Here is a 51,204-nt window from a genome sequence, read left to right on the forward strand (position 1 = left end):
TCTGGCCGACGCGGATGCCGGCGATATTGGGGTCGTCCGAGCGGACCTTGGCAACCAGCTCGCGCAGGGCCGGGTTGAGGTCGATGCCCTCGATATCGACGGCCAGGCGCGGCGGCTCGGGCACAAAGCGCTGCTCGGTCTTGAGCGGCGTGTCCGACTCGATCGTGACGCGGGTGTAGTCCTTCGAGGGCCAGAGGCGAACCGCGACGATGCTGGCACCAAAGGCCAGATGGCTGCTGCCCAGCAGCAGCACCAGACTGCCACCGCGCAGCACATCGCGGCGCGACAGACCGGGGTGGCTGGCGGACGCGCCGTCAGCAGGGATGAAGGGGGCAGAGGCGGGGAGATATTTCGGGGTGTCGCTCACGCTGAAAACCCTTGGACGATGGAGGCACCTGCCGGGGTGAAGGCCTGCAGATGCACCTGGCGTTCTGATTCGTTGATTGCTTCAATACTGATAGCTACATCGGCAATAGGTGTTACCGCTGCAGCCTTCTGCGGCCATTCTGCCACTTTCAGGCCGGGGCTGGCAAAAATATCCCGGAAGCCGGCGTCTTCCCACTCGCGCGGATCATCGAAACGGTAGAAGTCAAAGTGCCAGATGGGGAAATCGCGTCCCTCATGCGGTTCGACCACTGCGTAGGTGGGGCTCTTGATGCGGCCCTGCACGCCCAGGGCGCGCAGCAGGTGGCGCACCAGGGTGGTTTTTCCCGCGCCCAGATCGCCATGCAAAGTTAGGTAAACATTGGACAGTGCTGGCTGCGCAGCCAGGCGAGCGGCAAAGGCTTCCGTATCGCGCTCGTCTTTCCAGACACCTTGGAGCGAAGGATAGGAGGGGCTGGCAGTAGCGTTCAAAATGTCGTTCCCGGGCCGCGCGGGCCCTCAGGTTTTTTACAATGGCAGCACATGGACGCCGCTGATCCCACCTTTATCCAACAGATCAACGACTGGGCGCTGGAGCTGGGATTTTCCCAGATCGGCGTGGCAGGCGTGGATCTGTCGACGGCGGAAACTGGATTGATGCAGTGGCTGGAAAAAGGTTTCCATGGCGAGATGCATTACATGCAGGCCCATGGCCTCAAGCGTGCCCGGCCGGCGGAGCTGGTGCCCGGCACGCTCAGCGTGATTACAGCACGCATGGATTATCTGCCGCAAAACACCCCTGCCGACTGGCAGCGGCTGGAGTGGGAGCGCCATGCCAGGCCTGGCGAGGGCCTGGTCAGCATCTATGCCCGGGGGCGCGATTACCACAAGGTGCTGCGCAACCGGCTGCAAAAGCTGGCCGAGCGTATTGATGCGGCGCTGGGCGGGCACCAGCTGGCGCACCGCGCGTTCACCGATTCAGCCCCCGTGCTGGAGGCCGAGCTGGCCAGCCGCAGCGGCCAGGGCTGGCGCGGCAAGCACACGCTGGTGCTGAGCCGCGATGCCGGTTCGATGTTTTTTCTCGGCGAGATCTTTGTCAACATCGCCTTGCCCGCCACCGCACCGGTGACGGCGCACTGCGGCCAGTGCACCGCCTGCATCGATGCCTGCCCGACGGCGGCCATCATCGCCCCGCAGTCCATCGACGCGCGGCGCTGTATCTCTTACCTGACGATCGAGCTCGATGGCGCCATTCCGGAGGCGTTCCGCGCGCCCATGGGCAACCGCATCTATGGCTGCGACGACTGCCAGCTGGCCTGCCCCTGGAACAAGTTTGCCCAGCGCGCGGTGCTGCCCGATTTTGATGCGCGCGGCGCGCTGATGGACCAGCAGCTGCCCCAACTGTTTGCGTGGGACGAGGCCACGTTCCTGCGCATCACCGAAGGCAGCCCCATACGCCGTATCGGCCATGAGCGCTGGCTGCGCAATATCGCCGTGGCCCTGGGGAATGCCTGGCGCGAGACCGGCGATGCGCGCTACGCCCAGGCGCTGCACAGCCGTGCGGACCACGACAGCGCCGTGGTGCGTGAGCATGTGGCCTGGGGGCTGGGCCAGCGCAGCGCTTGATGTCTGGCGGGCAGCTCAAGCGCCGCCGACAAATCCCGAGGCCTTGAGCTGCGCGACCAGCAATTCGGTAAAGCGCGCATAACCAGCTGCATTGGCATGCACCTGGTCGGCGCGCATGGCGTCATTGGCCAGCACCTCGCTCCAGGCCTTGGCGAGCAGCGGCACCTGCTCCTCCTTGGCCAGCGCTTCATAAATGGGGTGGTCCTGCACGCGGCCCGTCAATGCTGCGGCCATGTTGAACTCGGGCACGGCGACCAGCAATACCGGAATGTTCTGCGCCTTGCACTGCTGCAGCATGCTGGCGATCTGTGCCTGGGCCGCCTGCGCGCTTTGCCGGCGCAGCCAGTCGTTGCCACCGGCGCAAACAATCACCAGCGCCGGTTGGTGGGCCTGCAGCAACTGCGGCAGGCGCTGCGCAATCTGGCTGCTGGTCTCGCCGGAGATGCCGGCATTGATGACATTCCAGCCGGTACGCTCGGCCAGCAACTGCGGATAGGACTGGGCGGCGCTGGCGCCCACGCCCTGGGTCAGCGAATCTCCCAGCGCCAGCACGGTGGCTCCGGCGGGCAGCGCGGTAGCGAGCGGGGCTTTCTTGCTGCAGGCGGCCAGCCCGGCAGTGGTCAGGCCCCAAAGGGGGAGGAGGGCCAGGCGCCGGAGGCTATGGCGGCGCGCGGTGTCACAGGTTTTCTGCATAGCCGCCGAGCTTAACCGATGGCCCTCGCTGAACGCGTTGTTAAACCGGCCAGGCATCCAGCAGGCTGAGCGCAAACGGAAGACTGGCGACGCCGCAGAGGGTCGACAGGGTGACGAGTCCGGCCACATAGGCGCCGTTGTAGCCCATGCGGGCGGCCAGCACATAGCAGGTGGATGCGGTGGGCAGCGCCGAGAAGACCAGCAAGATGGCGGCCTGCTGGGCCGACAGCGCCAGCCAGTGCGCCATGCACAGCGCCATCAGCGGCGTGACAAAGTGGCGGATGGCCAGCACCGAGGCGCTGAGCAGCTTGCCGCGCGCCAGCAGCCCCAGCTGCATGCCGGCGCCCGCTGACATCAGGCCCAGCACGATCGAGGCCTGGCCGATGCGGGCCACCGTGGGCTCGACGATGGCGGGCAGGCGCAGACCCAGCAGATTGCAGACCAGTGCGGTGAGCGTGGCAACGATCAGCGGGTTGCGCAGCAGCTCGCGCATGAAGCCATGCTGCGAGCCCCGGGCCATCGGGTAGACGGCGGCAATATTGAACATGGGCACACAGACCCCGATCAGCACCGAGATCAGCTGCAGACCTGGGGGGCCGGCCAGCCGGTCGGCCAGCGCCAGGCCGATGAAGGAGTTGAAGCGAAAGGCGATCTGCGCGCTGGCGGCGGCATCGCGGTGGTCCACCCGCTTGCCCAGCCAGGGCCAGTGCGGCAGGGTGTAGGTCATCGCGATGGCAACCAGGCCGGTGGCCACGCCGGCCAGCATCAGGCTGGAGGTGCCTTGCCAGTCGATCGGGCTGCGGATGATCGAATAGAACAGCAAGGTCGGGAAGAGGAAGTAGTACACCAGGCTTTCCACCGGCTGCCAGATGGCCCGGTTCAGTGCCGTGTAGCGGCAGACCAGGTAGCCAATCAGGATCAGCGAGAAATCGGGGAAAAGCAGTTGGGCGTAGTTCACCGGCGCAAGCATAGCGGAAGGGCGGGCGCGGCGGCGCTGTGGCTGTCGCCACCGTGAGAAGGTTCTGCGCATGCCGGGGTGCAAGCCCTGCCAAAGCAGTTGCCGATTGCGCTATCTGCGGCCCCGATGCGGGAAAACACGGGCCATCGGCCGCGCGCTTTGAGGCAGAACAGCCGGCCAACACCGCTAGCATGGAGGCTACATACATGCCGTCGCTGTGGGCGTTCCTGGCCTGCACACACACATTAGATCCGAGGAGAGCTCCACGATGATGAACCGCCGACTGTGCCTGGCCCTGGCACTGGCACTGGGCAGCAGCGCTGCCCTGGCCGCTGACCCCTATCCGAACAAGCCCATCCGCCTGATCGTGCCCTTTGCCGCAGGCGGCACCACCGATATCGTGGCGCGGGTCATCTCCGAGCCGCTGTCCAAGGCGCTGGGCCAGCCGGTGGTGGTGGACAACAAGAGCGGTGGCGGTGGCACCGTGGGCGCAGCCGAAGCCGCACGTGCCCAGCCCGACGGTTACACCCTGAGCATTGCGACGGTATCGACGACAGCCACCAACCCGGCCGTCAACCCCAAGATGCCCTACAACGTGCAGCGCGATTTCACGCCCATCATCAATGTGGCGGCCACGCCCAATGTGATTGCCGTGCATCCCAGCTTTCCGGCCACCAACTACCAGGAGTTCATTGCCGAGCTCAAGAAGAACCCCGGCAAGTACTCGTATGCCACCCCCGGCACGGGCAGCATTGCCCATTTGCTGATGGAAATGCTCAAGTCCGAAACCGGTGTGAACGTGGTCCACATTCCCTACCGGGGCGGCGGCCCTGCCTTGAACGACACGGTCGCCGGCCAGGTCAACATGATTTTTGACAACCTGCCCTCGGCCTACCCCTTTATCCGCGACAAGCGCCTGCGCGCCATCGTCGTGGCGGCGCCCAAACGCGTAGCGGGCCTGGAATCCATCCCCACGTTTACCGAAGTGGGCGCGCCTGTCGTCAACCGCAGTGCCTATTACGGCATCGTCGGCCCCAAGAACCTGCCCAAGGAGATCGTGGACAAGGTCAACGCGGCCACCAAAAAGGCGCTGGAAGACCCGAACGTGCAAAAGCGCATCGCAGAGACTGGCTCGGACATCCTGGGCACCACGCCCGAAGTGTTTGCCCAGCAGATGAAAGACGAATACGCCGCCTACAAGGCAGTGGTGGACAAGCAGGGCATCCAGCTGGATTGATCCACCATTCCTGGTCTGTTCTGCCTCAAGGCGCGTGTTCCCCTCGGGACCCTCTGCAAAACTCCCTGCCGTGGTCTGAACGCGGGCTCGGGCGATCCGCTGCGTTGTCTTCCTTGTCAATAGCTCGCTATTGACTGCAAAAGACGCCTTGCGGCTCATCCCGATCCGCGCCCATCCCATTGGGCGAGGGTTCTGCAGAGGATCCCTAGGGAAATCACGCGCCTTTTGTGCGGTTGCAGCACGGTGGCGGCCGTATTAATCCGGTATAAACGCGCTGTGCTGAAAAAGCATTCAGTGGCCGTGCGCCATGCGGGTGACCCCGGCAGGCGAACCACGGCCACACCATTTCTAATGAGGAGATTCATCATGCAACGTCGCTCTCTCGTGGGCCTGACCTTGATCGCTGCTGCCGCAGCCACCTTGAGCACTGGCGCTCTGGCCGATACAAAATACCCTAACAAGCCCATTCGCCTGATCGTTCCTTTTGCAGCTGGCGGCACCACCGATATCATTGCGCGCGTGATCGCCGACCCCCTGGGCAAGGAGCTGGGCCAGCCCGTGGTGGTGGACAACAAGGGGGGTGCTGGCGGCACCATCGGCGCGGTGGAAACGGTGCGCGCTGCGGCCGATGGCTACACGCTGGGCATTGCCACCGTCTCGACGGTGGCAACCAACCCCGCGATCAACCCCAAGATCTCCTACGACCCGATCAAGGACTTCACGCCCATCATCAATGTGGCGGCCACGCCCAACATCATTGCGGTGAACCCGAAGTTCCCGGCCAAGGACTACAAGGAGTTCGAGGCCGAACTCAAGAAGAACCCCAACAAGTACGCCTACTCGTCCTCGGGCACCGGCGGCATCCAGCACATGCTGATGGAGCTGTACAAGAGCCTGACCGGCATCCAGATGACCCACATCGCCTACCGTGGTGCGGGCCCGGCGCTCAATGACACGGTGGCCGGCCAGGTCAACATGATCCTGGACAACCTGCCCTCGACCCTGCCTTTCGTCAAGGACAACCGCCTGGTGCCCATCGTCGTCGCCGCGCCTGAGCGCCTGGCCGTGCTGCCCAATGTGCCGACCTTCAAGGAAGTGGGCCTGGAGCCGGTGAACCGCATGGCTTTCTACGGCATCCTCGCGCCCAAGGGCGTCTCCAAGGATGTGGTGGACCGCATCAATGCCGCCACCAAGAAGGTGCTGGCTGACCCTGCGGTGAAAAAGCGCATCGAGGACACCGGCTCGCTGGTCGTGGGCAACACGCCCGAGCAGTTCGCCGATCAGATCAAGGCCGAGTTCGACGTCTACAAGGACGTCGTGAAGAAGCAGGACCTGAAGCTGGACTGACCGCCGCTTCCCAACTCCCCAGCCGCCCGCGCAAGCCGGCGGCTTTTTTCATGCCATGATGCCGGGCATGGCTCGCTCTCCCCGCTCTGCATCCACCCCTTCTGCCACCCCTTCTTCCACCCCCGGCGCCGCCGCTGCGGCGCATCCGGTGATCGACCGCTTCATCGATGCGGTGTGGCTGGAAGACGGCCTGGCGCGCAACACCTTGGCGGCCTACCGGCGCGACCTGGTGCTGTACGGCCAGTGGCTCGCGCAGGAGCACCCAGGCCAGGCGCTGGAGCGCAGCGATGAGGCCCAGCTGCAGGCCTTTTTTGCCACCCGCATGGGTGACAAGTCCAGCACGGCCAACCGGCGCCTGACGGTGCTGCGGCGCTTCTTCCATTGGGCGCTGCGCGAGTCGCTGATCAGCGCCGATCCCACCCTGCGCATGCTGGCAGCACGCCAGCCGCTGCGGGTGCCCAAGACGATGACCTCGGCCATGGTCGATGCCCTGCTGGAAGCACCCGACGCCGGCAACCCGCTGGGCCTGCGCGACCGCGCGATGCTGGAGCTGATGTATGCCAGCGGCCTGCGCGTGTCCGAATTGGTCGAGCTGCAAAGCGTGCAGCTGAGCCTGGCCGATGGCATCGTGCGCGTGGTGGGCAAAGGCAGCAAGGAGCGGCTGGTGCCCTTTGGCCAGGTGGCCCAGCAGTGGCTGGAGCAGTACCTGGCCGAGAGCCGGCCTGCCATTCTGGCCGGGCGGCAAAGCGCGGACCTGTTTGTCACCCAGCGCGGCAGCGGCATGACGCGGGTCGCCTTCTGGATGATCGTGAAGAAATATGCGCAGCGCGCCGGCATCACCGCGCCGCTGTCACCCCACACCTTGCGCCACGCCTTTGCCACGCATTTGCTCAACCATGGCGCCGATTTGCGCGTGGTGCAGCTGCTGCTGGGCCATGCCGATATCTCCACCACCACCATCTACACCCATGTGGCGCGCGAGCGCCTCAAGGTGCTGCACAGCCAGCACCATCCGCGTGGCTAGCGCGGCGGGCAGCGGCAATCAGATGCCCAGCGGGTTCTTGCGGCCCTTCTCGACCGGGTTGGCCAGCAGCTTTTGCGCGGGGTAGGCGCGCAGAAATTCCTTGGCCTTGTAGGCCGATGAACGCAGCCAGGCGTCATAGGCGCCTTCGTTCAGGATGGCGGGCATGGTCTTGTCATTGCCGGGCTGCTGGTAGCGGTTCATCAGCGCATGGGCATTGGCGTTGACGGTGATGATGGCATAGCTCAGCAGCTCGGTGCCGTCGTCATCGGTCCAGCGGGACCAGATGCCGGCGACGCCCATCGGCAGGCCATCGACGCGGGCGATGCGCGTGGGCTTGGCCTTGCCGGTGCGGTAGTCGTCGGTGACAAAGGCCATCATCGGCACGATGCAGCGCTGGTTGTTCAGCCAGGAATCGCGAAAGGCGGTGCTGGTCGATGCATTGTCGGATTTCACGTTCACCAGTTTGGTGGCGCGCAGCTGGCCATCGGAGGCGGACTTGACCCAGTGCGGCACCAGGCCCCATTGCGCGGGCACCAGCAGGCGGGCTGTGGCCGCCGGCGCAGCGGCGGGTGCGGGCTCGGTAGCAGCTGCGGCGCCGCCCGCTGCTGCCTCTGCAGCGGCCTGCTCGGCCACTGCCGCCTTGCGCGCCGCGTTCTCGGCATCGGTGGCGCCCGTCAGGCTGTTGGTGATGAGGAAGCCGGGCCGGCGCGGCGTCATCTTGCGCTCGCCCATCTCTGCAGGCGGCTCCACCTGGAAGGCGCTGAGGTACAGCTCGGGGGCTTTGAGGGCTTCGTATTGGGTGCTCATGGGCGCAATGGTACGTGAAGGCTGCAGCGGTGCCCGCTGGCGCCGGTTTCTGGCAGAAGATAAAAAGCCCACCCTGGGGCAGGGTGGGCTCGGTGGCAGGCCTTGCGGCCGCAGTGCGTATTTTAAATCAGAGCGACTGGCCCAGCTTGCGCAGAAAGCGCTCGCAGGCCTCGAGCTGGCTGATCTCGACAAACTCATTGGGCTTGTGGGCCTGCTCGATATTGCCCGGGCCGCAGACCACGGTGGGGATGCCCAGGTTCTGGAACAGGCCGGCTTCGGTGCCATAGGCCACCTTGCGCGTGGCCTGGTCGGCAGTCAGCGCACGCACCAGCGCGGTGATGGCAGCTTGCTCGCTGGCTTCCAGCGCCGGGGCGGCAGGGCCGGTTTCGATGTCGATGCGGGCATCGGCAAACTCGCGGCGCATGCGTGGCAGCAGCTCGCCGGTGACATAGCTTTGCACCTTGGCCTGGATGCTCTCGGCCGTCATGCCGGGCAGGTTGCGGAACTCGTAGTTGAACTCGCACAGCTCGGGGATGGTGTTGACCGCGATACCGCCCGAGATCTGGTTGGTCGTCATGGTCGTGAACGGCACATCGTAGAACTCGTCGTAGGGGCCATTGGCCTTGAACTGGTCGGCCACATCGCGGATGTGGCAGATCAGGCGCGCGGCGTATTCAATGGCATTGCAGCCCTTGGGGGTCAGCGACGAATGCGCTGCCTTGCCGTGCACCTTGCAGCGGTACAGGTTGATGCCCTTGTGCGCGACCACCACCTGCATGCTGGTGGGCTCGCCCACCACGCAGCCATCGGCCTGCTGGCCGCGTGCCTTCAAGGCGCGCAGCATCACCGGGGCGCCGGCGCAGCCCACTTCCTCGTCATAGGACAAGGCCAGGTGGATCGGCTTCTTGCGCGGCATCGCGATGAACTCGGGCACCAGCGCGATCGATGCGGCGATATAGCCCTTCATGTCGGCGCTGCCACGGCCGTACAGACGGCCTTCTTTTTCAGTCAGTGTGAACGGATCGCTGTCCCAGTTCTGGCCGTCAACCGGCACCACATCGGTGTGGCCCGACAGCACGATGCCCCCCTGGGTGCTGCCGTCATCGGCCGGCAGGGTGGCGAACAGGTTGGCCTTGTCGCCCTCGGGGGAGTGGATCAGCTCGACCTTCAGACCCTGGTGGGCCAGTGCATCACGCACGGTTTCGATAAGGGCGAGGTTGGAGTTGCGGCTGGTGGTGTCGAATGCGACCAGCTTTTCCAGCCAGGAGCGGGTGTTCATAGCGCTTCACTTGGTGTTACATGCAAGGGACCGAGTGTAGGGCGCTTGCGCCTTCGCGGCAGCGCGCGCTGCCTAAGCTGGGGTTGGGTGTTGGGGTTTTAGATGGGTTGGCCTAGTGGCTGGGACGGAAAGAAAAACGGGAGCATCTGGCTCCCGTTGTGATCCCGGTGGCTCGGAAGGCCATCAGCCCAGCACTTCGAGCAGGCGGTCCAGCCCGCCGGTGTTGATCGCCACCTTGGCCTCGGCGCGCACGCGCGGCTTGGCGTGGAACGCGACCGACAGGCCCACGGCACGCATCATCGGCAGGTCATTGCTGCCATCGCCCACGGCAATCACCTGCTCGGGCTCGATGCCCATCAGCGACGCCAGGCCCAGCACGGTGTTGCGCTTTTCCTCGCCGTCGCAGATATCGCCCCAGCTCTGGTCGATGAGGCCGCCGGTCAGCTGGCCGTCCTTGACCTCGAAGCGGTTGGCACGCACAAAGTCGATGCCCAGCAGGCTTTTGACATGGTCGGCAAAGAAGGTGAAGCCGCCCGAGACCAGCAGCACCTTGAGGCCGGCAGCATGCGCCGCATCGACCAGGGTCTTGGCGCCTGGGGTCAGGGTCAGGCGCTCTTGCAGTACCCGCTCGATCGAGGCCATGGGCACGCCCTGGAGCAAGGCCATGCGCTGGCGCAGGCTGTCCTTGTAGTCGGTGATCTCGCCGCGCATGGCCGCTTCGGTGATCGCCGCGACCTCGGCCTTCTTGCCGGTGATGTCGGCGATCTCGTCAATGCACTCAATGGTGATCAGGGTCGAGTCCATGTCGAACGCGATCAGCTTGTAGTCAGACAGCTTTTGCGGCGTGGCCAGGTTCTGGAGGGTCAGGCCGGGGGCGAATTCGGTGGAGGCACTCATGGGAGCTTTACAGGGGTGAGAGTAGGAGGAATGATAAACGGGCGGGTTCAGACAGGCCGCTCAGGCCGTAGCCGCAGCGGCTGCCGCCACCGGCTTGCCCAGGCTGCGCACCACATCGCGCACCATCTGCACGCGGTCCTTGACCTCGGGCAGGGCGCGCTCGATGCGCAGCTTGTCGTTGCCGGCCAGCTTGATGGCCTTGTTCTTCTGGATCAGGCTGATGATGGTCATCGGCTCGATCGGCGGGTTGGGGTAGAAGGTGATGTTGATCACGCCGGGCGCGGCATCGACCTTCTGCACACCAAAGGGTTCGCACAGCACGCGCAGGCGGTGCACATCGACCAAGGTCTGGCCCTGCGGCGGCAGCTTGCCGAAGCGGTCCACGATCTCTTCGAGCAGGTTGTCGATCTGGTCGCTGGTCTTGGCGGTTGCCAGCTTTTTGTAGAACGACAGGCGCAGGTGCACATCGCCGCAGTAGTCGTTGGGCAGCAGCGCGGGGGCATGCAGGTTGATGTCGGTGGCAGCAGACAGGGGGCTGAGCAGGTCGGGCTCCTTGCCTTCCTTCAGGCTGCGCACGGCCTCGGACAGCATCTCGTTGTAGAGTTGATAGCCGATCTCCATCATGTTGCCGCTCTGGTTGTCGCCCAGCACTTCGCCGGCGCCCCGGATTTCCAGGTCATGCATGGCCAGGTAAAAGCCGCTGCCCAGCTCCTCCATCTGCTGGATGGCTTCGAGGCGTTGCGCGGCCTGCTTGGTCAGGCCGTCCAGGTCGGGCACCATCAGATAGGCATAGGCCTGGTGGTAGCTGCGGCCCACGCGGCCGCGCAGCTGGTGCAACTGCGCCAGACCAAACTTGTCGGCGCGGCTGATGATGATGGTGTTGGCGCTGGGCACGTCGATGCCGGTCTCGATGATGGTCGAGCACAGCAGGATGTTGTAGCGCTGGGCCACAAAGTCGCGCATCACGCGTTCGAGCTCACGCTCGGGCATCTGGCCGTGGGCGACGGCAATGCGGGCTTCGGGCAGGATCTCTTCGAGCTTCTGGCGGCGGTTCTCGATGGTCTCGACCTCGTTGTGCAGAAAGTAGCACTGCCCGCCCCGCTTGAGCTCGCGCAGCACGGCTTCGCGGATCACGCCGGTGCCTTCGCTGCGCACAAAGGTCTTAATCGCCAGGCGGCGCTGCGGCGCGGTGGCGATCACCGACAGATCGCGCAGGCCATCGAGCGCCATGCCCATGGTGCGCGGGATCGGGGTGGCCGTCAAGGTCAGCACATCGACCTCGGCACGCATGGCCTTCATCGCCTCTTTGTGGCGCACGCCAAAGCGGTGCTCTTCATCGATGATCAGCAGGCCCAGGTTCTTGAACTGGGTTTTTTCGGACAGCAGCTTGTGGGTGCCGACGACGATGTCGACGGTGCCGTCGTCCAGGCCCTTGATGGTCGTGCTGACCTCCTTGCCCGAGCGAAAGCGCGACACCAGCGCCACCTTGATCGGCCACTTGGAGAAGCGGTCGGCCAGGGTCTGGTAGTGCTGCTCGGCCAGCAAGGTAGTGGGGGCGAGCAGGGCCACCTGCTTGCCGCCGGTGACCGCCACAAAGGCAGCCCGCAAGGCGACTTCGGTCTTGCCAAAGCCGACATCGCCGCAGACCAGGCGGTCCATGGGCTGGGGCGAGATCATGTCCTGGATCACCGCATGGATGGCAGCGCGCTGGTCGGCGGTTTCCTCAAAGCCGAAGTCGTTGGCGAACTGTTCATAGTCCTGCGGGCTGTAGCGGAAGGCATGGCCTTCGCGGGCCGCGCGGCGCGCGTAGATGTTGAGCAGCTCGGCAGCAGTGTCGCGTACCTGCTCGGCGGCCTTGCGGCGCGCTTTTTCCCACTGGCCGCTACCCAGCTTGTGCAGGGGGGCCTCTTCGGCCGATACGCCGGTGTAGCGGCTGATCTGCGCGAGCTGGCTGACTGGCACATAGAGCACGGCCTTGTCGGCATATTCCAGGTGCAGGAACTCTTGCAGTGCCGGTGTGCCATCGGGGTTCTTCTGGCCCACATCCATGTTGATCAGGCCATGGTAGCGGCCGATGCCGTGCTGGGCATGGACGACCGGGTCGCCGACCTTCAGCTCGGACAAATCCTTGATCAGCGCCTCGACATCGCTGGCCTGCTCCTGGCGGCGCTTGCGGCGCGCACCGCCGGTGGCGGCGAACAGCTCGGTCTCGGTGACAAAGTCAATGCCTTGCTCGGCCCAGCGAAAGCCCTTGGCCAGCGCAGCGGTGGCGATGCCGACGGGCTCGTCGGTGGTCTGCTGGAACTCGGCCAGCGAGTCAAAGGCCGGCGGGTTGAGGCCGCTGGCACGGAAGAAGTCGAGCAGGCTCTCGCGCCGGCCATCGCTTTCGGCCAGCAGCAAGGTACGGGCCTGGCGCTGGGCAATGTGCTGCTGCAGCTTGGCCAGCGGGTCTTCGGCGCCGCGGACCACGGCCAGATCGCCCAGCTTCTGGAAGATGGCGCTGTGCTCCACATCTTCCAATTGCGGCCGCAGCGACAGCTGGGCCATCTGCTTGGCGGTGGCGTAGAACTGGTCGGGGCTCAGGAACAGGCTGTCGGGCGGCAGCACCGGGCGTTCCGGGTCGCCCTGCACCAGCCGGTAGCGGTCGCGCGTGTCTTGCCAAAAGCGCTGGAAGGCCGGCTCGATATCGCCATGCAGCACCACGGTGGCCTGGCTGCCCAGGTAGTCGAACACGGTCGCGGTCTCGTCAAAGAACAGCGGCAGGTAGTACTCGATGCCGGCCGTGGCCACGCCGTTGCCCATGTCCTTGTAGATGCGGCTCTTCGTGGGGTCGCCTTCGAGCATCTCGCGCCACTTGTTGCGAAAGCGCGCGCGGGCCTCGTCGTCCATCGGGAACTCACGCCCGGGCAGCAGGCGCACATCCTTGACCGGGTAGAGGCTGCGCTGGGTGTCGGGGTCAAAGGTGCGGATGGAATCGATCTCGTCATCGAACAGGTCGACCCGGTAGGGCACGAGCGAGCCCATCGGGTAGAGATCGATCAAACCGCCGCGCACTGAGTATTCGCCATGGCTCACCACCTGGGAGACATGGTTGTAGCCCGCCAGCGTGAGCTGGGCCTTGAGGCGCGCCTCATCCAGCTTTTGCCCGGCCTTGAATGCAAAGGTATAGCCCGCCAGGAAGGAGGGGGGCGCCAGGCGGTACAGCGCCGTGGTGGCGGGGATCAGCACCACATCGGCCTCGCCCTGGCTGATGCGCCACAGCGCCGCCAGCCGCTCGCTGATCAGGTCCTGGTGCGGCGAGAAGGTGTCATAGGGCAGGGTTTCCCAGTCGGGGAACAGGGCCACGCGCAGCTCAGGTGCGAAAAAAGCCAGCTCATCCTGCAGACGGTGGGCGTCGCCCGCATCGGCGGTGATGATCGCGGTGACGCGCTGGCCGGCCGCCTCCCGCGTGGCCAAGGTGGCGAGCAGCAAGGCATCGGCGCTGCCGGGGGGCATGGGCAGCTGAAAACGTTTTCCGGCGGTGAGTTTGGGGAGTTCCATAGGGGGTCTACAACCAGTCCATAGACGGACTACAGCCCGGGGCGGCATGCCGCGCCTGGGCCTATCAAAGCCAAGCGCGCCCAACGGGCGCACCTGACCACACCAAGTTCTAAAAATTTCCAGGGTTCTGCTGCTGAATCCACGCCCCAAGCCAGGGGTGCGGACCGGGTGGAGGCGCAAGGCCTCTTTTGCAGCGGAACCCTCCATCACGGGTCTGGCTGACAGCCCCATGCGACCTCTGCATTCTAAAATACCCCCATGAACCAGACCGTCCGCAACGAATTGATCCCTGCTGTACCCAGGGCCGCACCCGACGTGGCTGCGCCGCTGACGGTGCCCGCAACGGTGCCGCCCGCAGACCCGGGTGCCCAGACCCAGGCGCTGGGCCAGATGCGGCAGGAGGTGGTGGCCAGGTTCTGGGCCTTTTTGCCCTGTGCCGGCGTGGGTGCCCGGGCGGTGGATGCCAACCGACCGGCCCATGTGCCCAAGCAATACCAGGAGGTGGCAGGTTGGCCGCTGGTGTTGCACACCTTGGCCGCCTTCATTGCGGCCAAGCCGCTGTCGGGCGTGCTGGTGGGTGTCAGCCCCGGCGATGACTTTTTGCAGCGTTACCAGCGGCCAGGCTTTGCGATCAGCCCCTGCGGTGGCCCGAGCCGGGCCGATACGGTGGCCGGCGGCCTGCGCAGCTTGCTGGGTGACTCGGGCCTGGGTGCCCAGCCCCATGACTGGGTGCTGGTGCATGACGCGGCGCGCTGCCTGATCAAGCCCGGCCAGATCGAACAGCTGATGCAGGAATGTGCGGCCGATGAGGTGGGTGGCCTGCTGGCACTGCCATTGCCCGATACACTCAAGGCCGCTGCCACCGATGTCCATGGCCAAAGCCGGGTCAGCAGCACCTTGCCACGGGTGGACAAATGGCTGGCGCAGACGCCGCAGATGTTCCGCATCGGTACGCTGCTTGAAGCGCTGGAGCGTTGCAACGATGTGACCGATGAGGCCAGTGCCATCGAGGCGCTGGGCTTGCAGCCCCGCCTGGTGCCGGGCAGCAGTTTCAACTTCAAGGTCACCTTTCCCGATGACTTTGCGCTGGCCGAAGCCTTGCTGCTGCAGCGCATGGCCAGCGGGGACAGCCAGGTGGCCGCACTGTTTGAGTGATTCCCCGGTGATGCGTTGCCAAACCCTCGCGTGAGGGTTTGGCAGTGGCTTGCACCGCGGGGTGATGTAGATGGACGAGATAAGGGATGCAAATGCTGCAAATGCGCATTGGTGAGGGTTGGGATATTCATGCGCTGGTGCCCGGGCGCGACTTGGTTTTGGGTGGCATCAAGGTGCCGCACACCACGGGCCTGCTGGGCCACTCGGATGCCGATGTGCTGCTGCATGCGATCACCGATGCCTTGGTGGGAGCCGCTGGCATGGGCGATATCGGATCGCATTTTCCCGATACCGATGCTGCTTTCCGGGGCGCCGATTCGGCGGTGCTGCTGGCTGAGGCCATGCACCGCGTGGCCGCCAAGGGCTGGCAGGTCAACAATGTCGACAGCACCGTGATCGCCCAGGCGCCCAAGCTGGCGCCGCACATACCGGCGATGCGCGCCAATATTGCGAAGACCTTGGGTGTTGATGAGTCCCAGGTCAATGTGAAAGCCAAGACGGCAGAAAAGATGGGCCCGGTGGGCCAGGGCGCGGCCATGGAGGCGCGTGCGGTGGTGCTGCTGGTGCGTGCGGCTGGCGAGCAGGGCTGAGCAAACGGCTGCCTTGAAAGGATGACGCCCTGCCAGAGGCGGTCATCGTGGCCGCTGTGAAGGCGCCTTCTCAGCTCTCTTCGTACTGCGCCAGGACTTGCGCCCCGGTGAGCTTGGGCGTGTCGTTGGCCAGGTCGTAATAGGCCGGTTTTTCGTCGATGAAAATCTGCGCCGACAGCTGCAGGCCATCCTCATCCTGGAATAGGCCGGCCGACAGAAAATGTTCGTTGGTGGCCAGCAGGCGGTAGAACAGGTGCGTGCCGCAATGGCTGCAAAAGGCGCGCTCGGCCCAGGGAGACGAGGCATAGCGGGCAACGGGACCGGTCAGCTCCACCTCGGTGCCGCCATGCAGCGTAAAGGCGGGGCCCTCACCCCAGCGTCTGCACATGCTGCAATGGCATACATGGACATCTTGTACGGTCGGTGCGGTCACATGGACTGCACCGCAAAGGCACTGGGCTTGCATGTCAACTCCTTGGGCAGGCATTGAGGTGCCAGCATTCTATGCACAGACATCGCTTTGTGCCAGCGCTGCGTGCCCGCCGGCATGCGAAGCCATGCCGGCGGGCGCTTCTTACTGCAGATCTGCCAGATTGGTCGGCGCGCCTGGCAGATGCCGCTTGATCTGCGGGCGCAGCAGGCGGCGCTTTGGCTCCTTGCCGATCGCCTGGTCGGGCGCGCGGCGCAGGTATATGCTGGTGACCAGGCCCGTGCTGCCGTCCGAGGCATTGACCATGCTCAAACGTCCGCCCATGCGTTGCACGGTTTTCTCGACGATCGACAGGCCCAGCCCTGCGCCTGCCGCCGCGGTGCGCGCGGTGTCGCCGCGGTAAAACGGCTTGGTCAGGCTGCTCAGCTGGTCCTTGGAGACGCCCGGGCCATGGTCGCGCATGCGGATGGTGACCGTGCTTTCGCTGAACTTGACGGTGATGTCCACCCGGGTGTGCGAGGCACCCGGTGTCTTGCCATAGCGGCGTGCGTTTTCCAGGACGTTGGAGAGCACACGCGAGAGCTCGATCTCATCGGCGTTGACCATCAGCTCTTCGGGCACCTTCATGTGCACCTGCAGTTCCTGGTGGTCCTGCACCGCGTAGACGCAAGAGGACACCACACCATAGACATTGACGGGGGCGAGCTTGGCGGCGTGGTCGGGGCGGGCGTAGTCGAGGAACTTGTCGATGGTGGCATCGAGCTGCACGATGTCGGCCACCATGTGCTCGCGCGCGACCTGGTCGAACACGCTCATCTCGGTCTCCAGCCGCAGCCGGGCCAGCGGGGTGCGCAGGTCGTGCGAGATGCCGGCGAGCATCACCGCGCGGTCTTGTTCCAGCTTGGACAGGCGCTCACTCATGCGGTTGAAGCCGATGTTCACCTCGCGGATCTCGCTGGTGACCGCGTCTTCATCGAGCTGCGCTGCAAAATCGCCTTCGCGCAGCCGGTTGGTGGCGCTGGAGAGCTGCTTGAGCGGCCGGTTGATGAGGCCGGCAATCACCGCCGCTCCAGCCAACGACAGCGCCGCAGCGGTCAGCACCCACACCAGCCAGGTTTTGCCGCCGGCCGGGTTGAAGCGCGAAGGCTCGATCAGGAACCAGTTTTGGTCGCCATCGATGGTGAAGCCCACCCACAGGCCTTCTTCGCCGTTGACGCTGCTGGCCACGATGGTGCTGGGGCCCAGGCGCTTGGTGACTTCCTGCGTCAGGCGCGCGCCCAGCGGGGTGGAGTTGTCGATGGATTCGTAAACGTCCTTGGGCTCACGCGGGACGATGCGCACCCCTTCCTGGTCCGCCATGGTCTTGACCAGGGAGACGCGGGCGATGGCATCGGAGTGCATCAGTGCGGCACGGCTGAGGTTGACCAGCGAGGCGATCTGCTGGGCTGTCTGGATGGCGCGCGGTTCCGTCTCCAGCGAGCGCAGGGTCTGCACCCAGGCCAGGATGCTGCCCGTCAGCAGGATGGCGAGCAGAAAGAAGGTGCGCCAGAAGAGATTGAGGCCGACGCGGGTGCGCTTGTTGCTGTGCGCGGCCGCTGTGGTGCTGCCTTCCAGCGGGGCCAGGCCGGATTGGTCGGGATCGTTGACGGGGGTAGGAGCCATGGGCCGTGTGCGTGTAGAAGAGTCGGATCAATAAAGACCGGGATTGCCTGGTATTTTCGCTGTAAAGCCGGTGTGGCACCATGCCGTGCCCCAGCGTGGGGGTATCTCCCAAAAAAAACCGCCTCTCAGCCAGGCTGGGGCGGTTTTTGGGGGGTGACGGTCAGGAATCAGTTGGCGCCATCGGGTACGAAGACATAGCCCACGCCCCAGACGGTCTGGATATAGCGCGGTGCGGCAGGGTCGACCTCGACCAGCTTGCGCAGACGCGATACCTGTACGTCCAGGCTGCGGTCAAAGGGCTCGAACTCACGGCCACGCGCCAGCAACGCGAGCTTTTCACGCGACAGCGGCTGGCGCGGGTGGCGCACCAGGGTCTTGAGCATCGCGAACTCGCCGGTGGTCAGCGGCAACTCTTCGCCGTCCTTGGTCAGCACGCGGGTGCTCATGTCGAACGTGAAGGGGCCAAAGTTCACCACTTCATTTTCTCCCGAGGGGGCGCCAGGCGCTTCCTGCGGTGGGCGGCGGCGCAGCACCGCATGGATACGGGCCAGCAATTCACGCGGGTTGAAGGGCTTGCCGATGTAGTCATCGGCGCCGACTTCCAGACCCACGATGCGGTCGACATCCTCACCCTTGGCGGTCAGCATGATGATCGGGGTGCGGTCATTGCTGGCGCGCAGGCGGCGGCAGATGGACAGGCCGTCTTCTCCAGGCATCATCAAATCGAGCACGATCAGATCCACCGTCTCGCGCAGCAAGATGCGTTGCAGGCCTTTGCCATCTTCGGCAATCATGACTTCAAAGCCTTCGTGCGACAGGTAGCGGCGCAGCAGATCGCGGATACGTGCGTCGTCATCAACGACCAAGATTTTGTCGACGCGATTGGTGGCAGTAACCATGGGCGGAGTCCTCCGGTTGATATGTAATATTTACATTTTGACCGGTTTTTGTGAAAAGTGCGCAATCCAGCACGTTTTTTTGACCCAAAGTTACAAAGTTTGCGTTACATATGCAGTCTGGGAGATGCATTCTTACGCAATAAATCGACTTTTTCCTGCATTTTTTAAGGAATTTGCTGATTTTAAAGAACCGGGTACGACAGATTTCAAAAATGTTTCATAACTATGCGTTTGGTGCATGGATGGCGCCAGGCCAGAAAAAAAGGCGCCTTCGCGCCTGGGTGAGGGGGCTCGCGCCCCGACCGGATCCTGCTTTATTGCGCGACCCAGCCTCCATCCATGTTCCAGGCCACGCCGCGCACATTGTTGGCAGCGGGCGAGCAGAAGAACACGGCCAGCTCCCCGAGTTCTTCAGGTGTGGTGAACTGCATCGACGGTTCTTTTTCTCCGAGCAGCAGCTTTTTGGCCTCTTCATTGCTGACACCCATCTGGGCAGCCTTGGCATCGACCTGCTTTTGCACCAGCGGCGTGAGTACCCAGCCCGGGCAGATGGCGTTGCAGGTGATGCCGCTGGCGGCATTCTCCAAGGCGGTGACCTTGGTGAGCCCGACAATGCCATGCTTGGCGGCCACATAGGCCGATTTGCCGGCCGAGCCCACGAGGCCATGGACCGAGGCGATATTGATGATGCGGCCCCAGCCCGACTTCTGCATCGTGGGCAGTGCCAACCGGCTCGTGTGGAAGGCGCTGGTGAGGTTGATGGCGATGATGGCATCCCAGCGCTCGACCGGGAAATCCTGCACATTCGCCACATGCTGGATGCCGGCGTTGTTGACGAGGATATCCACCTGGCCGAAGGCCTCGGTGGCGTAGGCGAACATGGCCTCGATGTCGGCAGCCTTGCTCATGTCAGCGCCGTGGTAGCCGACCCGCGCGCCCGAGCCGCTGCTGGCGATGACGTCTTGTACTTCCTGGATCGGGCCTTCTGAATCCCCAAAGCCATTCAAGATGATGTTGGCACCCTGGCGCGCCAACGCCTTGGCAATCCCCAGTCCGATACCGCTCGTCGATCCGGTGACGAGCGCTGTTTTTGCTTTCAACATCCAATATCTCCAGTTACTCGGTTAGTATTCATGCAAACGCTTGCATCCATCCTAAGGCAAACCCCAGCCACGGTTTGCCTGGTAGCGTTGCGTTCATCCATATAAGAGGGACCATGTACCAAGATCCACGCTTGCAGTATGTCACCTGTGCGGTGGCGGGGAATACGGACACGGGTCGCCAGAGTGCCACGCACCGCATGGCCTATTGGGAGTGGAACGACACCGGGGATTTGAACCACCCGCATGTGATCATCTGCGCCCATGGCCTGACCCGGCAGGGGCGTGATTTTGATGTGCTGGCGCGGCAGCTGGCGCTGCAGGCACGGGTGATCTGCCCGGATGTCGTGGGCCGGGGCTACAGCGATTGGCTGGAGGACCCTGCCGGCTACCAGGTGCCCTTGTATGTGGCCGACATGCTGGCGATGCTGCAGCAGGTGCACCGCGCAGCACCCATTGGCAAGCTCGATTGGGTCGGCACCAGCATGGGTGGCCTCATCGGCATCGGCCTGGCGGGCGAGCCGAGCATCCGGCCGCTGATGCCTGCACCCATCCGCCGCCTGGTACTGAATGATGTTGGGCCGACCATCGAGCCCTCGGCACTGGCGCGCATTGGCAGCTATGTGGGGCAGCATATGCTGTATGCCTCCGAGCAGGAGGCCGTGGCGGCCATGGGCCAGCTGTCCAAAGGTTTTGGCCCGCACAGCGATGAGGAGTGGCTGGCGTTGTCGCGCCCGATGCTTCGGCCCGAAGGCGCAGGCGCGGTACGGCTGCATTACGACCCGGCCATTGCACAGCCCATGCAGGCGATGACGCCGGAGATGGCTGCCGCCGGCGAGCAGCTGCTGTGGCGTTTGTACGAGCAGATCGATGCCGTCACCCTGGTGCTGCGTGGCGCAGATTCCGACTTGCTTTCTGCCCAAACGGCCCAATCTATGGCGCAACGTGGCCCCCGGGCACGTGTGGTGGAGTTTGCCGGTGTCGGCCATGCTCCCACCTTGGTATCTTTTGATCAAACGGCTGCAGTGCTGGCTTTTTTATGCGGTGCGTAGCGCACGTCCCTGTCAGGGCGTGATGGTGGTGACAACATGAAAAGTCTTACAGCAGTCGCTCAGCCCGCGCCCGGCGCGGAACATCTCCCTCCAGAACCCGTCTCGCCATTGGTGGCGGCCACTGCCAACGCCCTGCCGATGCAAGACAACGTTCTGGCGCGGGCCCGGGCCTTCTCTGTTCCGCTGATTGCAGAAGAGACGCTGGACACGGGCGAGAACGCGCTGCAGCACGCCGATGCCGTGGCTGCCATCCTCAAACATATTGGCGGCTCCGAAGCCATGCAGGCCGCTGCCTACCTGGTGCACACCAGCGAGCAGCTCAACAAGCCGCGCGAAGTCATCGGCAAGGCTTTTGGTGAAAGCTATGCGGTGCTGGCCGTAGAAACCGTGGCGCTGATGAAGGTGCAGGCCCAGGCGCGCCAGGCCGATGCCGGCCATCTGGTCGATGACCCGGCCACGCAGACCGAGAACATTCGCAAGATGCTGCTGGCATTCTCGCGCGACTTGCGTGTGGTAATGCTGCGCCTGACATCCCGCCTGCAGACCTTGCGCTGGTATGCGGCCACCAAGGGGCCTGTGTCGCCTGCGGTGGCGCGCGAAAGCCTGCAGGTATTTGCGCCGCTGGCCAACCGCCTGGGTATCTGGCAGATCAAGTGGGAGCTGGAGGACCTGGCTTTCCGCTTTCTGGAGCCTGACACCTACAAGAAGATCGCCAAGCTGCTGGACGAGACGCGGGTGGAGCGTGAGCTCTATATGGTGGGGCTGCGCGAGCGGCTCGAATCCGACCTGCGCGCGCACAGCATCAGCGCCACCGTGGCAGGACGCCCCAAACATATCTACAGCATCATCAAGAAGATGCGCGGCAAGTCGCTGGGCTTTGACCAGCTTTTCGATATCCGCGCGCTGCGCGTCGTCGTGCCCACGGTCAAGGACTGCTATGCAGCCCTTTCCTTTGTGCACGAGACCTTCAGCCCGGTGGAGTCGGAGTTTGACGACTACATTGCCAAGCCCAAACCCAATGGCTACCAATCGCTGCACACGGTGGTGCGGGATGAGCATGGCAAGGCCATCGAGATTCAGATCCGCACCCAGGCCATGCATGACCATGCGGAAAACGGTGTGGCCGCCCATTGGGCCTATAAAGAGGCGGGCACCAAGGGCTATGCCGGTGTATCGGCTACCAGCGACTATGACGCCAAGATTGCGGTGCTGCGCCAGCTGCTGGCCTGGCGCAAGGACATGGTCGGGCAGACCCAGGACAGTGGCCTGTTTGACGACCATATCTATGTGCTGACGCCCAACGCTGCAGTGATCGAGCTGCCCCAGGGCGCCACCCCGGTGGACTTCGCCTATTCGGTCCACACCGATCTGGGCCACCGCTGCCGGGGTGCCAAGGTCGATGGCCAGATGGTGCCGCTCAACACGCCTCTGCAAAACGGGCAGACGGTGGAGATCGTTTCCGTCAAGGAAGGGCGGCCATCGCGCGACTGGCTCAATGCCGAGCTGGGCTACCTGGTCAGCTCCCGCGCCAAGGCCAAGGTGCGTGCCTGGTTCAATGCCCAGGTGATGCACGAGACAGTGAGCCGTGGCCGTGAGCTGGTCGAGAAGCTGCTGCAGCGCGAAGGCAAGACGGCCCTCAAGCACGACGACCTGGCAGATCAGCTGGGCTTCAAGACGGCAGAGGCGCTGTTCGAGGTGGTGGGCAAGGATGAGCTGTCGCTGCGCACTATTGAGAACATTCTGCGTCCCCCCGAGCCGGTGCAGGCCGACGATGACCTGGTGCTGAGCCGCCCACGCAAGGCGACGGAAGGCTCGGGCAAGGGCGGGGTGCTGGTCGTGGGCGTCGATTCGCTGATGACCCAGCTGGCCAAGTGCTGCAAGCCCGCGCCGCCCGATCGCATCGGCGGCTTCGTCACGCGCGGCAAAGGGGTCAGCGTGCACCGCCACGATTGCAGCAACTTCCGCGAGATGTGCGCGCGCAACCCCGAGCGCAGTATCGATGTGGAATGGGGACAGCCCACCAGCGGCCAACGCTCGGCCGAAGCGGTCTACCCGGTGGATGTGGCCGTGGAGGCCCACGACCGCCAGGGCCTGCTGCGTGATATCTCCGAGTTGTTCGCGCGGGACAAGACCAATGTGATCGGTGTGCAGACCCAGTCCGTCAAGGGCACGGCCTGGATGACGTTCACGGTGGAGGTCTCGGATTCGGGCAAGCTGGCCAAGGTGCTGGCCTCTGTGGCGACGGTATCGGGCGTCCGTTCGGTGCGCCGGAAATAGGGCCGAAAAGCACTATTTTCAAAAAAAGCCGCAACTTTCCATTTGGGTCGTTTTTTCTGGCTATAATTTGAGTCTTCAACGACAGGCGCGTAGCTCAGCTGGTTAGAGCACCACCTTGACATGGTGGGGGTCGTTGGTTCGAGTCCAATCGCGCCTACCAAATTTTCCCTCTGAAGAGAACCAGACTTCAGGATAACAGGGAACTTCTGGGGAACTTTTCGAAGTTTCTTTTTGATCAAACCGCCTTTTTTAGGGCGGTTTTTTCATTTCCCAGCACCTGTTCCAGCTTGGCCAGCTCTCGACCCCGGTCTGCGCCATCAATCCACTTCGAGTAGACCGTAAACAGCATCTTGGCGTTCTTGTGCCCCATCTGCCTTGCAATGTAGGCCGGGTTCACACCTGCACCCAGTGCATTGGTCGCATAGGTGTGCCGGGTCTGGTACGGCCGGCGCCACCGGATGCCCGCGCCGCGCAGCGCTGGCCGCCAATAGGTGTCGCGCTGGCTGCGCTCGTCGTTCCAAGGCTTGTCAGTGCCCGGATTCTCGAAGATCTTCCGGCCCATTTCCGCATCTTCCTCGCTTGAACCGCCCAACATAGTCCACGGCTTCATTGCCTCCAGCGCGGCCAGGGCTCGGCTCACCAGGTCCACATCGCGGGAGTTGTAGGTTTTCAGCGGCTTGGACTCTCCGGCAGTCCGGGCGCGTTCTACCCGAACCGTTCTGCTGCGCCAATCCACATCACCCCAGCGCAGTTCAATCAGTTCCTCTGGCCGCATACCGGTCATGAATGCAAATTCAAAATAAGCCCAGGCCCGCACATCTGAGTTCTTGCGGATTCTCGCCAGAATCTGCTCCATTTCATCAGGCGAGAGAGGATCAGGCGTCGGCGCCTGGTGCTTACTATTTTCGATGCCTTCCATAGGGTCATCAATTTTCATTTCCCGCCCAGCCAGCGCGAATACTCCACGCAAGCAGATTAGGTAATTATTTAATAGCTTTGCAGATTTCCATGGGGTATTGCCAACGCGAGCGGCAACAACTGCATGCGTTAATTGATCCATAGGAGTATCTTCGCCATACATCGATTTCCACACCAAGAGCGCATTGCGATATTGGGACAAAGTGTTTTTTGCCAGCCGGCCTTTGGTTTCAAGCCACAAATCGCACCACTGTCCGAATGTTCTTGTAGCGACCGTTGCTAGTTTCTTGGCCCTTGGAGAGTCCGGAAAGTGCTCGGCCAGGTCGAATGCGCCCACAGCTATTTGCTGGCGGATTTCTTGGGCGACTCGGTGGGCATGCTTTGTATTTGCGGAGGTGGGGCGGGCGACAATACCCCCGATGGTGAGAGTTTCTCTGTAACGTACACCATTCCAAACGAAAAAGAGCCGGATGCTCTTTTCTCGAATCTCTACACCATTCCCGATTTTTGGAGCACCCATGCTTCAATTCCTTTTGTGTCAATCCATACGCGATCATCTGGCCCGCGCCGCCATTCCTTATCTTGGAGCCACACGCCGCGCTCGATGCGCTTTCTGATGGCTGCCGCTGATAGCCCTGTCATTGCTGAGGCCAGCTCGACAGTAACAAACCGAGCAGCATTCACTATTGGGCGTTCTGCTTTGGTGGTTGTCATATTCACTGATTCCTCTGAATTCTCTTTGCACCTGCAGCACCTGCAGGTTGCTCGCTCACCGGCATGGCCTGCAGGTTTTCGTCTGACCTGCAGCCTTCGACAACGCCGGATCGCTTGTCATGCTCCAGCAGGGCCTTGCTGAGCATCTTGTGGGCCTGGCGCACGTATGCGGGCACCTGGTTGATCTTCTCGGCCTGCTGCTGCAGGATCTCGCCCGCTCGCTCGGGGGTTGCCGCACCATGCTGCACAGATAGCGCTGCGCCTTGCACGAAGCCGCGTTGCATGTGCTCATCCAACATGTAGGCGCAGCGCAGCCAGGCCAGCAGCCGGCGCAGGTGGTTTATCTGGGCCTCGGTCATCGGTAGGGCGGGGATGTTGTTGTCCCCGGTCAGGATCAGCGTCTTGGTCATCGTTTTTCCTTCGTGTACCCATCCTTCTGTGGTTGGGTCTGGATGGTGGGCAGCTGGGCGGCGCGGGCCCGGCGCTCCGCAATCTCTTTGAGGATGTCGAAGGGCGAGCCAGTGCGCTGCGGCCGTGGTGGGGGTGGTGGACTGTAGTGGCGCGTCATTTCAACCCCCGCGATTCTTCGACGGCCAGCGCTATCTCCATTGCATGCCGAAGGGCGGCGGCTATCACCTTGAACACTGGTACTGCTGACGGCTCTGGCAGCTTCTCCAACACAGCCACCACAGAAACAATATCGGCCTGAATGATCCCCATGAGGCTGATGGCTTCGGTTGCATCATTTTTGATGGAGGTCACCTCTCGGGCGCACTTTTCGTACAGCCAATCGGTGAGGTGGTGGGCGCCAAACGCATAGTCCTCGTTCGTCTCGGCTGCCACCAGGTGCGCAGTGATCGAGGCCGCCTCCACAAGGGCCAGGATCTGTTTGCCGGCCTTGCGTGCTGGCGCGGTCTTTTTGGACTTAGAGGGAGGCCTCTTGCGCAAGACAGGCTTGGTGATCGGCGCCCAGCCTTCCGCCACAGATGTTTCGACCAGCTTGGCCAAAGTGGGTGCGATCAGGTTTTTTGAGGTCGCCTCTGTGTCAAGGGTGGCATTCATGGCTTCAGCTCCAGGCGCATGGCGTTCAGGAAGTGCGGCGACAGCGCACGGGCTTCCTGGGGGGTGAATCCCGACACGGTAATAGTGCGGTCTTTCGAGTGGCGGAACTGCGCAAATGCACTGCCATCGTCTTGCTCACCCACGGCCGCCAACTGGCCCACCAGAAACAGGCCTTCGGCACAGCCGGCAACGTGGCGCCGATAAATGTTCTTCACGTAGCCATGCACGGTGGTGCGCGCCCATTCGTCGGGCGGTATCGGTTTCCACTCGCGGCCTTCTGCGGTGGTTGTGAGCGCCTCCAGCTGACCGTTGTGGCGGTGCAGGTTGCGCACGCCGGTAAAGGCCGAGGTGAATGGGAAGCGACCGGGTGGCCCAACAACTTCGCCTACCGGCGCTCGGCGATGGATCAGATAGAGCCCTTCACCACGGTACTCACGCACATCGAAATCAATTTCCAGCACATCGTCTCGATCCGCATACGGCCAGGCAAGACGCTCCGAGTCCTTCACCAGGTGGATGCCACTGGCATGGCCGCCAGGCGCTGCTCTCGCTTCGTCCTGCGGGATGGGTTCAACTGGGCGCGCTGGCGCTTTGACCGCTTTACGCGGTCTTGTGATTACTGCATCCATGGATTACCTCCTCAGCAACTTGCTGCGCGGCTTGTAGACCTCGCGCACCATGCCGAAAACTTCGATGTTCGCCAGCAGCTCTGGGGTGACCATGCGCCAGGTTTGCCCATCACCGTGGATGGTGGGATCAGCCATCCAGAGTTCGCAATTGGGGAGGGACTGAAAGCGCCGTACCCCGTACCAGCTGTAGTCGTCTGAATGGCGGAAGGCGATCAGGTATTCGGCATCCCCTTTGATGCGTCTCTGGTCGAAATCCACCTCGATCACATCGTGGGCGCTGATGAAGTCGCCGAACAACTGACAGTGCGTCTGCAGGAGGTGGAGCCCTCTGCACTGGGTCAGCTGCTCCCGGGCGCCCATCGGTGTCACGGCGGTTGCCTCGACCCCTCTGGAGACCGGGCGCTCAGGCATGGCTGTGGTTTTGAAGGCTGCCACCGCGGTCATGGCGCTGCCCCGGCATCGCGCTCAGCTGCCGCCTTGCGGATAGCGTCCTTGCGGGGTTTGTCTTCTTTCAGGTAATGGTCCAGCGATTCCTTGCCGCGAGTGTTGAGGCGCTCGTAGATGGGGTGCTGGCGCAGAGTGGTAGCCAAGACGGACACCTGCCGGCCAGTTTCATCCTGAACGGTGTACTCTTCCTCGTCATCCGCGAAACCAGTTCCGATGTGATCGACAGCGCCTATGAGGGTGTCCAGCAGCTCCGGCTGCAGGATTTGTCCGCGTGGTGGCCCGGAAAGCTTGTGGACGCGCGCTATGAAGGCCCTGGGGTGCTCCTTTTTAAGCTCGATCAGAACATCTGCCGCTTCTACCCAAGACTCGTGGCGAACAGAAAGCCTGGCGCCATTGCTGGTCCAGATTTCAAAGAAATGCTCTGAGCCTTCCCCCGAGGTCAAACGCAGCCATTCTTTCAACAGGCGGCCGGTGCGAGAGAACTCCTCTTCGCTGCTGCGGTGGCGCCCCTGGTCCTGCAGTCGCTCAACCGCCCACTGTGGCAACGGCTCAAGTGGCTCTGGGTAGATGCGATCGTGATTCCGATGGGTCATCAAGATGCTATCGATGATCGACCACCAGTGAATCCCAATCTCATGTGCTCGAGTGCGCAAGTCTTCGGCGTCCAGTGGCTCTGGTAGCGCTGGCGCAGTGCAGCGCATCGGAGGCTGAGGGCGAGGGTTGCGGCCTTGCTTAGGGTTGGCACGCGCCTCGGTGGCGTTTTCCGTCGAGCGAGGGATAATCTCGGACATGGTTCGTTTCCTTGGAAGGGTTTCGGGTCTAGAAACCCCTGGGCAGGTCAGAGCGCTCAGGGGTTTCGCTTTGGTCGGTCACGCTGCAGAGCCTTGCGGGCCTGTCTGGGCGGAGCTGCTGGAGGTCTTGCGCTTGGTTGTTTCGGCGGGCAGGTTGTCGCGCACCACGTTGACGACAGACTCATACCAGTCGATCTGCAGGCCGGAATGATCGTTCTCGGCTTTGTAATCGTGGATCTCGCCATACTTGGTGCCGGCCTCGGTCAGGACGTAGCCGTCCTCTACCTTTCGCTGCAGGCCCAGTGCCAGCAGCACCTTGTTGACTGCTTGGCCGCTCACCTTGGCCCGGCCTGTCTGCTTTTCGATGCGCTGCCCGATCTGGGTAGGGTTCAAGTGAACCATCTGATCCAGCGGCAGTGCGGGGAGGGCGCGGCGAAAGTCGCTGAAGTCCAGGCCTGTCTGCTCGGAGAATGCTTTGAGCTTGGCGGCCGCCAGTCTGCCAAGTCGGATGCCCGGCACGTTCTTGATGGCATCGCCTACGAAGTTGATGAGCTTCACCTGCTCCAGGGCGGTGCGGCCGCGAACGCGGGCAGGCTTTGCGGGGGCTGCCAGTTCCTTTGCGCGGAAGTAGCCGGCGACCACCTGGCGTTGAACCTGCCAAGCCAGGTCGTCCGTGAAGGGCTTGACCAGCATGGTGTAACCCTGCTCGCTGATGAGGATCAGTCCGTTCGGTGCGGTAAAGCCTATCTCGCGGGCTTCGGACGTATTACGTACGAAGTAGTCCTCACCTTCAACCAGACGATGTTTGTGCTCATTGAATGTGCGGCGGGCTGTCCCCTCCGGACGGGCATGCACCTCATCAATCTGGGCGAGTGTGGCCACGCGCTGGCCCTGGTACTCGATCACTTGGAGGTCGGTGTCGTTGATCTTGACGATTTTGCTCATGGTAGGGTTCCTTTCTGCGCTTCTGGCGCTTTGGGGCGGGTTGATTCAAGCCTGATGACCACTTCAGCGGATAGGCTCCGATGCTGGCTATCTGCTTGTTCTTGAAGCCATTTCTTCAACTCCCGTGGAAGGCGAAGATTGGTCTGCGTGTCGCGCTGTGCCATGCGATTTCCTTTCATGTAGCACTTTGCTTGGTTTTAATGTAGCACTCTGCTTGGTTGCGTGCAAGCACTTTGCTTGGATAATGTCGAGATGGCCTCTGAAGACGTACAAACAAACCTCCGCCTGCCGGCTGATCTAAAAGATCGGCTGCAATCTTCTGCTGCTGAAAACAATCGTTCGCTAAGCGCAGAGGTTGCTTCTCGACTTGCAGCCAGCTACGCAGGACCCGGCGAACCCTATGTGACGAAAAGTCAGTTAGAACGGGTGTTCAAGAAAATTACCGAAGAGCAGGACAGCGCCATGATGGCGGTTACGTTGGTTCGAGACATGCTAGGAAGTTATGTGACTTCGCTGTATCGACGCCTTCCTCCGTCCGAGCAAAAAAAGGAGGAAAACCGACTCATGAATGAGTTGGCGAGAGCTGCTATTGACGCCGATGGGGAGGCCCTAAAAAAGGCAGCCGCTCAAAGGTTTTCAGGAACCCCAGGGTTTGAAGAGGTGGAGGAGCCCAACGAATTCTTTGAATATCTTGGTCGTGTTAACCAACTTGCCTCCCAGCGAAGACGTAAAATGCTTGACGGAGATAGCTCCACAGTTCCTCATAAGGATTCGCAGGATCGTGAGTCCTGACACGCTAAGAAATCTTCGTAATTGATGGGGTCGCCAAACGCTACCCCATCACACCGCTCTCCCTGCCAGGCGATCCATCAGAGGTGTCTCGCGGTAGTCGCCAAAAGCACCGTCAAAGAACTCGTTGGAAATGTCATGAATCGCCTTGCCCAATTTTTTGTTGGTCTGCATGGCATTCATGAATGCCATCGTGTGGCACCACTTCAGCGGCCGGATCTCGATATCATCATCTTGGGTCGCGGAGTTTTCAAGGTCCAGGATGCAGATCAAGTGGTGAGATTTATCGCCATACTTGCGCACATCCTCGGTGTCTCGGTCTGCATGGCTGGTGTTGATGGCGTCAAAAATCAGCGCCCGGGGCACCTTCTGATCCATTTCATGGCAAAGGAACATCAAGTACTTGCCAATTTCAATTTCATGGAATTCGCAGGCGAGACGGTTTTCTTCGATTGCCGCGATCAAGTGGTTTGTTAGGGTCCAGTCATCAGACCCTACGGCTGTGAGCGCCAGTTTTGCCCTGTATCCCGCCAGCAGCTCACCGGATTGCCTGCGGGTTCGCACGTTTTGCCGGGCCAGCATGCGCAGCGCCACCAACTGTTTGACCAGATCGGAGGCGGTCTCTTCGCCTGTTATTGCCAGCGCTTTCAAAGCTGCACCCCTCTCGCAATAGCGCTGTGCAGCCGGCGCAGAGCGTTGCGCTCCTTGCGCTTTGCGGCTTCCTGCAGTTGGTACTCCGGATCAGTCGCAACCATCATCCGGTCCCATTCATCGCTGTCTCGTTCTATGCGATGAAACGTGCCCGTGCCGTGGGCCCAGCGCACATAAGCCGCTTTGAGGTTGTCGCTGGCCTCCTTTCGGCGCTTGGTGCATTGGTGCAGCTCGACGGCAATCAATCCAATCTCTTCCAGGGTCTTCGTCTGTGCCATGTGTCGGCTCCTTCTCGGTTAAGTGGTGATGGGTTAAAGGCGTGCGCGCAATTCGGTGCGCACGTTGCGCCACACCAGGCCGAGGGCCCAGGCAGCAGCTTTGGACCAGCTGGCGCCGGACCAGCGGCGCATGTTGAAGAGGCGATAGGCAAGGGTGATCTGTTCAGCCATGGGTGCTCTCCGCAAGCTTCGAGGTATCTGCGACAGCCTTCCCAAGCTTCAGGAGGCGGTAGCCAGTCAGCTCGCGTACCAGCGTCAGGCCTGCGGCGTTGATCGCATCGATCAGCGTTTGAGGAACCCCGAAATTCTCGGCAAAGTCTTCAAGGTTTTTGGCTTCGGCCTCGTGGCCGTGCTGGCGCAGCTTTGCGGCGGCGCGGGCGATGGGGTTGTGGACTTCCATAAGGCTCCGGACGAAAAAAAACGCGCTGATGGCGCGGGCTGGTGGGTTTAGGCTCTGCCTGGTGGGTTTAAGGACAGAGGCTGGGGGGTATAAGGGGCCAGTGCTCGGAAGAGCTACATGCGCAAGAAAGGAAGAAACAGCGCACAACTGGCCGGGGCCCGTCTGGCAGGGCCTGCGAAGATCAATATCTTGCTCCGGACTCGTCAGTTTCTGCACCGCTGGCGATGCGGTCGTGTTGCGCCACCATTTGCCCCTGGCGGCCCCTGCAGAGGGAGTAGTGGGGGATCACAGATCAAACGGATTGGAAAGCGTCTTGTACAGCAGCCCTTCCGTTTGCTCGACCTCGCAAGGCACAAGAATCAAGCCGTCAGCCAGTGCTTCCGCCGCTGCACTGGAGTTGTCAAGCAGGGCAATCAGACAGACTTCTTTGCTGTCCTTATCGACACCGATGAATGCCTTCATTGGTTCTCCTTGGAAAAACGAAACCCTCCGAGGTGAGGGCTTGGTTTTTCGCCCTCCGGAGAGGGCAGGGGGCGCTTTCGCGCATTGGGATCTTTCTTGTCTTGGCATCCCGTCGCACCTCACCAATTGAGCCTTGCAGGGCTACGGCTGGGCACCGCGCAGAGCAGCGGCCGTGCCCGCTGATGCAATTGGCCGGACGAATGCCCCACAGGCGGGGCAGGCAACATCGGCGGCTGAATTTTTAAAGACCTGGAGGGGGCTCGTTCGATCACTGGCACCCATCGCCTGGTGCAACTGCTGCGTGGTCATCCCGGTGTGTTGGGCCTGGCCTCCAGCTGCCAGCGGTGATTCACCGGCTTAGGCCCCTACGCATACCAATCGCTTCGGGGTGGCTGGATCGCTTTTGTTGCTGCGACGGTTTCAATTATGCAGTAATGCATGATTTAGTCAAGCAAAATTGAATGAGCGACAAGAGATTTCTGCGTGAAACCAGTCTTTTTTATGCAAATCCGAATGAATTCATCGGTCTATAGGCATAAAAAAACCGCCCTAAGGCGGCGGGTGGAGATGCAAGGCCTACTCGAGGGCTATATCAAGTTTTGCGTTTGCACGCTCAGCTTTCTGCTTCGCTACACCTATTCTTTGCAAATAGGTTCGCTCAGTGTCTGAGTCGATAGGATTTGCGGTATCAAACGCAGCAGTCCACTCCAGGCGCCACTCTACAAGTTCTGCAGGTGGCTTCTGAGGTGAGAACGAGTCTTTAGCTGCATCGTAAGCCGCTTTTACATCTGACTTTCCTTTGCTGATGCACTCTTGCAGGTCTGCGACATCTGGTCGAGTTCCAGACTGAAGCTGAATGAAGATGATCTTTGCTTGCGTTGTGCAAGTATCCAACTGCATTGGCAGTAGAAGGTTGGCCTTTGCTATCGCTCCTGTGTCTGGTTTCGTTTGACTTGCAGCTGGGAGAGCCCCCTTTTTAGAAGGTGTTTCTGCTGCCACAGCAACGACGGCCAAACAAACTATCAATGAGGCTGCGAATAGTCGCTTCATACATCTCCCTTTAACGTTACTCAGGTTTCCATTTGCTGGGCGGCACAACTGCGCTGATCGCCTGCATGTCATCAAGCTCACCAAGTTCGACAGTCATGCGCTCGCCACCGTTAACGCTCATCAGCTCAATGGTGTCTGGGCGACGGTACAAAAATTCCTTGACCATCTTTGCGCCATTGGTCAGCTTGACCAAAACGTACTCACCTTCGCTGGGTGTACCGCTCGGTTCCACTATGACATACCAGCCATCGCGAATAGCCGGTGCCATGCTGTTACCGCGGACTTTCAGCCCATACGAATGCTTGTCGTTGCTGTGAAAGTCGATCTGCCCATCGCCAGCTCCGGCGATTGAACTGATCTCCTCATAGAACCCATCGTGTCCCATTTTCGCGGTCCCCACCACTGGTATTTTTCTTTTTGGTTGTGAGGGAATCCCTGCATAAGTAGGTGCGTCAGCGAAGCCACGCTCAATCCCCAACTCGATTGCGCAATCTGTTGCAGCCTTATCCGTCTGAAATACAGAAGGGTCTACACCGAAGAACTCTGCGACAGGACGCAATGTCTCTGCACGCGGAATTTTGCCAGCTACCAACCGGCTCATTGCGGACTGCAGACCGCCTCCGCCCAGCTGAGCAGCGAGGCCATTGGACGTAAGTCCGCGCTTGGCCAGTAGCGCTTCTAGAAGTTGTCCTGGAGTCATGCAGATATTTTCCACATCGATCAATCAAATATGCTTGCTTAAATCATGCATAAGTGCATAATAGGTGCATGAAATCCATACAGCAGCTCATCCAAGACTTGCGGGCTATTCACTCGCAAGAGGAGATTGCATCGAAGGTTAACGCCTCTCAATCGCTCATCTCTCGGTGGGAGGCCGGGCACGTACCGTCTTCGGCGGAGGTTGTTGTGAGCCTGATGAAGCTTCACGACGATGCCTTGGCTCCTCGGGAGCTTGGTGGGCTGGATTCTGCAGCTTAGGCGCCGGCCTTCTCCAGCGCCACCTTGCTGCTTTGAAAACGAATGACTGGTTCGCCATAAAGCCAATGGATTTCCAACTTGGAGGTTTGCAGCATGCGAGTCGTCTTGCCGTCTGCATCGACATTTTCAGCAATTCTCGTTTGCTGGCTCATGTGGACCAGGGCCCCCATCAAGGGTTGGCGGCGGGCGGTGGCGGAGGTGCTTTGCGTTTTCATGCAGCCAGTATCGGAAAGCTGCGCCAGTTGAACAACATCCAGAAACAGAGGTAACGGATATGAACCCCCAAGATGCACTGCGCCAGATGGCCAAGAACTACCCAGGCGGTTACGAGAGCCTGGCGCCCCGGGTTGGCAAGACCGCCGAGGTGCTGCGCAAGGAGCTGTCTGGCGATCCGAAGTTCAAGCTGGGCCTGAGCACTGCCACGCTGATCTCCGAAATCTGCATCGAGGCCACCACGCCTCACTGCCATGACTTTGTGAACGCGATTGCGGCCGATGGCGGCGGCTTTGTGCGTTTGCCCGTGCTGGAGATGGAGGGCGGCCCATGCGTGCATCGCTCCATCTCAAGCGTCACACAGGAGCTGTCGCATGTGGTCATGGCCACGATGGATGGGGATGCAGATGGCGTGATCTCGGACAACGACCTGGCGCGCATCCACAAGGAAGCTGCAGAGGCGCTGGCTGCGATCCAGCTGCTGATCCAGACCGTGGAAGCAAAGCACAAACAAGGCAAGGCCCGCGCCGAGGCGGCGGCATGACCACTTCCACCAAGACCGTCGAGCAACTCGAAGCTGAGTTGGCAGAGGCAGAGCGCATCGCTGCTGGGCTGCGTGAGCAGCTGGAGCACGCGCGGTGGCTGCAGGAATACGACCAGGCTCCTCAGGAGTCTTAACAGTTACGCCAACGGCCAGGAGAGGGTTAGCTACCCCGACCGCAAAGCAGATCCACCACCTGCCGGCCTGTTGGCACCTATTTGAAGTGGTGCATGAGAGGTGAGCATGACAGAGCAGCAGCTTAAGCAAGAAGTTAAAGAGATGTGGGAAGGGATGCGCGCTGATGGCGAAATGCTCGTTGACCTCCCCGCGTACAAGCTCGGGATGCCATTCGCAATCCCTGGCGAGGTAGTCATTCCTTTGGAGTGCGACGGCGAGTTTGTCCCGGTTTATATCGACCCAGACCTGATTCCAGCACTTGTGGAGGGACTTCAGAAAACCCAAAAAGCCTGCGCCAACATGACCGCAGAGGCTGATGCCGAGTATCACGCCTGCGAAGTGATACGCAAGGCAGCAGGAGGTATCTGATGGCAGTTGATGCACGCATCGCGGTCGGCTTGCCCGATCATCCCAAGACCAAAAAGCTGATTCGCCGCTGCGGGCAGGCAGGCGCCTGGAACTTGGTGCGCCTATTCGTCTGGGCCGCGTCAAATCGGCCAAATGGCGATCTTTCTGGAATGTCGATAGAGGACATCGAGCTGTCAGCAGACTGGTTGGGAGAGGAAGGTGATTTCGTTTCTGCCTTGGTTGCGGTGCGCTTTGTGGACGGCGAGGACGGCCACTATGTCCTGCACGATTGGTCAGAGCATAACCCTTGGGCTGCTGGGCAAGAAATGCGGAGTGCTAAGGCGCGCTGGAATGCTGCTAAGCGTCACCACGGGCAAGCTGTAGCAAACCTGCAAGTGCCCGAGTACGCTGCTATGAGGAATGCTGGTAGCAATGCTGGAGATGATGCTGATAGCAATGCTGGCAGCAAGGATTCAGCAATGCATGGCGCTGAATCTGGCAATGCTCCGTCTCCGTCTCCGTCTCCGTCTCCGTCTCCGTCTCCGTCTCCGTCTCCTACGAAAAAGAAGAAGGAGAGCGCAGGCGCTCCCTCTCTCCCTGATGGGGTAGATCCCGTTGTCTGGGCGGATTGGCTCAAGTTGCGGGCTGCAAAGAAGGCGCCTGTCACGGAAACGGTGTTGGCTGCAGCCAAACGCGAAGCGGAAAAGGCGGGGATAGGACTGGAGCAGTTCTTGACGATCTGGTGCGTCCGCGGCTCTCAAGGGCTGCATGCCGATTGGATCAAGCCAGGCGAGATGGATGCTTCAGCTGGTGCAGCGCCAAAACCTGACTGGGTGGCCGTTGCAGGCTTTGCCAACCGTTGGGAGGCCCAAAACGAAGGGTGCCACGAGCGGAATGCCCATGAGTTCAGCGGCGGTAAGCGGAAGGCTGCGACGGTATGAACGCAAACGAGATTTCTCAGCGCTTGGCTCAGGACGCCGCCGATGTTGCATCGTTCCTGCTGCCTCAGGGCAAACGTGCCGGCCAGGAGTGGAAGGTCGGCAGCGTCAACGGCGAGCCTGGACAGTCGCTATCAGTGCGCGTGAAGGGGGCCAAAGCTGGTGTCTGGTCCGACTTTTCGAGCGGTGAATCCGGCGATCTGCTGGACCTGTTCATGGCGGTACGTGGCTGCTCAATGTCTGAAGCCCTCAGGGACGCAAAGCAGTACCTGGGTATTCGCGACACCATGCCAGAGCGCGAGAAGCCGAACTTCAAGCGCCCGGCAAAGCCCACTTGCCAGACAGCCAAGGCTGGGGCATTGGAGTGGCTGAAGTCGCGGGGCCTAACCGACGAAACCATTGCTGCGTTCAAGATTGCCGAACAAGTAAAGGGTGACAAGACCTATGCGTTGTTCCCGTATCTGCGAGACGGCGAACTGGTCAATGTGAAGTACCGGAATATTGCTGAGAAGCGGGATATGCGGCAGGAGGGCGGCGCAGAGCCTTGCCTATTCGGCTGGCATCTGATCGACCCGAAGGAGCGGACTGTCGCTCTGTGCGAGGGTGAAATTGACGCGATGACGTTGCACCAGTGCGGCATTCCAGCGCTGTCGGTTAACGCCGGCGCCGGCAACCATCAATGGCTGGAGAACGACTGGGAGCGCTTGCAGCGCTTCAGCGAAATCCTGATCTTTTTTGACGGCGACGAGTCCGGGGAGAAAGGTGCTCAGGAGGTGGTGCGTCGCCTGGGCATAGACCGCTGCAAGCGCGTGAAACTGCCCGAGAAGGACGCCAACGAGTTCCTGCAGAAGGGTGCTGTTGACGTGGATTTTCAGGAGTACATCGAGAAGTCTCAGCCGATGGATCCTGAAGAGATGCGCCAGGCCAGTGACTTCATGACCAAGGTTAAGGCGCTGTTCTACCCAGCGCATAACGAAGACCGCGACCCTGTTTTGCGACTCGACAAAGACCTCGATTGGTTCGAGTTTCGACATGGAGAGGTGACAGTCTGGACTGGCTACAACGGCCACGGCAAGAGCTTGATGCTCTCCCAAGTGCTGCTTGGCCTGGTGGACCAGGGCGAGCGCTTCATGGTGTTCTCGGGCGAAATGACCCCGGAGCGGCAGCTCAAACGGATGTCCAAACAGGCGTCCGGACTGGATCGACCAACTATGCAGTACCTCGACGCCATCGGGCGATGGGTGCATGACCGAATCTGGCTGTTCAACGTGGTCGGAAGCGCTGGCTTGGACCGCCTGCTTTCGGTTTTTCTGTACGCCAGCAAGCGTTACGGCATCCGCCATTTTGTGATCGACAGCTTGATGATGACAGACGTTCCGGAGGACGGCTCTGGCGCTATGACGGCTCAAAAGGAGGCCATGCGCAAGATGTGCGACTTCGCTCGCCGCAATGGTTGTCATCTCCACCTGGTGGCTCACCCTCGCAAAGGAGCGGACGAGAGCAAAGGCCCAGGGAAGCTGGACGTAGCGGGGTCCTCAAAGATAACCGACGGCGCAGACAACGTTTTCACGGTCTGGAGCGCTCGCAAGGATGAGAGTGATTCCGAGCTGGACCCGGATAAACCAGACGCCAAGTTGGAGTTGCACAAGCAGCGAAACGGCGATGTTCAGCACTACACCCAGTGGCTCTGGTTCAACAAGGCCGCGCAGCAGTTTGCCACCAACTCACGTCGAGCAGCAGTTTCCTACGTTCCATTCAGTGGACAGCCAGAAGTTATCAATCCCGCCTAGGAGCTAACCAGATGAACCACACCCATGACGAAACGACCTATGCGCTGCTGTGGAGCCGCGCACAACATGCTTTCCATGTGGAGCCCTTTAGCACGACGCTTAAGAAGGCCCGGCAAGTATTTCTGCGCGGATATGGAACTGACTTTTCGCCCGTTTTCATTGGCAGCGATGACGCATGTCGGCAGACGCGGCGCGTGCTATGCGAATACCGAGAGCGCCTGCAGGCCCACCAAGACCCTGCACCCGTGGATGTCTCGGAGGCCAAAGCCGTGGGAGAGCTGTGTGATGACTTCATGGCGGACCTCCTGGAGCGCATGGCCGCACACAAGCAGCACGACACCCAACCCTAATAACCGAAACGGAGCCCGAATGAACTTTGCAGAGACAGCAGCACTATCCACCCCAGCGCGCCGCAGCGGCCGGGGCTATGTGGACTTCAACGCAGTGCCCGAAGCACACCGGCAAATCGATGCTCGCCTGGTCAACTGGGGGCGCTGGTGCCATGGGTCGGTGGCCCGGCAGGTCTCGCCGATGTTCCGCATGGTGCCCCCAGAGCCGAAGGACAGCGCACAGGCGCGCATCGAGACTGGCGAGCGGATTGACCACCTGGACGCCGCCAAGATTCATGCTGCTGTGATCCATCTGCCTCTGCAGCATCGCGGTGTGTTGAACTGGGTGTACGTGAAGCCCTGGATGACACCCAAGAAGGCCTGCCAGGTCATTGGGACAAGCCTAGTGGAGCTGGGCCGGCTGCTCACCGACAGCCGCAACATGCTGTTGGCTAAGGGGGCATGACATGCAAGGGCCTTATCCATCCATTGAGGAGATGCTGGTAAATGAGCACATCTTGGAGCAGTGCATGCACCCCGGCTTCAAGATATGCCGGGATGAGTCGCTGCTCTACAGCGTGTGCCCGATTTGCCAAAAGATGATCTATCTCAAGGGTAGGCCCACCCGTGAGGAAGTCAGCAACGAGTGGCGCCGCAACCAGATCCGGCCAGCGCACAACCCCATCAACGCCAATCATGTGGTGCGCAGGTTGTCAGCACAGGGATGGATCGTCATGCACTACCAGCGTGATGGCGTGCGCTTTCGGTGCATTGCGCAACGGGCCGGTGAGCGGCTGCAATCTGAGGTCTGTGCATCAAGAAATGAAGCCATTGTGCAGGTTGCTGCAAAAATAGTTCGCGGGGGCTTGTTTACCCACTCTGGATGTGGTATCGTCCTACCCATCGATTGAGCGCAGACGCACAAGAATCGCGGCATCCCTGGACGGAGGCGGCAGTGTCTGCAAAGCTCAGTGAGAGAGCTCTCCACTTCGGAGGGCTCTTTTTGTTCCTGCTGGTCATCCGTTTACGCCACACCGCTCTGCGACATGGTGTTACATTTGCCGAATGAAAAGAGAAAACTTTGAACTCGGGGTTTGGCGTCTTTACCATGTGGCGTGGGCCGTTGGTCTAGCTTTTGTGCTCATTGCGATGGGAGAAAAGATATGGCGCGCTGAATTCCTGGGCGAGCTGCCTTGGCTGATATTTGCATTTGCATTAGTCTTGGTGGTTGTTGGACCACTTGTTTTCAAGTACGTAATGCGATGGATCTATCGAGGCTTTTTTCCAAAAGCTTAGATCCCACGTTGTAGCCCTCCACACACCAACACCCAGCCTCGCCAAGTGCGGGGCTTTTCACTTTTGGGCCTGTCGTTCAACGGATAGGACTCCCGGCTTCGAACCGGGCGATGAGGGTTCAATTCCTTCTGGGCCCACCAATACGCATCTAAGCACACGGGTTGTGTCGCCAGCCTTCCAAGCTGCGCAGAGCTGGGTTCGACTCCCACTAGATGCTCCATATGTCCAGCTGCAGCAAGCGCGGCCCGCACCCGAGCGGTATGAAGGTGCGGCATCTCCTACTGAGAGCTTCCCAGTGCTTGAAGAAGCGAACAGCAACCCCAGCTCATGAGGGTTGTCTGATGGGGTACGAATACCAAGGCCAGCCAAGTGCTGGCTTTTCTTTTGGAGCAAGCCATGAGCCTAAGACGAAAGATAGCCCTGTGGCTGTGCCCTGAGTTGCGCCAACCCGAAGAGGCGCAATGCATAGGTAGCGCGCAGGCATGGGCCGAAAATGTGTCTGCGATGTCCACTCTGTGCAGGGAAAACGCCATTCATGCCCACCGGGAAGCAGACAAAGCAGCTTGGAAGGCAGAGGTGCTGGAGCAGCTGAAGACCATCAGCCAGGCAGTCATCGGCGTCACCGAGAACGGCAATGCCATGAAGGTGACCGTCCTCAAATAACCAGTTACCGCAGGGCAGGCTCTCCGCACACGCGACCTACACACTTGGAGCCTAGCCCCTGCGACCCGATAGGAGAGATACCCATGAGTGATCAAAGCCCAACCCTGAACACCTTCATGCAAGCGCTGGCCAGGGGCATTGCGGAGCGTGCCGAAATAGAGGTGGCAAGCGTGCTTGACAAGCTTGATTTGGTGAGCAAAGGCGTTGAAGAGGTGTCCAATGTTTACCATCTTCAACCCCTATGGCTTGGATTTCGGGAGCAGGTCGAGAACGAGGTGCGCAAGCGTGCAGAGCAGCGCATCACCAAAGAGATTGCATCCAAGCTGGTAATCGATGACTGCCCCAAGCAATGATCGATCCCGCCTGAGCAGCGGAGTATTCCGCGCTTGTGATCTTGTGACATTGCAGCGCCCACCTATGTTGGCCAAGGTCTGGCCTGGTAACCGCGTGCAGCTCGCATCCGGCGGTCCGGAGATGACCGTCATGGATGTGGCAGGGGATCAGGTGAGGTGCTGGTGGGATGCTGGAGACGGCACTACAGGCAAGCACACCTTTGATATAGCCCTGCTCACTTGCTATGGGGCGCGCTGACAGGAAGCAGACATGAGCCTGGACAAAGCAATCGCCTCAGGCAAAGAGCACCGCAAGGGGTACGCCGAGCGAGGCAAGCCAGGGCGGAATGACAGGACTTGTCGGCCGCACGGCGGTGGCTGCGCTCCCGCAATGGTCTGCACCTACTGTGAGCGCAACCGGCTGTTTCGACACCTGCGCCGGGTAGATGCAGTTGCTCGGACCCAAGAGGGTTGGGACCTGGAGGACTGAAGGGAATGCCAATGGCCAAGATCAAGACCATCCCTTCGCGCATCCGGATGGCGGACACGCGGCAAATCACCCGGGCCCCACGCATCGCTGCAACCCCGCGCACCCGTGGCCGCAAGTGGATGACGAAGCGGGATAGGTGGCTGCAGGCCAATCCACTGTGCTGCGACTGCCAGGCCGAGGGCAGGGTGACCGCTGGCCAGGAGGTGGATCACGTCATTCCTCTCTGGCAGGGTGGGGCAGACGACGAGAGCAACTATGCGACCCGGTGTATCCCGCACCACGCGGCCAAGACGAAGCGGGAAGCTGCAGAGAGAGCAAGAGGGCTATGAGATGAACTACACCACCACCTCCCGGGAACTGAAGGCGCGACTCAAGCGAGCGATCAAGGACGGGCTGCCGGACTGGGTGCAGGTCCACATTGAGTGCCGGATGGAATATGCCAAGCGCAAGTGGGAGGCATCCCGCGACAAGGCCCAAGCGAAGGAAGACCGGGACCACTGGTACAGCAAGGCGGTGAATGTGCTGCTGGGGCTGCACGATCTGCTGGGGGACTTCTCCAGACGAGCAGCTGCCCCCGCAGTGCCTGACCCATCCCCGCAGCCTGAGAACGCCGCTTGAGGCCTCCTGGCGAGCCGCAGGGGCGTGCCCGGCATGGGGGTACGGCACCAAAGGCTAGGAGCCTCCCGAAGGAAACCGCCCTGTTCCGCACGCGCAAGAAACTTGTCCCGTAATCAAATAAATCAAATGGAGTAGCTATGTCTGGAGCCAAAGGACGAAGCGGCGGTGCTCGTCCGGGCGCCGGCCGTCCACCCAAAGAGCCTGCTTACCTGAACCTAAGCGTGAACTACGACGACCCGTCCAAGTTCTTGAAGGCGGTAATGAACGACAGCGGCACCGAAGCCAAACTTCGGGTTGATGCCGCCAAGGCCCTGCTGTCTGCAGAGACTCGCAGGGCGGAAAACGGTGGGAAGCGGGCCGAAAAGGCATCTGCTGCCAAACGGGCATCTACTGGAAAGTACGCATCAGCGTCTGCGCCGCCCACAACGCATTGATTGAAGGGTTCGCATGCCTGAATGGACCACAGCTTGCCCGGACTGGGCGGAGCGGCTTAAAGACGGCCGCTCAATAATCCCTGCGCCCTTGTTTCCAGAGGAGGCCGAGGCGAATCTGGCGGTGATGCGAGATCTGCGCATTGTGGACGCGCCAGGCAGCCCCCGCATGGAGGATGCCTGCGGGCAATGGCTCTTTGATCTTGCCGGTTCGGTGTTTGGTGCCTATGACGCATCGACCGGGCGCCGGCTGATCAAAGAGTGGTTTGTGATGCTGCCGAAGAAGAACTTCAAATCCGGCCTGGCAGCTTCCATCATGCTCACGACCTTGATACGCAACTGGCGCAGGTCTGCTGAGTTCACGGTGCTGGCGCCAACCAAAGAAGTGGCGGACAACAGCTTTGTCCCGGCCAAGGATATGGTCCAGTTCCAGGAAGAGGACGAAGACGGCGAGTCATACAGCGAGCTGTCAGACCTCATCCATGTGCAGGACTCCCAGCGCATCCTGACCCACAGGGGCATGAATGCCAAGCTGAAGGTCATTGCTGCAGACACCAGCAGCGCCGCCGGCAAGAAGTCTGTGGGGGTGCTGGTTGAGGAGCTTTGGCTGTTCGGCAAGGTGCCCAAGGCGAAGGACATGCTGCGGGAGGCGACCGGTGGCCTGGCATCCCGGCCCGAGGGCTTCGTGATCTACATCACGACCCAGAGCGACGAGCCGCCCGCTGGCGTGTTCAAGGAAAAGCTGGAGTACGCCCGCAAGGTGCGCGACGGCGAGATCATCGACCCGCAGTTTGTGCCCATCTTGTTTGAGCACCCTCCGGAGATGGTCGAGTCTGGCGAGAGCCAGAAGCTGGAAAACCTGGCCCTGGTCAACCCGAACCTGGGTTACTCCGTGGACAGCGAATTTCATGAGCGGGAATACCGCAAGGCTGCGGAAGAGGGCGAGGCCTCGCTGAAGGGCTTTCTTGCCAAGTACGGCAATGTGGAGGTGGGCCTCAATCTGCGTTCTGACCGATGGAGCGGCGCTGACTTCTGGCTGGCTGCCGCGATCCCGGTTTTCTCACTGGAGGAATTGCTGGCGCGCAGCGAGGTGGTGACCGTCGGCATTGACGGCGGCGGCCTGGATGACTTGCTGGGCCTGTCGGTAATCGGCCGCGAGATCGACACAGGCAGATGGCTCGCTTGGGGCAGGGGATGGATTCATCCCATTGCCTTGGAGCGCCGCAAATCGGAGGCGGCACGCTATCAGGACTTCATCAAGACCGGCGATCTAGTGCTGGTGGCCAGGGTTGGCCAGGACGTTCAAGAGGTTGTCGCCCTTGTGGAGCAAATCGTGGATTCCGGCCTGCTGGACAAAGTGGGCGTTGACCGCCTGGGCCTGGGCGCTATCTATGACGCCCTGGTGGGGACTGACGATGAACCTGGCCCGGTGGAAGCCGCCCAGGTAGTGGCCATCCCGCAGGGTTACCAGCTCAATGGAGCGATCAAAACTGCCGAGCGCCATGTGGCTGCCAAGAAACTGGTGCATGGAGGCATCGCCTTGCTGGCCTGGTGCGTGGGTAACGCCAAGACGGTGCTGCAGGGCAACGCGGTGACGATCACCAAGGCCGCCAGCGGCGTCGGCAAGATCGACTTGCTGATGGCCCTTTTCGATGCTGTGTACCTCATGGCGCTTAATCCGGAGTCCAAGTCGGGCCCGGCCATTCAAACATTGGATTAGCCATGACGCAAACCTTTAATCTGACTGCCAACAGTCACGGCAGCCGGGTGCTGGGTGACTGGCTGGCGGCCCGCGAAGGCGGATTTGATCGAGCAGGCATCCTGGCTGCGGGCGAAATGCCACCCGGGTCCGTCTCCATGGGTGAGTTGGCCAACCTGCTTAGCGCTGCGCACCGTTCTGCATCGGGCGCGCACGTCACGCGAGAGTCGGCCATTCGTGTGTCGGTGGTTTATGCCGCTGTGGCCCTGGTTGCTGGCGCCATCGCATCGCTGCCAATCAGCATCCATGACCGCAAAACCCGGGATAAGGTGGATCACGACTACTGGTACATGCTCAACGAGAGCGCAGGCGGCCAGTGGACGGCCTTCACTTTCTGGGAATACCTCATGAGCTCCAAGCTCTTCGAGGGGGATGGGTTTGCTGAGCTGGTTCGCTCCAGCGTGCGCAGCTCCAAGGTGATCGCACTCAAGCCCCACCACCCGCTGAACGTGGACCCGTTCCGCAGTGGCGACAGGGTGTTGTATCGCATCACGCCATCGGACGGCGGGCCGCAGTACACGCTGGATAGCGCGGACATGGTTCACATCCCGAGCTTGGGGTTTGACGGTCTGCGCAGTCCCAGCCCGATCACCTTCGCCGGGCGCGAGGCCATCGGCGCGGCAATCGCTGCGCAGGATTACAGCAGCCGATTCTTTGCGGGTGGCGCCAATATTGACTACGCCTTGAAGACGCCAAGCCGCCTCAATGACAAGCAACTGCTGGAGCTCAAAGCTTCGCTGCTGGCGCGAGCCCAAAACGGCGGCCGGGGCCCACTGATCCTGTCGGGCGGTCTTGAGCCGGCGCAGTTGTCGATCAACAGCAAGGACGCGGAGATCCTGGCCACGCGGCTTTTTAGCGTGGAGGAAATCAGCCGCATCCTGGGCGTGCCGCCCCACATGATCGGCCATACCGACAAGCAAACCAGCTTCGGCACCGGTATCGAGCAGCAAGGCATAGCGTTTGTCCGGTACACGCTGCAGCGGCATCTGACGCCAATCAAGCAGGAGCTGAACCGCAAGCTCTGGCCGGTGCGTGAAGCGCTGTTTCTGGAGCATGTCATTGAGGCGCTGGAGCGTGCGGACCTGAAAACCCGCTACGACGCTTACCGTGTCGCCATGGGGCGGGCTGGTGAGCAGCCATTTATGAGTGCCGACGAAGTTCGGCGCAAAGAGAACATGCCGGCCAATGCGAACCTGCAGCGCAACCCAGGCAAAGACGACGGGAAGGGGAACAACGATGAATCGAAATAAGCTGCTGCAGTTCCTGCAGGACAACAAGCGCCAATACACGCCAATCGAGCAGCGGATTGTGGCCAAGGGCTCGCAAGCGGCCCTCTACCTCTACGACCCGATTGTGGGCGACCGGCTGACGGCCGAGTGGTGGGGTGGCATCTGCCCGCAGGACTTTGTGCCGGCGCTGCGCTCGCTGGACGCTGACGAGATCACCATTTACACCAACTGCCCTGGAGGTGACGTTTTCGCGGCCGAGGCCATGTGCCAGGCGCTGCGCGAGCACAAGGCCAAGATCATCATGCAAATCGAGGGCTACGCGGCCAGCGCCGCCACTGCCATCGCCTGCGCGTGTGACGAGGTGGTGGCCACGCAAGCCTCCAAGTACATGATCCATCAGACTTGGACCGTGGCAATGGGCAATGCTGATGACTTCGACCAAGTGGCCGAGCTGCTGCGCAAGTGTGACGGCACCATGTACGACGCATACGAGCAGCGCACCGGTCAAAAGCGTGAACAGATCGAGGCTTGGTGCAAGGCTGAAACGTGGTTCACGGCTGCCGAGGCAGTGAGCGCCGGTTTCGTGGACCGCGTGCTGGGTGTTGACGCCAAAGCCAGCGGCAAAGCGCTGCGCGGCTGGAACCTGTCCGCTTATGCCAATGCGCCCAAGGATCCTTGGCAGGGCCCGCAAGACAACGAGCAGGCGCCCGAGCCCAAGGCTGTGCAGCCACCCGAGAACACGACCCAATACATCACCGAGGATCACCGCGCGCGGCAGCAGCAGCGCTTGCGCCTCATGACCCGAATCTGAGCGCATCGCGCACCAGAGCCCAGCCGCCCACCAGGCGGCTTTTTTATTACTTGAAATGAGGTATATCCATGAGCAAACTCGCTCAACTCCGTGCGCGCCGCGATGCCAAGGCTAAAGATGCGCAGACCCTGAATGGCAAGTACAACGCAGACCAGCGCATGACGGCAGAAGATGCCAACGCCCTGGATACCGTGCTCAACGAGATCGAGGCCATCGATGCCGAGATCATCCGCGAGAACCGCGTGAACCAGGTCGCTGGCGACGAGCGCGCCGAGCATGAGGCCGCAATGAACGCCGCCACTGTGACCGGCGGCCGTTCTGACGAGTCCATGGCCCTGCGTGCCATGCTGTCCGGCGGTCTGTCGGCACTGTCGCCTGAGCAGCGCCAAGCCATGGCTGCGCGCCAGAATCCTGACATCCGCGCGGCAATGTCCACCACGACTGGCACCGAAGGCGGCTACACGGTGGCAACCGAGTACAACCGCCAGCTGATCGAAGCCATGAAGGAGATCGGCGGCGTGCGCCCCGTGGCTCACGTCTTCCAGACTGCCACCGGCGCCTCGATGAACTTTCCCACCGCCGATGCAACCGCAGAGGAGGGCGAGATCGTTGGTCAGAACCAGGCGGTGAGCAATGGCGAAACTACCTTCGGCAACGCAACCATGGACGTGTTCAAGTACTCGTCCAAGAAGATCGCGCTGCCCTTCGAGCTGCTGCAGGACTCCATGTTTAACCTGGAGGCCTACGTGCAAAAGCTGCTGTCGCTGCGCATCGGCCGCATCACCAACCGCCACTACACGGTTGGCACTGGCGTGAACCAGCCTCGCGGCCTCATCACCGCTGCTGCAGTGGGTAAAACCGCTGCTACTGGCGGCACGGTCACCATCACCTATGACGATCTGGTGGAGCTGGAGCACAGCGTGGACCCCGCTTATCGCACGCTGGCTCAGTACATGTTCCATGACGACTCGCTCAAGGTCCTGCGCAAGATCAAAGACGGTAACGGCCGCCCGATTTTTGTCCCTGGCTACGAGACTGGCAACCCTGGCGGCGCTCCTGATCGCATCATGGGCCGCACCTTCTCGATCAACCAGCACATGGCGCCGATGGCTGCCAATGCCAAGTCGATCGCGTTTGGCGACCTGAGCAAATACTTCGTGCGCGATGTGATGGACCTGACCGTGTTCCGCATGACCGATTCGGCTTTCACGCTGCTCGGCCAGGTGGGCTTCGTCGCCTTCATGCGCTCTGGCGGCAACCTGATCGATGTTGGCGGCGCCGTGAAGGTGTACCAGAACTCGGCCACCTGATGAACCCAGGCCCTGGCGACGGCCGGGGCCCCACCTGGAGGAATAGACATGGCAAAAGCCCAACCCAAGCCCACCACCGACGCGCCAGATGCTGGCGCATCGACAGGCGATCAAGGCGCATCCACTGAGCTGCAGGCCCTCGCTACGGCCGGGGCCCCACCTGCTGCAGGCAACCCGATGGCAGAGGCTCCGCCCACCAAGGTCGAGCGTTGCGCTGTTCGCGTGCTGGCCGCAGTGACCATCGCAGATGTGCGCTATCGACCTGGTGTGGTGATCGAAGGCATCCCCGTGGATCTGGCCGAGGCGCACGCCGGCAGTGTAGACGCTCACCCCGATGCGGTGGACTATGCGCGTTCGATCAATGCCGAGGTGCTGCAGTTCGAGCCTGAGCCCGATCCGGAGTAACCGATGCCGAAAATCACCCTTGAGCAGGCAAAGCTGCATCTGCGGGTAGATGGCCCTGAAGAGGATGCGCTGATCAACAGCTGGATCCTGGCGGCTTATCTGGCCATCGAGGGCAAGATTTTCCGCAAGGTGGTGGCCGAGGAGCCAGAGCCGGGTTCGCTGGATGTGCAGGTCGATGAGGCTATAAATTCCGCTGTGTTGCTGATCCTCGGCCACCTGCACGAGAACCGGGGCAGCGAATCGGTAGAGATGCCACAAGCCGCTCTCTGGCTGGTGACGCCCTATATCAACTATGCGGGAGGCGCATGACCACCATTGGCCAACTACGCGACCGCGTTACGATCCAGCGCCGGACTGGTGGCGCCAATGAGGTGGGTGAGCCCTTGCCTGAAGCATGGGAGGACTTCGCCTCCCTTTGGGCTTATGTGCGGCATCCTTCCGGCGTTGAGTCCATTCGCTCAGGCGCTGACACCTCGGTGGTTAAGGCCTCGGCGCGAATCCGCTGGCGCACCGATATCAATGCCGGAATGCGAATGGTCCACCTGGGCCAGAACTACGACATCGAGGCGGTGTTGCCTGGTCTGGATCGCAAGTTCACCGATCTGTCCTGCAAATTGGTGGTGTGACATGGTGCGCCGTAGCGATACAACGCTCAGCCGTAACGGCCAGCGCAAACTTGGCGGGCGCAACACCTTCACCATGGATTTGGACACCTCCGGGCTCAAGCAGTACCTGCAGCAGCTCGATGATGGGGTGAAGGAGGCAATTCGGCCAGCTGCTCAAGCGGCGGCACAGGTGGTGTATGACCGTGTGAAGCTCAACGTGCAGGGCATCGGCAAAGTGACTGGCAATCTGGACCGGTCTATCTACCAGGCCTTCAGTCCGGAAAAGTCCAAGACCGGCCGGCGCGCTGAGTATCACATCAGCTGGAACCACAAGAAGGCGCCGCATGGCCACCTGCTTGAGTACGGCTGGACACAGCGCTATGTGGCCGTCACCAACAAGCGGGGGCAGTGGGTAACGCTGGTACGCCCTGAAAAGGTCGGAACACCGAAGCCAAAGCGGCGCGCTTCACTCGCTGAGAAGGACGCTTATTACGTTCTGCGGCCTGGCGGCCCTAAGCAGCACCCGGCGACCGCGTTCATGCGCAGTGCATCAAGCGCTATGCCGGCCGCGCTGGCAGCGGCGCAAGAGTCGCTGATAGCTCGCATAAAGAAGGGGTGAGAAGTGCTAGAAATTGACCTCCAGGCCGTCTTGAAGACGGTTTGCCCTCAGGTTTTCATGCGCGTTGCGCCTTCGGGCACCAAAGGGCGCTACATCACCTGGCAGCACATCGGCGGCGATCCGATCATCTTCTTGGACAACAGCCAGGGAGATAAGCGCAATGCGCAGATGCAGATCAATGCCTATGATGGCACCGGCCTGGATGCGCTTCGCCTCCTGCAGGCCGCTCAGGCGGCAATGCTGGCGGCAACAGATAAGTTCGCGGCAAGCCCGCTATCGGAGCCCATCGCAGCGCTAGATGACGCTGATGACGTGCCAGGCTACCTGCAGTCGTACTCGATAACCGGGAAGCGATAGCAACCCACCCAGACACCGGCTTAGGCCGGTTTTTTTGTGCCCGTCATGGGCTGATCCCACCCGCAAAGCAATAGCCGAGCGGGTTTTTTCGTTCTTGAAAGGCCCAATTATGGCTATTCGTCTCCCTGACGGCGCAACCGTCGCAATCGCAACCGCCTACGGCGCGGTCAAAGCCGTAACCACCATCTCTAACGCCAGTCCGGCAGTGCTTACCTCTACGGCGCACGCGGTGCCCAACAACTCCTTCTTCGAGCTCAAGACGCCTTGGCAGAAGATCAGTGAGCGTATCTGGAAGGCTGCAAACGTGGCCGCCAATACGCTGGAGATCGCGGGCACCGACACCACCGACCTGAACCGCTTCCCAGCCAGCCCCACCGGCAGCACGCTGCGCGAGATCACGGCCTGGACGCAGATCTCGCAGATTCTGGATTACCAGACCTCTGGCGGCGACCAGCAGTTCTGGACCGGCTCCTTCCTGGAAGATGACTATGAGCGCCAGTTGCCCACGGTGACCAGCGCCCAATCCATCACCCTGGGCATCGGTGACGATCCGACCCTGGCTGGCTACCAAGCCTTGAAGCTGGCCGGTGAGCGCCGTGACATCCGCGCACTGAAAGTGACCCTGCCTGACGGCTCTGTGCTGCTCTACAACGGCTATGTGTCGTTCAACGAGAGCCCAACCCTCACCAAGGGCCAAGTGATGCAGGTGACTGCAACCTTCTCCCTGCAAGGCCGCCCAGTCCGCTACTAATCAGCGGCAACCCTCTGCACCGACCCAGCCGCTTCGCTCCTTTCAGTGGGGCGGGCGGCTGGGCACGGGCATTTCCCTTTTCCACTCCACTGAAAAACACAAATCATGGCAAAAATCGTACTGGGCAAGCGCCCCGAAACCATCACCGCAATCGTTGACATCCCGCTGGTGAGCGGCGAGAAGGCCAAAGTCTCCTGCCAGTTCAAATACCGCACCCGCCAGGAATTTGCCAAGTTCCTGGACGAGAACGCCGAGGCCAAGCCAGACGTTGGCACCGACGGAGAGAAGATCACCTTCGAGAGCCTGGCCGTCAAGGGCATGGCATCCAATGCTGCCCGGGCCCTGGAATTCCTCAAGGGCTGGAATCTGGAGGACATCGAGCTGACCCAGGACAACCTGGCGCAGCTTTTCAACGAAGAGCCAGCGGCCGGCGCTGCGTTGTGGGGCGCTTACCGTGCAGCTTGCACTGAGGGCTACCTGGGAAACTCCGAAGCGTAGCCCGGGCGAAGTACGAGGCGCCGCCCAGCGATGCAGAGCTGGCGGCCTTCGGCATGAAACGGTCGGACTATGCGCGAGATATCGTGCTGCTCTGGCCGGAAACTGAGCCAGTTTGGAGCCTTTGGGAGCAAATTCGCAACCAGTGGCGCGCTGGCGCAGTCGGTGCCTACGCCCTGGACTACAACGTGCTGTTCTACCAGCTCGACCGCATGGGCTTGCCGCCAGACGAGCACCAAGACCTGTTTGATGGCATCCGGGTGATTGAGGCCGAGGTTCTATCCATCTGGATGGAAGAGCGTGAGGCTGAAGAGAAGAAGCGAGCCAAGACGTAGCAATGCGTTACCATCAGCCGACTGACTTGGAGGGCCTCGTGAAAATCATTGTTCGGAATATCGTCATTGCGCTGGTACTGCTGGCTGGGGGCGCCTATGCGTACACAATTTATTTGGTGCACGCACTTAGACAGCCGGTACTGGAACAGCTGAAGGATCCAGACTCTGCCAAGTTCCGCAATGAAAAGGTGCATGGTGGCTGGACCGTGGGGACCAGCTTTCTATGCGGTGAAGTAAATGCAAAGACTCCCATGGGTGGCTACGCAGGCTATAAGAAATTTTGGGCTCTTAAAGGTAAGGCTGCCGACTTGGAATCAGAAATTCTGAACGCAGACTACATCAATTCCCAATGCGCTGATTAAACAGCAGCACACTCGACAGCCCTCTGTAAATCAGAGGGCTTTTTAATATCAGGCTCGCTTCGGCGGGCCTTTTCTATTGGTGGCGCAGCATGTCAACTGAGAATCAAAAATTCGGCTTTACGGTTGCTGCTGAGAACGAATCCTCGCAGACCTTCCAGCAGATCGGCAATGACGCCGACAAGATGGCCAACAAGGTCAATCAGGCAGGCCAGAAAGCTGCTGAAGGCGTGGGTGCCATTGGTGCGGGCGCAGAAGACGCAGCGGAAAAGCTGACTCGCGCCGAGACCCGCATTGCGGCTGCTATGCGCAAGGCCACCGAAGAGACTCAGCTGGCCGCGCAGGCCGCCAAGAGCCTCTCTGGCAGCTTCGAGCTCAAGATGGATATGCGTGGCATGGACGCCTCGCGCCTGCAACCGTACATCCAGGCTCTGCGGGATGCTGAGAGCCAGCTGTCGGTGTTCAAAGCCGCAGAAGCTGAACTAGGCCGCCAGAACGTTTTTGCAGAGAAGCACCGTCAGGCCCAGCAGCTGGCTAAAGACGCTGAGTATGTGCGCTTCTGGACTCAAGAGATTGAGCGCAGCACTGCAGCAGAGAAGAAGGCTGCCAGTGAGACCGCGTTCCTGCAGTCTCTGCGCGAGCAGTCGAATGCCATTGGCAAGACCCGCGCCGATCTGTTGGAGCTGCAAGCCGCTCAGATGGGTGTCGCCACCCAAGCCGCGCCTATGATCGCCAAGCTGCGCGAAGCAGAGGGCGGAGTGGGCAAGGTGGGAATGAGTGCGGCTGCGATGAGCGCTGCCTTGCGTAATGTGCCCGCACAGTTCACTGACATCGTGGTGAGCTTGCAGGCCGGTCAGGCACCTTTGACCGTTCTGCTGCAGCAGGGCGGCCAGTTGAGGGATATGTTTGGCGGGGCGGGGAATGCTGCCAAAGCGCTGGGCGGCTATGTGTTG

67 protein-coding genes and 3 tRNA genes (1 of these 70 only partly in view) are annotated in these 51,204 nt (G+C 61.3%); 41 read left to right on the plus strand and 29 right to left on the minus strand.

The window, feature by feature from the left end; translation table 11 throughout:
- Window positions 1-325, minus strand: partial view of an N-acetylmuramoyl-L-alanine amidase gene (locus tag ACCQ08_RS19235; RefSeq protein WP_373450730.1) — the 5' end (the start) only. Its footprint begins 1,235 nt before the window's first position; 325 of the gene's 1,560 nt are visible here — the first part of the coding sequence; the start codon lies at window positions 323-325; the stop codon falls past the left edge of the window.
- Window positions 326-363: 38 nt separating this feature from the next.
- Window positions 364-855, minus strand: a complete 492-nt coding sequence (gene tsaE / locus ACCQ08_RS19240; RefSeq protein WP_239808821.1) for a tRNA (adenosine(37)-N6)-threonylcarbamoyltransferase complex ATPase subunit type 1 TsaE — start codon at window positions 853-855, stop codon at window positions 364-366.
- Window positions 856-939: 84 nt separating this feature from the next.
- Between tsaE and queG the strand changes: the two genes are divergently transcribed.
- On the plus strand, window positions 940-1,989 hold the full coding sequence (gene queG, locus ACCQ08_RS19245) for a tRNA epoxyqueuosine(34) reductase QueG (protein WP_373450731.1): 1,050 nt from the start codon (window positions 940-942) through the stop codon (window positions 1,987-1,989).
- 15 nt (window positions 1,990-2,004) lie between these two features.
- Here queG and ACCQ08_RS19250 read toward each other — a convergent pair whose 3' ends face one another.
- A complete protein-coding gene (locus ACCQ08_RS19250) occupies window positions 2,005-2,682 on the minus strand; it encodes a GDSL-type esterase/lipase family protein (RefSeq protein ID WP_373450678.1) in 678 nt (225 codons plus the stop codon).
- A gap of 40 nt (window positions 2,683-2,722) precedes the next feature.
- The gene (locus tag ACCQ08_RS19255; RefSeq protein ID WP_239808819.1) at window positions 2,723-3,652 is read right to left on the minus strand and encodes an AEC family transporter; all 930 of its coding nucleotides are present in this window, start codon (window positions 3,650-3,652) and stop codon (window positions 2,723-2,725) included.
- Window positions 3,653-3,911: 259 nt separating this feature from the next.
- Between ACCQ08_RS19255 and ACCQ08_RS19260 the strand changes: the two genes are divergently transcribed.
- The 3 genes from ACCQ08_RS19260 (at window position 3,912) to xerD (ending at window position 7,248) form a co-directional block, all read left to right on the plus strand.
- Window positions 3,912-4,877, plus strand: a complete 966-nt coding sequence (locus tag ACCQ08_RS19260) for a tripartite tricarboxylate transporter substrate binding protein BugE (RefSeq protein ID WP_239812740.1) — start codon at window positions 3,912-3,914, stop codon at window positions 4,875-4,877.
- Between the two features lie 366 nt (window positions 4,878-5,243).
- Complete coding sequence (locus tag ACCQ08_RS19265; protein WP_313336321.1) at window positions 5,244-6,224, plus strand: tripartite tricarboxylate transporter substrate binding protein BugE; 981 nt, start codon at window positions 5,244-5,246, stop codon at window positions 6,222-6,224.
- A gap of 58 nt (window positions 6,225-6,282) precedes the next feature.
- The gene (gene xerD / locus ACCQ08_RS19270; RefSeq protein WP_373450679.1) at window positions 6,283-7,248 is read left to right on the plus strand and encodes a site-specific tyrosine recombinase XerD; all 966 of its coding nucleotides are present in this window, start codon (window positions 6,283-6,285) and stop codon (window positions 7,246-7,248) included.
- A gap of 18 nt (window positions 7,249-7,266) precedes the next feature.
- On the opposite strand, the gene ACCQ08_RS19275 is transcribed toward xerD, so the two are convergent.
- From ACCQ08_RS19275 to mfd, 4 genes are all read right to left on the minus strand, one after another.
- Window positions 7,267-8,055: an SOS response-associated peptidase gene (locus tag ACCQ08_RS19275; RefSeq protein ID WP_373450680.1), complete on the minus strand. Its 789-nt coding sequence runs from the start codon at window positions 8,053-8,055 to the stop codon at window positions 7,267-7,269.
- Window positions 8,056-8,182: 127 nt separating this feature from the next.
- Window positions 8,183-9,334: an acetylornithine deacetylase gene (gene argE, locus ACCQ08_RS19280; protein WP_239808816.1), complete on the minus strand. Its 1,152-nt coding sequence runs from the start codon at window positions 9,332-9,334 to the stop codon at window positions 8,183-8,185.
- A 183-nt stretch (window positions 9,335-9,517) separates the two neighbouring features.
- Window positions 9,518-10,231: a phosphoserine phosphatase SerB gene (gene serB, locus ACCQ08_RS19285; protein ID WP_312415179.1), complete on the minus strand. Its 714-nt coding sequence runs from the start codon at window positions 10,229-10,231 to the stop codon at window positions 9,518-9,520.
- A 60-nt stretch (window positions 10,232-10,291) separates the two neighbouring features.
- Window positions 10,292-13,771, minus strand: coding sequence for a transcription-repair coupling factor (mfd, locus tag ACCQ08_RS19290; protein WP_373450681.1), 3,480 nt, complete (start codon window positions 13,769-13,771; stop codon window positions 10,292-10,294).
- Window positions 13,772-14,029: 258 nt separating this feature from the next.
- Between mfd and ACCQ08_RS19295 the strand changes: the two genes are divergently transcribed.
- Window positions 14,030-14,926, plus strand: coding sequence for a 2-C-methyl-D-erythritol 4-phosphate cytidylyltransferase (locus ACCQ08_RS19295; RefSeq protein WP_373450682.1), 897 nt, complete (start codon window positions 14,030-14,032; stop codon window positions 14,924-14,926).
- A gap of 86 nt (window positions 14,927-15,012) precedes the next feature.
- Window positions 15,013-15,516 (plus strand): 2-C-methyl-D-erythritol 2,4-cyclodiphosphate synthase, encoded by a 504-nt coding sequence (ispF, locus tag ACCQ08_RS19300; protein WP_373450683.1) that lies wholly within the window; start codon window positions 15,013-15,015, stop codon window positions 15,514-15,516.
- A gap of 70 nt (window positions 15,517-15,586) precedes the next feature.
- Here the strand turns inward: ispF and ACCQ08_RS19305 are convergent, their stop codons facing one another.
- The 4 genes from ACCQ08_RS19305 to ACCQ08_RS19320 form a co-directional block, all read right to left on the minus strand.
- Entirely contained in the window at window positions 15,587-15,982 is a 396-nt protein-coding gene (locus ACCQ08_RS19305) for a GFA family protein (RefSeq protein WP_312415186.1), read from the minus strand.
- Window positions 15,983-16,090: 108 nt separating this feature from the next.
- Entirely contained in the window at window positions 16,091-17,608 is a 1,518-nt protein-coding gene (locus ACCQ08_RS19310; protein ID WP_239808811.1) for a sensor histidine kinase, read from the minus strand.
- Window positions 17,609-17,775: 167 nt separating this feature from the next.
- Window positions 17,776-18,507 carry a two-component system response regulator OmpR gene (ompR, locus tag ACCQ08_RS19315; RefSeq protein ID WP_021027409.1) on the minus strand — a complete coding sequence of 244 codons (732 nt, stop codon included), beginning with the start codon at window positions 18,505-18,507 and terminating at the stop codon, window positions 17,776-17,778.
- 314 nt (window positions 18,508-18,821) lie between these two features.
- The gene (locus tag ACCQ08_RS19320) at window positions 18,822-19,610 is read right to left on the minus strand and encodes a 3-hydroxybutyrate dehydrogenase (RefSeq protein WP_239808810.1); all 789 of its coding nucleotides are present in this window, start codon (window positions 19,608-19,610) and stop codon (window positions 18,822-18,824) included.
- 113 nt (window positions 19,611-19,723) lie between these two features.
- On the opposite strand from ACCQ08_RS19320, the gene ACCQ08_RS19325 reads away from it, so the two are divergent.
- From ACCQ08_RS19325 to ACCQ08_RS19335, 3 genes are all read left to right on the plus strand, one after another.
- The gene (locus tag ACCQ08_RS19325; protein WP_312462909.1) at window positions 19,724-20,659 is read left to right on the plus strand and encodes an alpha/beta hydrolase; all 936 of its coding nucleotides are present in this window, start codon (window positions 19,724-19,726) and stop codon (window positions 20,657-20,659) included.
- A gap of 36 nt (window positions 20,660-20,695) precedes the next feature.
- Window positions 20,696-22,936 (plus strand): bifunctional (p)ppGpp synthetase/guanosine-3',5'-bis(diphosphate) 3'-pyrophosphohydrolase, encoded by a 2,241-nt coding sequence (locus ACCQ08_RS19330; protein ID WP_373450684.1) that lies wholly within the window; start codon window positions 20,696-20,698, stop codon window positions 22,934-22,936.
- Window positions 22,937-23,019: 83 nt separating this feature from the next.
- Window positions 23,020-23,096: transfer RNA gene (locus ACCQ08_RS19335), tRNA-Val, on the plus strand.
- A 75-nt stretch (window positions 23,097-23,171) separates the two neighbouring features.
- Here the strand turns inward: ACCQ08_RS19335 and ACCQ08_RS19340 are convergent.
- The 9 genes from ACCQ08_RS19340 to ACCQ08_RS19380 all read right to left on the minus strand — a co-directional run bounded on the left by ACCQ08_RS19340 (window position 23,172) and on the right by ACCQ08_RS19380 (window position 28,606).
- Window positions 23,172-24,374 (minus strand): tyrosine-type recombinase/integrase, encoded by a 1,203-nt coding sequence (locus ACCQ08_RS19340; RefSeq protein ID WP_373450685.1) that lies wholly within the window; start codon window positions 24,372-24,374, stop codon window positions 23,172-23,174.
- Window positions 24,344-24,568, minus strand: coding sequence for an excisionase (locus tag ACCQ08_RS19345; protein ID WP_373450686.1), 225 nt, complete (start codon window positions 24,566-24,568; stop codon window positions 24,344-24,346). The genes ACCQ08_RS19340 and ACCQ08_RS19345 overlap by 31 nt, the downstream gene beginning before the upstream one ends.
- Before the next feature lie 2 nt (window positions 24,569-24,570).
- Entirely contained in the window at window positions 24,571-24,978 is a 408-nt protein-coding gene (locus ACCQ08_RS19350; RefSeq protein ID WP_373450687.1) for a hypothetical protein, read from the minus strand.
- 154 nt (window positions 24,979-25,132) lie between these two features.
- Window positions 25,133-25,630 carry a hypothetical protein gene (locus tag ACCQ08_RS19355; RefSeq protein ID WP_373450688.1) on the minus strand — a complete coding sequence of 166 codons (498 nt, stop codon included), beginning with the start codon at window positions 25,628-25,630 and terminating at the stop codon, window positions 25,133-25,135.
- Window positions 25,627-26,259, minus strand: a complete 633-nt coding sequence (locus tag ACCQ08_RS19360; protein ID WP_373450689.1) for a hypothetical protein — start codon at window positions 26,257-26,259, stop codon at window positions 25,627-25,629. Before ACCQ08_RS19360 ends, ACCQ08_RS19355 begins: the two co-directional genes overlap by 4 nt.
- 3 nt (window positions 26,260-26,262) lie before the next feature.
- Window positions 26,263-26,703 (minus strand): hypothetical protein, encoded by a 441-nt coding sequence (locus tag ACCQ08_RS19365; RefSeq protein WP_373450690.1) that lies wholly within the window; start codon window positions 26,701-26,703, stop codon window positions 26,263-26,265.
- Window positions 26,700-27,497 carry a hypothetical protein gene (locus tag ACCQ08_RS19370; protein WP_373450691.1) on the minus strand — a complete coding sequence of 266 codons (798 nt, stop codon included), beginning with the start codon at window positions 27,495-27,497 and terminating at the stop codon, window positions 26,700-26,702. Before ACCQ08_RS19370 ends, ACCQ08_RS19365 begins: the two co-directional genes overlap by 4 nt.
- A 78-nt stretch (window positions 27,498-27,575) precedes the next feature.
- Window positions 27,576-28,442, minus strand: coding sequence for an ORF6N domain-containing protein (locus ACCQ08_RS19375; protein ID WP_373450692.1), 867 nt, complete (start codon window positions 28,440-28,442; stop codon window positions 27,576-27,578).
- Complete coding sequence (locus ACCQ08_RS19380; protein WP_373450693.1) at window positions 28,439-28,606, minus strand: Arc family DNA-binding protein; 168 nt, start codon at window positions 28,604-28,606, stop codon at window positions 28,439-28,441. The genes ACCQ08_RS19375 and ACCQ08_RS19380 overlap by 4 nt, the downstream gene beginning before the upstream one ends.
- 88 nt (window positions 28,607-28,694) lie before the next feature.
- On the opposite strand from ACCQ08_RS19380, the gene ACCQ08_RS19385 reads away from it, so the two are divergent.
- Entirely contained in the window at window positions 28,695-29,234 is a 540-nt protein-coding gene (locus tag ACCQ08_RS19385; protein WP_373450694.1) for an Arc family DNA-binding protein, read from the plus strand.
- A 48-nt stretch (window positions 29,235-29,282) separates the two neighbouring features.
- Here ACCQ08_RS19385 and ACCQ08_RS19390 read toward each other — a convergent pair whose 3' ends face one another.
- The 7 genes from ACCQ08_RS19390 to ACCQ08_RS19420 all read right to left on the minus strand — a co-directional run bounded on the left by ACCQ08_RS19390 (window position 29,283) and on the right by ACCQ08_RS19420 (window position 32,787).
- Window positions 29,283-29,882: a hypothetical protein gene (locus ACCQ08_RS19390; protein WP_373450695.1), complete on the minus strand. Its 600-nt coding sequence runs from the start codon at window positions 29,880-29,882 to the stop codon at window positions 29,283-29,285.
- Complete coding sequence (locus tag ACCQ08_RS19395; RefSeq protein ID WP_230772965.1) at window positions 29,879-30,160, minus strand: hypothetical protein; 282 nt, start codon at window positions 30,158-30,160, stop codon at window positions 29,879-29,881. The genes ACCQ08_RS19390 and ACCQ08_RS19395 overlap by 4 nt, the downstream gene beginning before the upstream one ends.
- 33 nt (window positions 30,161-30,193) lie before the next feature.
- Complete coding sequence (locus ACCQ08_RS19400; RefSeq protein ID WP_373450696.1) at window positions 30,194-30,331, minus strand: hypothetical protein; 138 nt, start codon at window positions 30,329-30,331, stop codon at window positions 30,194-30,196.
- Entirely contained in the window at window positions 30,324-30,560 is a 237-nt protein-coding gene (locus ACCQ08_RS19405) for a hypothetical protein (protein ID WP_373450697.1), read from the minus strand. The genes ACCQ08_RS19400 and ACCQ08_RS19405 overlap by 8 nt, the downstream gene beginning before the upstream one ends.
- A 285-nt stretch (window positions 30,561-30,845) precedes the next feature.
- The gene (locus ACCQ08_RS19410; RefSeq protein ID WP_373450698.1) at window positions 30,846-31,022 is read right to left on the minus strand and encodes a hypothetical protein; all 177 of its coding nucleotides are present in this window, start codon (window positions 31,020-31,022) and stop codon (window positions 30,846-30,848) included.
- Between the two features lie 576 nt (window positions 31,023-31,598).
- On the minus strand, window positions 31,599-32,072 hold the full coding sequence (locus ACCQ08_RS19415; RefSeq protein ID WP_373450699.1) for a hypothetical protein: 474 nt from the start codon (window positions 32,070-32,072) through the stop codon (window positions 31,599-31,601).
- 16 nt (window positions 32,073-32,088) lie between these two features.
- Entirely contained in the window at window positions 32,089-32,787 is a 699-nt protein-coding gene (locus ACCQ08_RS19420) for a helix-turn-helix transcriptional regulator (protein WP_373450732.1), read from the minus strand.
- A 53-nt stretch (window positions 32,788-32,840) separates the two neighbouring features.
- On the opposite strand from ACCQ08_RS19420, the gene ACCQ08_RS19425 reads away from it, so the two are divergent.
- The gene (locus ACCQ08_RS19425; protein WP_373450700.1) at window positions 32,841-33,050 is read left to right on the plus strand and encodes a helix-turn-helix domain-containing protein; all 210 of its coding nucleotides are present in this window, start codon (window positions 32,841-32,843) and stop codon (window positions 33,048-33,050) included.
- Here ACCQ08_RS19425 and ACCQ08_RS19430 read toward each other — a convergent pair.
- Window positions 33,047-33,265: a hypothetical protein gene (locus tag ACCQ08_RS19430; RefSeq protein WP_373450701.1), complete on the minus strand. Its 219-nt coding sequence runs from the start codon at window positions 33,263-33,265 to the stop codon at window positions 33,047-33,049. The two genes, ACCQ08_RS19425 and ACCQ08_RS19430, sit on opposite strands and share 4 nt — an antisense overlap.
- 59 nt (window positions 33,266-33,324) lie before the next feature.
- Here ACCQ08_RS19430 and ACCQ08_RS19435 point away from each other — a divergent pair, with 59 nt between their 5' ends.
- The 30 genes from ACCQ08_RS19435 to ACCQ08_RS19580 all read left to right on the plus strand — a co-directional run.
- Entirely contained in the window at window positions 33,325-33,807 is a 483-nt protein-coding gene (locus ACCQ08_RS19435; RefSeq protein WP_373450702.1) for a phage regulatory CII family protein, read from the plus strand.
- The gene (locus ACCQ08_RS19440; protein WP_373450703.1) at window positions 33,804-33,941 is read left to right on the plus strand and encodes a hypothetical protein; all 138 of its coding nucleotides are present in this window, start codon (window positions 33,804-33,806) and stop codon (window positions 33,939-33,941) included. Before ACCQ08_RS19435 ends, ACCQ08_RS19440 begins: the two co-directional genes overlap by 4 nt.
- 106 nt (window positions 33,942-34,047) lie before the next feature.
- Window positions 34,048-34,350, plus strand: a complete 303-nt coding sequence (locus ACCQ08_RS19445; protein WP_373450704.1) for a hypothetical protein — start codon at window positions 34,048-34,050, stop codon at window positions 34,348-34,350.
- Entirely contained in the window at window positions 34,350-35,270 is a 921-nt protein-coding gene (locus ACCQ08_RS19450) for a hypothetical protein (protein ID WP_373450705.1), read from the plus strand. Before ACCQ08_RS19445 ends, ACCQ08_RS19450 begins: the two co-directional genes overlap by 1 nt.
- Window positions 35,267-37,057, plus strand: a complete 1,791-nt coding sequence (locus tag ACCQ08_RS19455) for a toprim domain-containing protein (RefSeq protein WP_373450706.1) — start codon at window positions 35,267-35,269, stop codon at window positions 37,055-37,057. The genes ACCQ08_RS19450 and ACCQ08_RS19455 overlap by 4 nt, the downstream gene beginning before the upstream one ends.
- 11 nt (window positions 37,058-37,068) lie before the next feature.
- Window positions 37,069-37,407 carry a hypothetical protein gene (locus ACCQ08_RS19460; protein ID WP_373450707.1) on the plus strand — a complete coding sequence of 113 codons (339 nt, stop codon included), beginning with the start codon at window positions 37,069-37,071 and terminating at the stop codon, window positions 37,405-37,407.
- A gap of 19 nt (window positions 37,408-37,426) precedes the next feature.
- Complete coding sequence (locus tag ACCQ08_RS19465; RefSeq protein ID WP_373450708.1) at window positions 37,427-37,852, plus strand: hypothetical protein; 426 nt, start codon at window positions 37,427-37,429, stop codon at window positions 37,850-37,852.
- Between the two features lies 1 nt (window position 37,853).
- On the plus strand, window positions 37,854-38,297 hold the full coding sequence (locus ACCQ08_RS19470; protein WP_373450709.1) for a hypothetical protein: 444 nt from the start codon (window positions 37,854-37,856) through the stop codon (window positions 38,295-38,297).
- Window positions 38,298-38,747: 450 nt separating this feature from the next.
- Window positions 38,748-38,822: transfer RNA gene (locus ACCQ08_RS19475), tRNA-Arg, on the plus strand.
- A 4-nt stretch (window positions 38,823-38,826) separates the two neighbouring features.
- Window positions 38,827-38,902 (plus strand) — tRNA-Gly (locus ACCQ08_RS19480).
- Window positions 38,903-39,078: 176 nt separating this feature from the next.
- Entirely contained in the window at window positions 39,079-39,345 is a 267-nt protein-coding gene (locus tag ACCQ08_RS19485; protein WP_373450710.1) for a hypothetical protein, read from the plus strand.
- An 83-nt stretch (window positions 39,346-39,428) separates the two neighbouring features.
- Window positions 39,429-39,698 carry a hypothetical protein gene (locus ACCQ08_RS19490; protein ID WP_373450711.1) on the plus strand — a complete coding sequence of 90 codons (270 nt, stop codon included), beginning with the start codon at window positions 39,429-39,431 and terminating at the stop codon, window positions 39,696-39,698.
- A gap of 64 nt (window positions 39,699-39,762) precedes the next feature.
- Complete coding sequence (locus tag ACCQ08_RS19495) at window positions 39,763-39,936, plus strand: DUF2158 domain-containing protein (protein WP_373450712.1); 174 nt, start codon at window positions 39,763-39,765, stop codon at window positions 39,934-39,936.
- Window positions 39,937-40,286: 350 nt separating this feature from the next.
- Complete coding sequence (locus ACCQ08_RS19500) at window positions 40,287-40,496, plus strand: HNH endonuclease (protein WP_373450733.1); 210 nt, start codon at window positions 40,287-40,289, stop codon at window positions 40,494-40,496.
- 1 nt (window position 40,497) lies between these two features.
- Complete coding sequence (locus ACCQ08_RS19505; RefSeq protein ID WP_373450713.1) at window positions 40,498-40,785, plus strand: hypothetical protein; 288 nt, start codon at window positions 40,498-40,500, stop codon at window positions 40,783-40,785.
- 221 nt (window positions 40,786-41,006) lie between these two features.
- A complete protein-coding gene (locus ACCQ08_RS19510; RefSeq protein WP_373450714.1) occupies window positions 41,007-41,219 on the plus strand; it encodes a hypothetical protein in 213 nt (70 codons plus the stop codon).
- Between the two features lie 13 nt (window positions 41,220-41,232).
- Entirely contained in the window at window positions 41,233-42,936 is a 1,704-nt protein-coding gene (locus ACCQ08_RS19515) for a terminase large subunit (protein WP_373450715.1), read from the plus strand.
- Between the two features lie 2 nt (window positions 42,937-42,938).
- Window positions 42,939-44,225, plus strand: a complete 1,287-nt coding sequence (locus ACCQ08_RS19520) for a phage portal protein (RefSeq protein ID WP_373450716.1) — start codon at window positions 42,939-42,941, stop codon at window positions 44,223-44,225.
- On the plus strand, window positions 44,212-45,015 hold the full coding sequence (locus tag ACCQ08_RS19525) for a head maturation protease, ClpP-related (RefSeq protein WP_373450717.1): 804 nt from the start codon (window positions 44,212-44,214) through the stop codon (window positions 45,013-45,015). The genes ACCQ08_RS19520 and ACCQ08_RS19525 overlap by 14 nt, the downstream gene beginning before the upstream one ends.
- Before the next feature lie 68 nt (window positions 45,016-45,083).
- The gene (locus ACCQ08_RS19530) at window positions 45,084-46,325 is read left to right on the plus strand and encodes a phage major capsid protein (RefSeq protein ID WP_373450718.1); all 1,242 of its coding nucleotides are present in this window, start codon (window positions 45,084-45,086) and stop codon (window positions 46,323-46,325) included.
- 48 nt (window positions 46,326-46,373) lie between these two features.
- A complete protein-coding gene (locus tag ACCQ08_RS19535; RefSeq protein WP_373450719.1) occupies window positions 46,374-46,730 on the plus strand; it encodes a hypothetical protein in 357 nt (118 codons plus the stop codon).
- A 3-nt stretch (window positions 46,731-46,733) separates the two neighbouring features.
- Window positions 46,734-47,039 (plus strand): head-tail connector protein, encoded by a 306-nt coding sequence (locus tag ACCQ08_RS19540; RefSeq protein WP_373450720.1) that lies wholly within the window; start codon window positions 46,734-46,736, stop codon window positions 47,037-47,039.
- Complete coding sequence (locus tag ACCQ08_RS19545; RefSeq protein WP_373450721.1) at window positions 47,036-47,356, plus strand: phage head closure protein; 321 nt, start codon at window positions 47,036-47,038, stop codon at window positions 47,354-47,356. Before ACCQ08_RS19540 ends, ACCQ08_RS19545 begins: the two co-directional genes overlap by 4 nt.
- A gap of 1 nt (window position 47,357) precedes the next feature.
- Window positions 47,358-47,954 (plus strand): HK97 gp10 family phage protein, encoded by a 597-nt coding sequence (locus ACCQ08_RS19550; protein ID WP_373450722.1) that lies wholly within the window; start codon window positions 47,358-47,360, stop codon window positions 47,952-47,954.
- 3 nt (window positions 47,955-47,957) lie between these two features.
- Complete coding sequence (locus ACCQ08_RS19555; RefSeq protein WP_373450723.1) at window positions 47,958-48,311, plus strand: DUF3168 domain-containing protein; 354 nt, start codon at window positions 47,958-47,960, stop codon at window positions 48,309-48,311.
- A gap of 109 nt (window positions 48,312-48,420) precedes the next feature.
- Window positions 48,421-49,062, plus strand: a complete 642-nt coding sequence (locus ACCQ08_RS19560) for a phage tail protein (protein WP_373450724.1) — start codon at window positions 48,421-48,423, stop codon at window positions 49,060-49,062.
- A gap of 105 nt (window positions 49,063-49,167) precedes the next feature.
- Window positions 49,168-49,560 (plus strand): phage tail assembly chaperone, encoded by a 393-nt coding sequence (locus ACCQ08_RS19565; protein WP_373450725.1) that lies wholly within the window; start codon window positions 49,168-49,170, stop codon window positions 49,558-49,560.
- Between the two features lie 53 nt (window positions 49,561-49,613).
- Window positions 49,614-49,892: a DUF1799 domain-containing protein gene (locus tag ACCQ08_RS19570; RefSeq protein WP_373450726.1), complete on the plus strand. Its 279-nt coding sequence runs from the start codon at window positions 49,614-49,616 to the stop codon at window positions 49,890-49,892.
- Between the two features lie 38 nt (window positions 49,893-49,930).
- A complete protein-coding gene (locus ACCQ08_RS19575; protein ID WP_373450727.1) occupies window positions 49,931-50,254 on the plus strand; it encodes a hypothetical protein in 324 nt (107 codons plus the stop codon).
- 89 nt (window positions 50,255-50,343) lie between these two features.
- A partial coding sequence (locus ACCQ08_RS19580) for a phage tail length tape measure family protein (RefSeq protein ID WP_373450728.1) occupies window positions 50,344-51,204 on the plus strand: 861 nt, incomplete at its 3' end.

It is taken from the genome of Comamonas sp. SY3, from assembly GCF_041730275.1.
Taxonomy (GTDB): domain Bacteria; phylum Pseudomonadota; class Gammaproteobacteria; order Burkholderiales; family Burkholderiaceae_C; genus Comamonas; species Comamonas sediminis.

Bases quoted from the DNA above. Each gene is read 5' to 3' on its own strand.
- ACCQ08_RS19515 (WP_373450715.1), top strand. From the start codon at position 41,233: ATGCCTGAATGGACCACAGCTTGCCCGGACTGGGCGGAGCGGCTTAAA.
- ACCQ08_RS19355 (WP_373450688.1), bottom strand. From the start codon at position 25,630: ATGAATGCCACCCTTGACACAGAGGCGACCTCAAAAAACCTGATCGCA.
- ACCQ08_RS19405 (WP_373450697.1), bottom strand. From the start codon at position 30,560: ATGGAAGTCCACAACCCCATCGCCCGCGCCGCCGCAAAGCTGCGCCAG.
- serB (WP_312415179.1), bottom strand. From the start codon at position 10,231: ATGAGTGCCTCCACCGAATTCGCCCCCGGCCTGACCCTCCAGAACCTG.
- ACCQ08_RS19445 (WP_373450704.1), top strand. From the start codon at position 34,048: ATGACAGAGCAGCAGCTTAAGCAAGAAGTTAAAGAGATGTGGGAAGGG.
- ACCQ08_RS19530 (WP_373450718.1), top strand. From the start codon at position 45,084: ATGAGCAAACTCGCTCAACTCCGTGCGCGCCGCGATGCCAAGGCTAAA.
- ACCQ08_RS19305 (WP_312415186.1), bottom strand. From the start codon at position 15,982: ATGCAAGCCCAGTGCCTTTGCGGTGCAGTCCATGTGACCGCACCGACC.
- argE (WP_239808816.1), bottom strand. From the start codon at position 9,334: ATGAACACCCGCTCCTGGCTGGAAAAGCTGGTCGCATTCGACACCACC.
- ACCQ08_RS19310 (WP_239808811.1), bottom strand. From the start codon at position 17,608: ATGGCTCCTACCCCCGTCAACGATCCCGACCAATCCGGCCTGGCCCCG.
- ACCQ08_RS19365 (WP_373450690.1), bottom strand. From the start codon at position 26,703: ATGACCGCGGTGGCAGCCTTCAAAACCACAGCCATGCCTGAGCGCCCG.
- ACCQ08_RS19525 (WP_373450717.1), top strand. From the start codon at position 44,212: ATGAATCGAAATAAGCTGCTGCAGTTCCTGCAGGACAACAAGCGCCAA.
- ACCQ08_RS19455 (WP_373450706.1), top strand. From the start codon at position 35,267: ATGAACGCAAACGAGATTTCTCAGCGCTTGGCTCAGGACGCCGCCGAT.
- ACCQ08_RS19540 (WP_373450720.1), top strand. From the start codon at position 46,734: ATGCCGAAAATCACCCTTGAGCAGGCAAAGCTGCATCTGCGGGTAGAT.
- ACCQ08_RS19260 (WP_239812740.1), top strand. From the start codon at position 3,912: ATGAACCGCCGACTGTGCCTGGCCCTGGCACTGGCACTGGGCAGCAGC.
- ACCQ08_RS19500 (WP_373450733.1), top strand. From the start codon at position 40,287: ATGACGAAGCGGGATAGGTGGCTGCAGGCCAATCCACTGTGCTGCGAC.
- ACCQ08_RS19395 (WP_230772965.1), bottom strand. From the start codon at position 30,160: ATGGCACAGACGAAGACCCTGGAAGAGATTGGATTGATTGCCGTCGAG.
- xerD (WP_373450679.1), top strand. From the start codon at position 6,283: ATGCCGGGCATGGCTCGCTCTCCCCGCTCTGCATCCACCCCTTCTGCC.
- ompR (WP_021027409.1), bottom strand. From the start codon at position 18,507: ATGGTTACTGCCACCAATCGCGTCGACAAAATCTTGGTCGTTGATGAC.
- ACCQ08_RS19535 (WP_373450719.1), top strand. From the start codon at position 46,374: ATGGCAAAAGCCCAACCCAAGCCCACCACCGACGCGCCAGATGCTGGC.
- ACCQ08_RS19430 (WP_373450701.1), bottom strand. From the start codon at position 33,265: ATGAAAACGCAAAGCACCTCCGCCACCGCCCGCCGCCAACCCTTGATG.
- ACCQ08_RS19325 (WP_312462909.1), top strand. From the start codon at position 19,724: ATGTACCAAGATCCACGCTTGCAGTATGTCACCTGTGCGGTGGCGGGG.
- ACCQ08_RS19350 (WP_373450687.1), bottom strand. From the start codon at position 24,978: ATGACCAAGACGCTGATCCTGACCGGGGACAACAACATCCCCGCCCTA.
- ispF (WP_373450683.1), top strand. From the start codon at position 15,013: ATGCAAATGCTGCAAATGCGCATTGGTGAGGGTTGGGATATTCATGCG.
- ACCQ08_RS19460 (WP_373450707.1), top strand. From the start codon at position 37,069: ATGAACCACACCCATGACGAAACGACCTATGCGCTGCTGTGGAGCCGC.
- ACCQ08_RS19330 (WP_373450684.1), top strand. From the start codon at position 20,696: ATGAAAAGTCTTACAGCAGTCGCTCAGCCCGCGCCCGGCGCGGAACAT.
- ACCQ08_RS19385 (WP_373450694.1), top strand. From the start codon at position 28,695: ATGGCCTCTGAAGACGTACAAACAAACCTCCGCCTGCCGGCTGATCTA.
- ACCQ08_RS19320 (WP_239808810.1), bottom strand. From the start codon at position 19,610: ATGTTGAAAGCAAAAACAGCGCTCGTCACCGGATCGACGAGCGGTATC.
- ACCQ08_RS19550 (WP_373450722.1), top strand. From the start codon at position 47,358: ATGGTGCGCCGTAGCGATACAACGCTCAGCCGTAACGGCCAGCGCAAA.
- ACCQ08_RS19410 (WP_373450698.1), bottom strand. From the start codon at position 31,022: ATGAAGGCATTCATCGGTGTCGATAAGGACAGCAAAGAAGTCTGTCTG.
- mfd (WP_373450681.1), bottom strand. From the start codon at position 13,771: ATGGAACTCCCCAAACTCACCGCCGGAAAACGTTTTCAGCTGCCCATG.
- ACCQ08_RS19380 (WP_373450693.1), bottom strand. From the start codon at position 28,606: ATGGCACAGCGCGACACGCAGACCAATCTTCGCCTTCCACGGGAGTTG.
- ACCQ08_RS19360 (WP_373450689.1), bottom strand. From the start codon at position 26,259: ATGGATGCAGTAATCACAAGACCGCGTAAAGCGGTCAAAGCGCCAGCG.
- ACCQ08_RS19265 (WP_313336321.1), top strand. From the start codon at position 5,244: ATGCAACGTCGCTCTCTCGTGGGCCTGACCTTGATCGCTGCTGCCGCA.
- ACCQ08_RS19400 (WP_373450696.1), bottom strand. From the start codon at position 30,331: ATGGCTGAACAGATCACCCTTGCCTATCGCCTCTTCAACATGCGCCGC.
- ACCQ08_RS19485 (WP_373450710.1), top strand. From the start codon at position 39,079: ATGAGCCTAAGACGAAAGATAGCCCTGTGGCTGTGCCCTGAGTTGCGC.
- ACCQ08_RS19275 (WP_373450680.1), bottom strand. From the start codon at position 8,055: ATGAGCACCCAATACGAAGCCCTCAAAGCCCCCGAGCTGTACCTCAGC.
- ACCQ08_RS19545 (WP_373450721.1), top strand. From the start codon at position 47,036: ATGACCACCATTGGCCAACTACGCGACCGCGTTACGATCCAGCGCCGG.
- ACCQ08_RS19440 (WP_373450703.1), top strand. From the start codon at position 33,804: ATGACCACTTCCACCAAGACCGTCGAGCAACTCGAAGCTGAGTTGGCA.
- ACCQ08_RS19560 (WP_373450724.1), top strand. From the start codon at position 48,421: ATGGCTATTCGTCTCCCTGACGGCGCAACCGTCGCAATCGCAACCGCC.
- ACCQ08_RS19435 (WP_373450702.1), top strand. From the start codon at position 33,325: ATGAACCCCCAAGATGCACTGCGCCAGATGGCCAAGAACTACCCAGGC.
- ACCQ08_RS19565 (WP_373450725.1), top strand. From the start codon at position 49,168: ATGGCAAAAATCGTACTGGGCAAGCGCCCCGAAACCATCACCGCAATC.
- ACCQ08_RS19340 (WP_373450685.1), bottom strand. From the start codon at position 24,374: ATGGGTGCTCCAAAAATCGGGAATGGTGTAGAGATTCGAGAAAAGAGC.
- ACCQ08_RS19505 (WP_373450713.1), top strand. From the start codon at position 40,498: ATGAACTACACCACCACCTCCCGGGAACTGAAGGCGCGACTCAAGCGA.
- ACCQ08_RS19520 (WP_373450716.1), top strand. From the start codon at position 42,939: ATGACGCAAACCTTTAATCTGACTGCCAACAGTCACGGCAGCCGGGTG.
- ACCQ08_RS19375 (WP_373450692.1), bottom strand. From the start codon at position 28,442: ATGAGCAAAATCGTCAAGATCAACGACACCGACCTCCAAGTGATCGAG.
- ACCQ08_RS19450 (WP_373450705.1), top strand. From the start codon at position 34,350: ATGGCAGTTGATGCACGCATCGCGGTCGGCTTGCCCGATCATCCCAAG.
- ACCQ08_RS19490 (WP_373450711.1), top strand. From the start codon at position 39,429: ATGAGTGATCAAAGCCCAACCCTGAACACCTTCATGCAAGCGCTGGCC.
- ACCQ08_RS19495 (WP_373450712.1), top strand. From the start codon at position 39,763: ATGTTGGCCAAGGTCTGGCCTGGTAACCGCGTGCAGCTCGCATCCGGC.
- ACCQ08_RS19470 (WP_373450709.1), top strand. From the start codon at position 37,854: ATGCAAGGGCCTTATCCATCCATTGAGGAGATGCTGGTAAATGAGCAC.
- ACCQ08_RS19425 (WP_373450700.1), top strand. From the start codon at position 32,841: ATGAAATCCATACAGCAGCTCATCCAAGACTTGCGGGCTATTCACTCG.
- ACCQ08_RS19345 (WP_373450686.1), bottom strand. From the start codon at position 24,568: ATGACAACCACCAAAGCAGAACGCCCAATAGTGAATGCTGCTCGGTTT.
- ACCQ08_RS19370 (WP_373450691.1), bottom strand. From the start codon at position 27,497: ATGTCCGAGATTATCCCTCGCTCGACGGAAAACGCCACCGAGGCGCGT.
- ACCQ08_RS19415 (WP_373450699.1), bottom strand. From the start codon at position 32,072: ATGAAGCGACTATTCGCAGCCTCATTGATAGTTTGTTTGGCCGTCGTT.
- ACCQ08_RS19255 (WP_239808819.1), bottom strand. From the start codon at position 3,652: ATGCTTGCGCCGGTGAACTACGCCCAACTGCTTTTCCCCGATTTCTCG.
- ACCQ08_RS19570 (WP_373450726.1), top strand. From the start codon at position 49,614: ATGAAACGGTCGGACTATGCGCGAGATATCGTGCTGCTCTGGCCGGAA.
- ACCQ08_RS19295 (WP_373450682.1), top strand. From the start codon at position 14,030: ATGAACCAGACCGTCCGCAACGAATTGATCCCTGCTGTACCCAGGGCC.
- ACCQ08_RS19250 (WP_373450678.1), bottom strand. From the start codon at position 2,682: ATGCAGAAAACCTGTGACACCGCGCGCCGCCATAGCCTCCGGCGCCTG.
- ACCQ08_RS19465 (WP_373450708.1), top strand. From the start codon at position 37,427: ATGAACTTTGCAGAGACAGCAGCACTATCCACCCCAGCGCGCCGCAGC.